Origin of the sequence: Pseudomonas sp. TH34 (assembly GCF_016650865.1) — a bacterium.
Taxonomy (GTDB): Bacteria; Pseudomonadota; Gammaproteobacteria; order Pseudomonadales; family Pseudomonadaceae; genus Aquipseudomonas; species Aquipseudomonas yamanorum.
In genome coordinates this window covers 115344-173014 of the sequence record NZ_JAEKFB010000022.1, presented here as the reverse complement: position 1 = coordinate 173014, position 57671 = coordinate 115344, and the positions used below count along the sequence as shown (strand labels likewise).

Genomic DNA, 57671 nt, shown 5'->3' with positions numbered 1-57671 from the left:
CCATGTGCTGTCATCGGTGATCCCGTGCTGCGTTTCCTACGACCCGACCTTTGCCTTCGAGCTGGCAGTGATCATTCGCGAGGGCATGCGCCGGATGTATGTCGAGCAAGAGGACATCTACTACTACATTACCCTGCTCAACGAAAACTACCCGCACCCGGCGATGCCCGAAGGTGTCGAGGATGGGATTCTCAAGGGCATGTATCGGTTGAAGGCGGCTGAAGACACCGTGCAACCACGGGTACAGCTGATGGGCAGCGGTTCGATCCTGCGGGAAGTCATCGCCGCTGCTGATTTGCTGCGGGATGACTTCGCCGTGGCCAGCGACGTGTGGAGCGTCACCAGCCTCACCGAGCTGCGCCGGGAAGGCCATGCCGTGGAACGCTGGAACCTGCTGCACCCGGAAAGCGAACCGCGTGCCAGCTATGTCGAGCAGTGCCTTGAGGGCCAGGCCGGGCCCGTGGTGGTCGCCACCGACTACATGAAGATATTTGCTGATCAGATCCGCCCGTTCGTGCCGGGTCGACGCTTTGTGGCGCTGGGCACTGATGGCTTCGGGCAATCGGATACCCGCGAAGCCTTGCGCGAGTTCTTTGAGGTGGACCGTTACTTCATTGCACTGGCGGCCTTGAAGGCGCTGGCGGATGACGGCCTGATCAGCCGCGCCAAGGTGGCGGAGGCGATCAGCCGCTACGGGATCAACGTCGACAAGGCCAACCCCGTAGCGGTGTAGTTACTGCGCAGGCGTCGGCAGGGGCGGAATCGCTTCGGTCGGCGCCGGCAGCGTCGGGGTGGTTGCCTCTGGGGCTGGTGCCGGGGTTTCCTTGGGAGCAATCGGCGCAGGTTCTGCCGGCGGCACAACCGGCTCCGATGCCGCAGGCACAACCGCCGGCGTCACCGGGGCTACCGGTGCGGCTGGTGCGTCTTTCGGTACTTCTTTCGAGGATTCTTTAGGCGCCTCAACCTTATCGGCCGCCGGAGCTGCCTTTGGTTCCGGAATGCCCAGGTCAGCCTTGGGCTTCTCTGGAATATGCGCAGCCTTTTTCACTTCCTGGGGCAGGAAAACATCCACCAGCGCGAAATAACGCTCATAGAACTTTGGCGCAGACACCGTCTCGCTGGCCACCTTGACCATCGAATCATCGGTGGAGCCAATCGGCATCGACACCGAACCCAATACCCCCACACCCAGGCTGGCGGAGTTATTGACCTTCTTCAGCGCGTAGCGGTCCTGCAAGGCGTTGGCGAACATCGTCGAGTGATGATTGCCACTGCCATCGTCGGCACAGACCACGTTGAAGCTGATCTGCAGGTGAGTTTCGCCGGTCTGCTGGAAGCTCTTGTTACCCGCCACCAGCTTTGGATCGCTGCTGGTAATGATGTAACCCTGGCTCAACAGCGCACGCCGCGCCGCTTCACAGGCCGCGGTGTCACTGACCGGGTAATCACGGGAAAACGTACCGGAGTCGTCGAAATTCTCATGTTCATAAATAGCGGTCTTGGGTGACGAGCAGCCCGCAGCGCCCGCCAGCACCAGCGCCAACCCGAGGCTACGCAAGTGAAATGATGTCGACATCGAAAATCCTGAGGAAAACAGTCAGGGCGGTATTGTGCAACAGAACGTGGCCTTGGCGCGCGAATTCCTGTCGGTAAAACGTCACAGCCTTACGGGACGGTGTCTGCAGGAAAAAGCCGCTCGCCCATATGGTCGATAAACACGCGCAATTTCGCCGAGGCATGGCGACTTGATGGCCAGAGCATCCAGAAACTGCCGCTGTGGTCCAGGTAATAGTCCAGCACCCGCTGCAACCGGCCCTGCTCCACCGATTCGCGGACCATGAAGTCCGGCAGGCAGGCAATCCCCAGGCCTGCATGGGCCACATGCATCAACGATTCGATGGTGGTGGAGACCAGCGGCGCACGCAGGACCGGCTCCGGCACGCCCGGTTCCGGGCGCAGTGGCCAGGCTTCCAGCTTGCCGGTGGCGCAGAATTTGTGGCGCAGGCAGGCGTGGTCGTTCAAGTCCCGAGGCTGACGCGGCGTGCCATGCAAGCGCAGGTATTCCGGGGAGGCCACCAGCACCAGCCGGTAATACCCGAGGTGGCGTGCCATCAAGCGCGAATCCTCGGGTTTGCCGGTGCGGATCACCGCGTCGAACCCTTCCTCGATCACGTCCACCATGCGGTCGGAGAAGTCCACATCCAGCTCAATCTCTGGATAGGCCCGCATGAAATCCGTCAGCACCGGCATCAACAGGCCGCGCACTTGGGGCAGGCTCACACGCAGCTTGCCTCTGGGTGTGGCGGATGCCTGGCTCAGTTCCTGTTCTGCAGCCTCGACCTCTGCCAGGATCCGTCGGGAGCGTTCGAGAAACAGCGCGCCCTCGCTGGTCAACGTGATGCTGCGGGTGCTGCGATGGAACAGCCGAACACCCAGGCGCTCTTCAATGCGCGCGATGCTTTTGCCAATCGCCGAGGACGACACCCCCAGCAGGCGCCCAGCCTCGGTAAAGCTGCGGGTCTCCGCCACCTGCACAAACACTGAAATACTGCCGAGGCTGTCCATCGTCTCGCTCCCAAGGATTGCGGACGTTGGCGTCCGATAAGTTCGGAACCTTAGCCTGTTTTTCTCCAGCGTGCAGCACCCTACTCTGGCTCCCTGCCCTTACGCCTGAACACCGGAGCCACCCAACATGAGCGACAACGCCTTACCTTCCCCGCCCCTTGCGGCCAGCCGTGAACGCTTGCCCCTGGGCGGTCTGCTGGCATTGGCTACCGCCGGCTTCATCACCATCCTCACCGAAGCCATGCCCGCGGGCCTGCTCCCGCAAATGGGCGCTGGCCTCGGGGTGTCCGACGCCTTGGTGGGCCAGTTGGTGACCCTTTACGCCCTTGGTTCCCTGCTGGCGGCGATTCCCCTGACCATCGCCACCCGGGGCTGGCGCAGGCGGCCGTTGCTGATGATTGCCATCGGCGGGTTTGCCTTGGTCAACAGTGTGACGGCGTTTTCCAGCGATTACCTGCTGACCCTGGTGGCGAGGTTCTTCGCCGGGGTGTTCGCGGGATTGCTTTGGGCGCTGCTGGCCGGCTATGCCAGCCGTATGGTTGCGCCGCACTTGCAAGGGAGGGCAATTGCCGTGGCCATGCTCGGCGCGCCATTGGCCCTGTCACTCGGCGTGCCAGCCGGGACATTCCTGGGCACCACGGTAGGCTGGCGCCTGAGCTTTGCAATCATGACCGGCCTGACGGTTGTGCTGCTGGCCTGGGTGCGCTGGCAGGTCCCGGACTTTGCCGGGCAGCGAGCGGAAAAACGCCTGGGACTGCGCCAGGTGCTGGCACTGCCGGGGATTCGTCCGGTGCTGTTTGTGACCTTCACCTACGTGCTGGCCCATAACATTCTCTACACCTATATCGCGCCGTTCCTGGTACCTGCCGGGATCGCCGCAGACATCGATCAGGTGCTGCTGGTGTTTGGCCTGGCAGCACTGCTGGGCATTTGGGTGGTCGGCGCGCTGATTGATCAGCGGCTGCGGGCCTTGTTGGTGATCAGTTGCGGGATGTTCGCACTCTCAGCATTGGCGCTGGCGTTCTGGATTACCTCGCCGGCCGTGATCTACACCACCGTGACGTTATGGGGGCTGGCGTTTGGCGGCCTCCCGGCATTGCTGCAAACGGCGCTGGCCAAGTCAGCCGGAGATTCAGCCGATGCCGCACAGTCGATGCTGGTGACGGTATGGAACCTGGGCATCGCCGGCGGCGGGCTGCTCGGCGGCATGTTGCTGCAAGGTTGGGGAGTGACGTCGTTTCCGTGGGCGGTCGCCGCGTTGGTCGTGCTGGCCCTGATGGCAACGTTGCGTTTAACCGATGTTTAAACGAAACGTGACGTGATGTTTCTTAACTCTTATGATCGCCCTGGGTGCGCTGCTGCATACGGCACAGCGCAGGTTAAAGGATAAGCATTGGTCGGGCCGCCAATGGAGACTTGTCGTGCCTGATAAACACCCTGCTATTCCTCGCCCCCAGGTTTTGGTCGAAGGCGCCCTGTCTGCATTGGAGCGGTTTTCACGCATCGAGGCCGTCAGCGGCATCGTGCTGCTGCTGGCGGCGATTGTCGCGCTGATCTGGGCCAACAGCCCGATCGCCGATTCCTACGAACACTTCTGGAACACCCCACTCACCATCGGGCTGGGAGACTTCACGGTCTCGCGCTCGTTGCACTTCCTGGTGAACGACGGGTTGATGACCATCTTCTTCCTGGTGGTGGGCGCCGAGATTCGCCAGGAGATCAGGGACGGCGCACTCGCCAACCTGAAACTCGCTACCCTGCCCTTGGGCGCTGCGCTGGGTGGCGTGCTGATGCCGGCCCTGATTTACACCCTGCTCAATCATGGCACCGAAGCGGCCAGCGGCTGGGCCGTGCCCACCGCCACCGACATCGCGTTTGCCGTAGGCGTGCTGGCGCTGCTGGGTAAATCGATTCCGGCTGGCGTGCGCATCTTGCTCCTGGCGCTGGCGATCATTGATGACATCGTCGCCATCCTGATCATCGCGATCTTCTACACCGCAAGCCTTGACTACATGGGCCTGGTGATCGCGGCCTGTGGGTTGGCGCTGGTGCTGATTTTCCAGCGGATGGGCATCGGCAAGGCCGTTGTGTACCTGTTGCCAGGGGCGATTGTCTGGTTTGGCTTGCTTAAGACCGGCGTCCATCCGACGCTCGCGGGCGTCATGCTTGGCCTGATAACGCCCGTCACTTCCAGACCGACTCGGGAACGCCCTCTGGACACCATCGGGCGCACATTTAACGAACTGATGGACCGGCTTTCGCATCCGTCAGAAAGTGCCCATCAGGTCGCCAAGCCATTGAAGCAATTGAGACAGGCCCAACGGGAAATGTTGCCGCCGGTGCAGCGGATTCAAGCCGGGTTACACCCATGGGTGGCCTTCGGCGTCATGCCACTGTTTGCCCTGGCCAACGCGGGGGTGAGCCTGCAAGGGTTCAACCTGAACGACCCGCTGCCCCACGGGGTGTTCATGGGGGTCATCCTGGCATTGGTGCTCGGCAAGCCGCTGGGAGTGATGCTGGCGAGTTTCGTGCTGGTCAAGTTGAATATCTGCAAACTGCCGGAGGGCGTGACCTGGAACGGCGTCGCCCTGGTGGGCCTGCTGGCGGGAATTGGTTTCACCATGTCGATTTTCATCTCGTCGCTGGCCTTCTCCGATCCGACGCTGCTGTCGGCTGCCAAGCTGAGTGTGCTGAGCGCTTCAACCCTGGCGGCTGTGATTGGCCTGAGTTGGGGCAAGTTCAAGTTTGCGCGTTGAATCAACGGCTCGTTGAGTCAGCTGCTTGAGTGGATAAAAAAAGACCCCGGTCTCTTCAGGCCGGGGTCTTTTTATTCAGGCGGTAACGCGATCAGAACTTCTTGATCTCAGCCTTGGTTTCCAGCTGCTTGCGATAGGCAGCGAAGTCTTGCTGACCGATACGCGAAGCGAGGAAGCGGCGGTACTGAGCCTTCTCGTCATCGGTCGGGGCAGCGGCTTCGTTGACCGCGTTCAAGCGCACGATCACCAGGCTACCGTCTGGCAGGGTCACGCTGGTGAAGGTCGGCTTGTCCTTGGCCGCAGGCTTTGGCATGCGGAACAGGGCTTGCAGCACGGCAGGCTCGACGCCTTCCTGGCCACGGGTGGCCGCTTCGGTGACTTTCCAGGCCTGGCCATCCACCGGCTGGTTCAGCGGTGTCTTGCCATCACGCAGGTTGGCAATCAGCTCGTCCGCGTGAGTCTTCGCCGCAGCGCTTGCGCGCTCCTTGGTCAACTGGGCACGGATGGCCGTGGCAACGCTTTCCAGCGGCAGCTGGGTAGGCTTCAGGTGCTCTTTGGCACGCAGCACCACGATGGTTTCCGGATCCAGCTCGATGGCGGTGCTGTTGGCACCTTCATCCAGTACTTCAGGGCTGAATGCAGCGGTCACCACGGCACGATTGGCAGCAATGCCTTCACCACCCTCACGGCCAAACGGCGCGGAGGTGTGCACGGTCAGCTTCAGGTCCGACGCCGGCTGGGCCAGGTCGGAAGCTTCGAATGCAGCGTCTTCCAGTTGCTTGGTCGCGTCGACGAAACGCTGTTCAACCTGCTGGGTCTTGAGCTCGCGGGTCAGCTTGTCTTTCAGGCTGGCGAACGATGGCACTTCTGGTGCTTCAACGCCCAACAGCTTGATCAGGTGCCAGCCGAAGCTCGAACGCACCGGTGCCGAGACCTGGTCCTTGTTCAACGCGTACAGCGCTGTTTCGAAGGCAGGGTCGTAGACGCCAGGACCGGCGAAACCGAGGTCACCGCCGTTGTTCGCAGAACCTGGATCCTGGGAGAACTCTTTGGCCAGGGCTTCGAATTTCTCGCCTTTGGCCAGGCGTGCCTGGATCTCTTCGATCTTGGCCTTGGCCTGCTCGTCAGTGGTCTTGTCGTTGACTTCAATCAGGATGTGCGCCGCGCGACGCTGTTCAGCGAGGTTGGCGGTTTCTTTCTGATAGAGGGCTTGCAGCTCATCGTCCTTGACCGCGACCTGGTCGAAGAAGGAAGCCTTCTTCAGCTCCAGATAGTCGATGACCACCTGATCCGGGGTCATGAACTCTTTGGCGTGCTGGTCGTAGTAAGCCTTGACCTCGTCGTCGGTGATCTTCACTGCCGCAGGGTCGGCCTTGATGCTGACGGTGGCGAAGTCGCGGGTCTGTTTTTCCAGACGGGCGAAAGCGAGCACTTCGGCATCAGTCACAAAACCGCTACCGGCAATACCAGCACGCACCTGGCCGATCAGCATTTCCTGGCTCAGCATCTGACGAAATTGCATACGGCTGTAACCCAGCTGACGGATCACCTGGTCGAAACGCTCAGCGTTGAACTGGCCATCCACCTGGAATTCCGGCGTCTGCAGGATCACTTGATCCAGCGCAGCTTCGGAGAAAGCGAATTTCGAATCGGCAGCGCCTTGCAGCAGCAGCTTGCGATCGATCAGGCTTTTAAGAGCGGCGTCGCGCAGCAGCTTTTCGTCCAGCAAGGAAGCATCGAAGTCCTTGCCCAGCTGTTGCATCAGCTGACGACGTTGCATGTCGACGGCCTGGCCCAGTTCACTTTGGGTGATTTCTTCACCGTTGACCTTGGCCACGTCCTGCTTGTTGTTGGTCGAAGCCTGAAAAATAGCCTCGATACCGGTGAACGCCATCAATGCGACGATGATCCCGATAATAGTTTTGGCAATCCAGCCTTGTGAATTGTCCCTGATATTCTGCAGCATGCGTCCCCCAGAAACGGTTGAACTTCAAAATTAGGCAACCGTGGAGCGTGGGTAGAGTCCGGATAGAAGAAAGGCGCATCCGAGGATGCGCCTTCTCGTAACTGGCGGAGCGGACGGGGGTTTGAACCCACACCCCCGGCGTGGCGACCCGATGGATACTTGGGTCAGCTGCCGCTCCGCTGCCAGGTCAGACCTTCGTCCGACCCGGATGGGTAAGGCTTGAGCGAAGCTTAGTTAACAGCTTCTTTCAGGGCTTTACCGGCTTTGAAACCTGGTTTTTTGGCAGCGGCGATTTGCAGAGCCTTGCCAGTCTGTGGGTTACGACCAGTGCGAGCTGGACGATCGGTCACAGAGAAAGTACCGAAACCAACCAGTACCACAGAGTCGCCGGCCTTGAGAGCGCCAGTGACGGATTCGATTACTGCGTCCAGCGCACGGCCAGCAGCGGCTTTCGGGATATCAGCAGATGCAGCGATAGCATCAATCAGTTCCGACTTGTTCACTCTAAGTCCCCTTTTATCTATTGAGTATGATTCTAAGTTTTTTGGTGAAAGCAAAAACCAGTGCTGAATGGCCTACAGACACTTAAGAGCCGCTTTATAACAAGGGCTCTAAAAAGCTGTCAAGGAAGCCCCCAGGCTTAAACGTATTAATGCGTGCTAATTCTTTCCTTAGAGTCAGACTCGCGTTTTTCATCCTTTGCAACTATCTCCGGAGCCACATCCGGCAAGGGCTCCGGCGCGTATTGCAGCGCAATTTGCAGGACCTCGTCAATCCATTTAACCGGTTTAATCTGCAGATCCTGCTTGATATTGTCAGGAATCTCCTTCAAGTCGCGAACATTCTCTTCAGGAATGATCACGGTCTTGATACCACCACGGTGTGCAGCCAGCAATTTCTCTTTGAGGCCACCAATGGCCAGTACCTGACCACGCAGGGTGATTTCCCCGGTCATGGCGACATCGGCGCGCACCGGAATGCCGGTCAGTGCTGATACCAGTGCCGTGCACATGCCTACGCCTGCGCTAGGGCCGTCTTTCGGGGTCGCCCCTTCCGGCATGTGGATGTGGGTGTCGTGCTTCTCGTGGAAGTCCAGGGGGATCCCCAGGCTCTTGGCGCGGCTGCGCACCACGGTCTGCGCGGCAGTGATGGATTCGACCATCACGTCCCCCAGGGAACCGGTCTTGATCAGTTGCCCTTTGCCCGGGATAACGGCGGCCTCGATGGTCAGCAATTCGCCGCCCACTTGTGTCCACGCCAGGCCAGTGACCTGACCCACCTGGTCCTGCTGCTCAGCCAGGCCGTAGCGGAATTTACGCACGCCCAGGAAGTGTTCCAGCAGGTCAGCGGTGACCTTCACCGAGAAGCGTTTTTCCAGCGCATGTTCCTTCACGGCCTTGCGGCAGATCTTCGCCAGTTGACGCTCAAGGCCCCGCACACCGGCCTCGCGGGTGTAGAAACGAATGATGTCGCGGATCGCGTCGGCATCAAATTCGATCTCGCCTTTTTTCAGGCCGTTGGCCGCAATCTGCTTGGGCGAGAGGTATTTGACAGCGATGTTGATCTTCTCGTCCTCGGTGTAACCCGGCAGACGAATCACCTCCATCCGGTCCAGCAAGGCTGGCGGAATATTCATCGAGTTGGAGGTGCACAGGAACATTACGTCGGACAGGTCGTAGTCGACTTCCAGGTAATGGTCGTTGAAATTGTGGTTCTGCTCAGGGTCGAGTACTTCCAGCAAAGCCGATGCCGGATCGCCACGCATATCGCTGCCCATTTTGTCGATTTCATCGAGCAGGAACAGCGGGTTGCGCACACCCACCTTTGTCATCTTTTGAATCAATCTTCCTGGCATCGAACCGATATAAGTCCGGCGATGACCACGGATTTCCGCTTCATCACGCACGCCACCCAAGGCCATGCGTACGAATTTACGGTTTGTTGCGTGAGCAATCGACTCGGCCAGCGAGGTTTTACCCACGCCAGGAGGACCGACCAGGCACAACACCGGGCCGCGAATCTTCTTCACGCGCTTTTGCACGGCAAGGTATTCGAGGATGCGTTCTTTGACTTCCTCGAGACCGTAGTGATCGGCGTCCAGAATATCTTCGGCGCGAGCCAGGTCCAGGCGCACCTTGGTCTGGGCCTTCCACGGCACCTGCACGAGCCAGTCGATATACGAGCGAACCACGGTGGCTTCGGCCGACATCGGCGACATCTGCTTGAGCTTGTTCAGCTCGGCGGTGGCCTTGGTCAAGGCGTCTTTCGGCAGGCCGGCGGCGTCGATGCGCTTTTTCAGCTCTTCGATTTCGTTATGGCCTTCCTCGCTGTCGCCGAGTTCTTTCTGAATGGCCTTCATCTGCTCATTCAGGTAGTACTCGCGCTGGCTGCGCTCCATTTGCTTTTTGACACGGCCGCGAATGCGCTTCTCAACCTGCAGCAGGTCAATTTCGGCATCCAGCAGCGCCAGGACGTGTTCGACCCGGGCCGACAAATCGATGATTTCGAGAATGTCCTGCTTCTGCTCGATTTTCAGCGCCATGTGCGCGGCCATGGTGTCGACCAGGCGACTTGGCTCATCAATGCTGTTGAGGGAAGAGAGGACTTCTGCAGGAACTTTCTTGCCCAACTGCACGTATTGCTCGAACTGGGACAGCAAGCTGCGCACGAACACTTCGGATTCGCGCTCAGGGGCGTCGACTTCGTCGATCAGCGCCACTTCGGCGCGCAGGTGGCCGTCCACTTCCATGAAGCGCTCGACCGCACCGCGCTGCTCACCTTCCACCAGCACCTTGACGGTGCCATCAGGCAGCTTGAGCAGTTGCAGGACCGTTGCAACGGTACCAACGCGATACAGGGCGTCTTCGCCCGGATCATCGTCAGCAGGATTTCTTTGGGCCAACAGCAGGATCTGCTTGTCGCCCGTCATCGCGGCCTCGAGGGCTTCGATAGACTTCTCGCGCCCCACGAACAGCGGGATAACCATGTGCGGATAGACGACGACATCACGCAACGGCAGGAGAGGCAATTCGATGGTTGTCTTCATGATTTCGCCTCTATGACAGATGAAAGTAAGCTTGAAACCAAGATGGGGGCTGCCTGCAAAAAAAACAAGCGTAATGGCATCAGTTAAACGCAGTAAAAACAAAGGGGCCCGTCAAGGCCCCTTTATTTTGTACAGCTCGGCGGCGCAACGCTTACGCGTCTGGCGCAGCCTTGGCAGCCGGCTCACTGTTTTCGTAGATATACAGTGGCTTGGACTTACCTTCTATAACGCTTTCGTCGATCACCACTTTACTCACCTCGGACTGCGAGGGGATTTCGTACATGGTGTCGAGCAGTACGCCTTCGAGGATCGAGCGCAAACCACGGGCGCCGGTCTTGCGCTCCAGTGCCCGCTTGGCCACCGATTTGAGCGCGTCCGCACGGAACTCGAGGTCCACACCTTCCATCTCGAACAGCTTGGCATATTGCTTGGTCAGGGCGTTTTTCGGCTCGGTGAGGATCTGCATCAACGCAGCCTCATCCAACTCGTCCAACGTCGCCAGCACCGGCAGACGACCAACGAATTCCGGGATCAGACCGAACTTGACCAAATCGTCAGGCTCGACTTCACGCAGGGATTCACCGACTTTCTTGCCTTCTTCCTTGCTGCGTACTTCTGCACTGAAGCCAATGCCACCGCGGGTGGAACGGTTTTGAATAACCTTTTCCAGACCGGAGAACGCACCGCCACAGATGAACAGGATGTTGCGCGTATCAACCTGAAGGAATTCCTGCTGTGGATGCTTGCGGCCGCCTTGTGGCGGTACGGAAGCAACAGTACCTTCGATCAGTTTCAACAGCGCTTGCTGCACGCCTTCACCGGAAACGTCCCGGGTGATCGACGGGTTGTCGGATTTGCGCGAAATCTTGTCGATTTCATCGATGTAGACAATGCCCATTTGGGCCTTTTCCACGTCGTAGTCGCATTTCTGCAGCAGCTTCTGAATGATGTTCTCGACGTCTTCACCTACGTAACCGGCCTCGGTAAGAGTGGTTGCGTCGGCGATGGTGAAGGGAACGTTCAGCAGGCGAGCCAGGGTTTCTGCAAGCAGGGTTTTACCCGAACCTGTAGGACCGATCAGCAAGATGTTGCTTTTGCCGAGCTCGACATCGTCACTTTTCTTGTCACGCTGGTTCAGGCGCTTGTAGTGGTTGTACACCGCTACGGCCAGAACCTTCTTTGCACGCTCTTGACCAATCACATACTGATCAAGGATGCCGCTGATTTCTTTAGGCGAAGGCAATTTATGCGCGCTGCTTTCGGCCTGAGCTTCCTGCACCTCCTCACGGATGATGTCATTGCACAGGTCGACGCACTCGTCGCAGATAAAGACCGAGGGGCCGGCAATCAACTTGCGTACTTCATGCTGGCTTTTGCCACAGAAGGAGCAATAGAGCAGCTTGCCGTTGTCCTCGCCGTTGCGGGTGTCAGTCATTCGTTCGATCCAAATCCGATAGGCTTGCAACACAAGATGAAGGCTATTGAGGGCTTTTTCAAGCCCACTGGTGGTCGGACCTGCCGACCAGCCCTATTTTGAGCTGCTTATATTAAGCGGGGCGCTTTTCGATCACTGCGTCGATCAACCCGTATTCACGCGCGGCTTCGGCGCTCATGAAATTGTCACGGTTGGTGTCGCGCTCGATCTCTTCCAGGGTATGCCCGCTATGTTTGGCCATCAGCGTGTTGAGACGCTCACGAATAAAGAGGATTTCCTTGGCATGGATTTCGATGTCCGATGCCTGGCCCTGGAAACCGCCCAGTGGCTGGTGAATCATCACGCGCGAGTTCGGCAGGCAGTAACGCTTGCCCTCAGCACCAGCGGTCAGCAGGAAAGCACCCATGCTGCACGCCTGACCGATACAGGTGGTCGATACGTTCGGCTTGATGAACTGCATGGTGTCGTAGATCGACATGCCAGCTGTTACCGAACCGCCCGGGGAGTTGATGTAGAGATGGATGTCCTTGTCCGGGTTTTCCGCTTCAAGGAACAGCAGCTGCGCACAGATCAGGTTGGCCATGTAGTCCTCTACCGGACCAACCAGAAAGATCACTCGCTCCTTGAGCAGGCGCGAGTAGATGTCATAGGCGCGTTCGCCACGAGCAGATTGCTCGACAACCATCGGGACCAGGCCGCCAGCGGCCTGGATATCAGAGTTCTGCTGAATATACGAATTACGGAACATGCTCTGCAGTTACTCCCAAATAGTCATGTCTTGAATACGCATAAGCCAGCGCGAGGCTGGCTTATGGGTGTATTTTCAAACGAGTTGAGCGATCAGTCGGCTTGTGCTGCTTCAGCCGGCTTGACTGCTTCTTCGTAAGAGACCGCTTTATCGGTCACCTTAGCCTTCTGCAGAACAGTATCCACAACTTGCTCTTCCAGCACAACCGAACGCACTTCGTTCAGCTGCTGGTCGTTCTTGTAGTACCAGGACACGACAGCCTCAGGCTCCTGGTAGGCCGAAGCCATTTCCTGGATCATTTCGCGAACGCGGGTTTCGTCTGGCTTGAGGTCGAATTGCTTGACCACTTCAGCCACGATCAGACCCAGTACAACGCGGCGCTTGGCTTGTTCTTCGAACAGCTCGGCAGGCAGTTGGTCAGGCTTGATGTTGCCACCGAACTGCTGAACAGCCTGCACACGCAGACGATCAACTTCGTTGGACAGCAGGGCCTTCGGCACTTCGATCGGGTTGGCGGCCAGCAGACCGTCCATCACCTGGTTCTTGACCTTGGATTTGATGGCCTGACGCAGCTCACGCTCCATGTTCTTGCGAACTTCGGTGCGGAAACCTTCGATGCCGGTTTCCTTGATACCGAACTGGTTGAAGAACTCTTCGTTCAGTTCTGGCAGCTTAGGCTCGGAAACGGTGTTGACAGTCACGGTGAACTCGGCGGCTTTGCCAGCCAGGTCCAGGTTCTGATAGTCAGCCGGGAAAGCCAGGTTCAGAACGCGCTCTTCGCCGGCTTTGGCGCCAACCAGGCCGTCTTCGAAACCAGGGATCATGCGGTTGGAGCCCAGTACCAGCTGGGTGCCCTTGGCGGAGCCGCCAGCGAATGCTTCGCCGTCAACCTTGCCAACGAAATCGATGTTCAGCTGGTCTTCGTTCTGGGCAGCGCGATCGGCCACTTCAAAACGAGTGTTCTGCTTGCGCAGGATTTCCAGCATGTTGTCCAGATCGGAGTCAGCAACATCAGCGCTCAGGCGCTCGATGGCGATCGAATCGAAACCGGCAACTTCGAATTCAGGGAACACTTCGAAGATTGCAACGTATTCCAGATCCTTGCCTGCTTCCAGGGACTTAGGCTCGATGGAAGGCGAGCCAGCCGGGTTCAGCTTTTGCTCGACAACGGCTTCGTAGAAGGAAGCCTGGATCACGTCACCTACAGCTTCCTGACGTGCATCAGCACCGAAGCGGCGCTTGATTTCGCTCATTGGCACTTTGCCTGGACGGAAACCAGCGATCTTGGCCTTTTGGGCAGTCTGCTGCAGACGCTTGTTGACCTGGGTCTCGATGCGCTCGGCCGGCACGGTGATGCTCATGCGGCGCTCAAGAGCAGAAGTATTTTCAACAGAAACTTGCATGGATATTCCTCGTTGCACAGACGTTAGCTGGCCGTTTCCGACCCCAGAATCAAGGGCATGCATTCTAGTGGGTCAAACTCAAGAAGTCACCCTACTGAAAACGGGTAAAAAAACAGCAGGCAATTTATAGGTACGAATGCACGAGTGCAGCTCGCCCCGGTAGCAAATACATCCCATCACGCCAGGGCTCTGCGCCAACCCTTCTATATATAGAAGCAGCTGCCAATCATCTCCCTGACAACCGACCCTGCGGACAAGGCCAGCGAGCAGTGCGGCATCATCGCGAAACATAAATACGACGAAACGCCCTGCCCTTGCAGCCCAGCACCTGCGACTGCGTTGAAACTCAAACCGCTGAAACAAAAAAGGCGCCAGACTATTAATCTGGCGCCTTTCGAAATATGGGGTGGACGAAGGGGATCGAACCCTCGACAACGGGAGTCACAATCCCGTGCTCTACCAACTGAGCTACGCCCACCATATTGCGTGACCAAAAAGCCCGTCAAAATGGCTATTTGTTGAGCCTCGCGACGACCATCCAGCCTTCACGAAACTTTATTTGGTGCGGATGAAGAGACTCGAACTCTTACACCTTGCGGCGCTGGAACCTAAATCCAGTGTGTCTACCAATTCCACCACATCCGCATGAAGCTCTTAAAGCAAAGGCGCCAGACTGTTAATCTGGCGCCCTTTAAATATGGGGTGGACGAAGGGGATCGAACCCTCGACAACGGGAGTCACAATCCCGTGCTCTACCAACTGAGCTACGCCCACCATATTGCGCTACTTGTGCCAAAGCTGCCTAATGGCGCACCCGGCAGGACTCGAACCTGCGACCATCCGCTTAGAAGGCGGATGCTCTATCCAGCTGAGCTACGGGCGCCTTATTAATCTGTACTCTTGGAGGATTACAAACTAACCAGTGCTAGGCTGTGCCCGACAAGTGCGACGAATAGTATAGATGCACCCGAAACCCGTCAAATCCTTTTTATAAAAAATTCATTTTATTTAAGGGGTTAGGGGAATTTGCAGACCAAGCGCCTTTGCCCTCGCGCCATGGCATGCGAGAATGCGCGCACTTTTCTTCCCCCTCTCGATGGTTAATCACGCGTAATGACTGCACAACTTATCGACGGCAAATCAATCGCCGCCAGCCTGCGCCAGCAGATCGCCAAACGAGTCGCCGAGCGCAGCCAACAAGGCCTGCGCACGCCGGGCCTCGCGGTGATCCTGGTCGGCAGCGATCCTGCCTCTCAGGTTTATGTCTCGCACAAGCGTAAAGACTGTGAAGAGGTCGGCTTTATTTCAAAAGCCTACGACTTGGATTCCTACACCACCCAGCAGGCCCTCACCGACCTGATCGACAGCCTCAACGACGATCCGGCCATCGACGGCATCCTGCTGCAGCTGCCCTTGCCCGAGCACCTGGACGCGTCGAAACTGCTCGAACGCATCCGCCCGGACAAAGACGTCGACGGCTTCCACCCTTATAACGTCGGTCGCCTGGCCCAGCGTATCCCGCTGCTGCGCCCGTGCACCCCGAAGGGCATCATGACCCTGCTGGAAAGCACCGGCGTCGACCTGTATGGCCTGGATGCAGTCGTTGTCGGCGCATCAAACATCGTCGGTCGCCCGATGGCCATGGAACTGCTGCTGGCCGGCTGCACCGTGACCGTCACCCATCGCTTCACCAAGGACCTGGCTGGCCACGTTGGCCGCGCCGACCTGGTGGTAGTCGCCGCCGGCAAGCCGGGCCTGGTCAAGGGTGAATGGATCAAGGAAGGCGCCATCGTCATCGACGTAGGCATCAACCGCCAGGACGACGGCAAGCTGGTGGGCGACGTGGTGTACGAAACCGCCCTGCCCCGCGCTGGCTGGATCACCCCGGTCCCGGGCGGCGTTGGCCCGATGACCCGTGCCTGCCTGCTGGAAAATACCCTGTACGCAGCCGAAACCCTGCACGGCTAATAACCAGCCGCTCTGAAAAAGCCCTGCCTTATCGCAGGGCTTTTTATTGGCCGGATAAAAAGTACTTTTTTCTTTGTTTTTAAGGGCTTTCATCTGTTTTCAGAAGAACATTCGACAGTTTCTGATCCATACTCCTAAAATGTAACGGCATTTATCAGAAAGTCCGTGCAGAACGGTATATCCCTACTTTTTTAGCGAGTTCATCCGCGTGAAAATTCATCTTTCCATCATCAGCCTATTTTTTGCATTTACAGGCACCTTCGCGAGCGCCAGTGAAACCACCATGGCCCCCCGCGACATGTCCACCCTGCACATCGCTTCCGGCAGTGCGATGGTGGTAGACCTGCAGACCAACAAAGTCATCTATGCCAGCAACCCGGATGTCATCGTGCCGATCGCCTCAGTGAGCAAACTGATGACCGGCCTGATCGTGCTGGAAGCCAAGCAAAACATGGACGAGTACATTGACATCAACATCAAGGACACGCCAGAGATGAAAGGCGTGTTCTCCCGGGTCAAGATCGGCAGCGAGATGCCGCGTAAAGAGATGTTGCTGATTGCCCTGATGTCCTCGGAAAACCGCGCCGCCGCCAGCCTGGCCCACCACTACCCGGGCGGCTACCCGGCCTTTATCGCGGCGATGAACGCCAAGGCCAAGGCGCTGGGCATGACCAGCACCCACTATGTAGAGCCCACCGGCCTGTCGATCCACAACGTGTCCACCGCCCGTGACTTGAGCAAACTGCTGGCCGCTGCACGCAAGTACCCGATGCTCAGCCAGTTGAGTACCACCAAGGAAAAGACCGTCTCGTTCCGCAAACCCAACTACACCCTGGGTTTCTCCAACACTGACCACCTGATCAACCGCGCCAACTGGGACATCAAGCTGACCAAGACTGGCTTCACCAACCAGGCCGGCCACTGCCTGGTGCTGGTGACCAGCATGGGCAATCGCCCGGTGTCGCTGGTGATCCTCGATGCCTTCGGCAAATTCACCCACTTTGCCGATGCCGGGCGCATCCGCAGCTGGGTCGAAACCGGCAAGAGCGGCTCGGTGCCAGACGTCGCATTGCGCTACAAGGCTGACAAAAACCTGAAGAACCGTCCACGGGCGAATGTTCAGGTCACCGAATCCCGCTGATTGGTAAACACACACATAAAAAACGGCGCCCTTGAGCGCCGTTTTTTTAGTTGGCCTGACTGGCCAGTGTCTTGACCGCCTGGGCCGCGGCCTGTTCCTGGCCCGCCTGGGCCGTGGCGCTGGCAGCCTGCTGCCAGCGCTGGGCGTCGACCTTGACCGGCAACTGGGTGGGCCGCTGAATCAGTACCGCCCACTTGCCGCCGTCTTTCCACGCCGACTCAAACGCGCTGAAATCCATCGGCATGCGTCGCGCCAAGCCTGAACGCAGCAACACCATGCTCTTCTGCTTGTTGTACCCCACCACCACCACATACCGCGGCCCGGCCCAGAAGGTCGAGCCCTGGGTGATACGCGCCATCACCGGGTACCCGGCCGCGACCTGTGCCAGCAGCGCCGGCAACTGATCTTCCAGCGGGTACACCAACATCCCGTATTCACGGGCCAGCACCTGCATGTTGCGCTCAAGGTCCGCTTCAGCACCCGGCAAATGCAGTGGCTTATCCAATAACCCCGGTGTAATCACAATGCCTTGTTGGGACAGCATGCTGGCCAGAGCGGCTGGGCCACCGAGGTAAGTCTCGCCGCGAAACGCCGGCACGCCCTTGAGTTCGACGCTCTCCGGCAGGCCCGGGATGCTCGTGGGTTTTGGATGCGAGGTGCAGGCCGCCAGCCCCATGAAACAGGCTGCGACCCACCAGGAGGTTTTAATGTTCGAGGGAAACCGCAACTTCTTCACTCACTTGATCAACTGCCGACGTGGGCCCTGATCATAGGACGCTCCGGGGCGCGGGTATAGCCTTGTGCCGCAGTAAAAGGCCCGCCATAGAGCAAACAAGTTGGACGCACACGACCATTGGTCAATAGCAGGCAACCTGCGGATAGCTAGACTGTCCATTGAGAAGACAGTGTGTGCCCGGTACCGGGCGAAAGGAGGCACTTATGAGCCTGACAACAACGATTCTGCTTTTGATCTGTGGCTGGTTGGCCGTCGCCGCCGCCATGCTTTGGGGCGTTATGCGCGTGACCCGCCGGCACCATCACCCACAGGTAAAACCCGCAGCACCCGGCAAGCTGCACAAACCCGCCGGGCACCACGCCTGACGCCTTAGCCAGGCATGCAACTGAAGTCATCGGTCTGCGCCAATTCCTTGCCGTGGCTATCCTTCAACTCGGCACGCACCGTCGTACCCAGGCTGGATTCCACCAGGGTGTAATGCTCGCCGGCCTTGAAGTTGCCGTAGGTCACATGCCCGCGACAATCCTGCTGGTTATCATCCCCCGCCTCTTCTTCAAACAAGGTGACATCCAGGCGATGCGCGCCGGATTTCACTTCGAAGTAGCGGCCATCATTAATGTTTTTACCGTCTACCCGCTCGGCCATCAGGTCGTTGGGCGCCTCCTCTTGCAGGCCGATCCAGGCTTCGCTCGGGTCCGCCTTAGGCATCGGGCCGGCACATGCCGACAACAGCAGGACCGCACTCAAGGCCGGGATCAACAACAAGGGTTTAAGAGACATGGCAGAACTCCAAATGGATAAAGAGTGAACAGGCGAAACAGCTCCCGTTCGATCGGTATCCAGCTTGGTACTGTCACCATTGTTGAACAAATGAATACATATGAAAGGATCTTCAGCCGTTAACTAAATCTTCCTTCACCTGGCTGAAAGGTGCGTGTTAGGTGGGTCGGGCAAGACTGCCGGGGTTTGCAATCCCACTCCTTTGGAGGTTACGGCATGCTCGGGCTGGTAAAGACCGCACTGCTCAAGCCCTACACGTTTATCGTGCTGGCAATATTCATCTGCATCATTGGGCCCATGGCGGCCTTGCGTACCCCCACTGACGTATTTCCCGATATTGGCATCCCCGTCGTCGCGGTGGTGTGGCAGTACAACGGCCTGTCTCCGGACGCCATGGCCGGTCGGGTGATCTACACCTACGAACGCTCTCTGAGTACCACCGTCAACGACATCGAACACATTGAATCGCAGTCGTTACCCGGCATGGGCATCGTGAAGATTTTCTTCCAGCCCGGCGTGGATATCCGCACCGCCAACGCCCAGGTAACCGCGGTGTCACAAACCGTGCTCAAGCAGATGCCACCGGGCATCACCCCACCACTGATCCTCAACTACAGCGCCTCCACGGTGCCGATCCTGCAGATGGCGTTCTCCAGCCCCAGCCTGTCGGAAGCGAAAATCCGCGACCTGGTGCAGAACAATATCCGCCTGCCCCTGAGTGCCCTGCCCGGCCTGGCCATGCCCACGCCGATGGGCGGCAAGCAACGCCAGATCACCCTCGACCTCGACCCGCAGGCGCTGGCCGCCAAAGGCCTCTCGGCACAAGACGTGGGCAACGCCCTGGCACTGCAAAACCAGATCATCCCGGTGGGTACCGCCAAACTCGGCCCCAACGAATACACGATCTTGCTCAACAACAGCCCCAAGGCGATTGATGAGCTCAACGACCTGCCGATCAAGACGGTCGACGGCGCGATCATTACCATCGGCCAGGTGGCCCACGTGCGTGACGGCTCGCCGCCGCAGACCAACATCGTGCGCGTCGACGGCCACCGTGCGGTGCTGATGCCGGCCCTGAAAAACGGCAGCATCTCCACCCTGTCGATCATCGACGGCATCCGCCAGATGCTGCCGCGCATCAATGAAACCCTGCCGCCGTCGCTGAAGACCTCGCTGCTCGGCGACGCCTCGGTGTTCGTCAAACAGTCGGTGGGCAGCGTGGCCCAGGAAGGCATCATCGCCGCCTTGCTCACCAGTGCGATGATCCTGCTGTTCCTCGGCAGCTGGCGCTCGACCCTCATCATCGCCGCCTCGATTCCCCTGGCGGTGCTCTCGGCCATCGCACTGTTGGCGGCCACCGGGCAAACCCTCAACGTCATGACCCTCGGCGGGCTGGCGTTGGCGGTGGGGATCCTGGTGGACGACGCCACGGTGACCATCGAGAACATCAACTGGCACCTGGAGCAAGGCAAGGCGGTGAAGGACGCGATCCTCGACGGCGCCAAGCAAATCGTCGGCCCGGCATTCGTGTCCCTGCTGTGTATCTGCATCGTGTTTGTGCCGATGTTCATGCTCCAAGGCATCGCCGGCTATCTGTTCCGCCCGATGGCGTTGGCGGTGATTTTCGCCATGGCCAGCTCGTTCATTCTGTCGCGAACGCTGGTGCCGACCCTGGCGATGTTCCTGCTCAAGCCACACGTACCGGAGCAAGGCCAGGGCCATCACCCGGAAGACGAATTCATCAACCATCACGAGGGCGACCAGCACCAACCCCAGCGCAACGCCGTACTGCAATCAGTGCTGAATTTCCAGCAGGGTTTCGAGCGTCACTTCTCCAACGTGCGCGACGTTTACCACAGCCTGCTGACCCTTGCCCTGGGTGCACGCAAGCGATTCATCGTGGGTTTTCTGGCGTGCATCCTCGCATCGTTCCTGCTGCTGCCAAGCCTGGGCCAGGACTTCTTCCCGGCCACCGACGCCGGGGCCATGGCCCTGCACGTGCGCTTGCCGCTGGGCACGCGGATCGAAGAAAGCGCCGCCGCGTTTGACCGGATCGAAGCGCGGATTCGCGAGATCGTTCCGGCCGATGAACTCGACACCATCGTCGACAACATCGGCATCCCGCTGAGCGGCATCGACATGGCCTACAGCAGCAGCGGCACCATCGGCCCACAGGACGGTGATATCCAGGTCACCCTGAAAAAAGACCACGCGCCGACCGCCGACTACGTGAAAAAACTGCGTGAAGCCCTGCCCGAAAGTTTCCCCGGCAGCCAGTTCGCCTTCCTGCCGGCGGACATCAGCAGCCAGATCCTCAACTTCGGTTCACCGGCCCCGCTGGACGTGAAAATCTCCGGGCGCAGCGATGAAGAAAACCGCGCCTACGCCGTGGAACTGGAACGTCGCCTGAAACACGTACCGGGCATTGCCGACCTGCGTATCCAGCAGTCCACCGGCTACCCGTCACTGCAAGTCAACGTGGACCGGATGCGCGCCAACGGCCTGGGCATCACCGAGCGTGACGTGACCAACAGCATGGTTGCGTCCCTGGCCGGCAGCTCGCAAACCGCGCCGACGTTCTGGCTGAACCCGGCCAACGGCGTGTCGTATTCGATCGTGGCTGCAACCCCCCAGTACCGCCTCGACAGCCTGCCGTCCCTGGAAGCGCTGCCGGTGACCGGTGCCGATGGCCAGTCGCAAATCCTCGGCGGCGTAGCGACCATTTCTCGCGTGCAAAGCCCGGCGGTGGTCACCCACTATAATATCGAACCGACCCTGGACCTGTACGCCAACGTGCAAGGCCGCGACCTCGGCGGCGTCGCCAGCGATGTGCAAAAAGTGCTGAATGACATGGCCCCGATGCGTCCCAAAGGCGCGACCATCAGCCTGCACGGGCAGATCGATGCGCTGCATGAAGCGTTCAACGGCTTGAGCTTCGGCCTGCTCGGCGCGGTGGTGCTGATCTACCTGCTGATCGTGGTCAACTTCCAGTCCTGGACCGACCCGTTCGTGATCATCACCGCGCTGCCGGCGGCCCTCGCGGGGATCGTGTGGATGCTGTTCCTCAGCGGCACCTCGTTGTCGGTGCCCGCACTCACGGGGGCCATCCTCTGTATGGGCGTGGCCACCGCCAACTCGATCCTGGTGGTGAGCTTCTGTCGAGAGCGCCTGGCCGAACACGGCGATGCACTCAAGGCCGCATTGGAAGCCGGCTACACCCGTTTCCGCCCGGTCTGCATGACCGCTCTGGCGATGATCATCGGCATGTTGCCGCTGGCCTTGTCCGAAGAACAAAACGCGCCGCTGGGACGTGCCGTGATCGGCGGCCTGATCCTCGCCACCACTGCCACTTTGCTGTTTGTACCCGTGGTCTTCAGTTTGGTCCACGGTCGTCACCCTACTCGCGCTGCTGCTGGAGAAACCCCACATGTCGTCTGATCACAAACCCTCGCGCAAGCGTCTGATGCTCATGGGTGTCGGCGGCCTGACACTGGCTGCCCTGTTGGTCGCCAACGGCCTGCACGCCCGTACGATGCATGAAAAATCCGTCACCGCCTGGACCGAAACCGCCGCCGTGCCGCAGGTGCTGGTGTTCCAGCCAAAGCAGAACGCGGCCGGCGACACCCTGCGCCTGCCCGCGCACCTGGAAGCCTGGAGCAAGGCACCGATTCATGCGCGGGTCAGCGGTTACTTGAAAGACTGGAAAGTCGACATCGGCAGCCAGGTCAAGGCCGGGCAAATCCTCGCCGAGATCGACAGCCCCGACCTCGACCAGCAAGTAGCACAAACCCACGCGCGCATGGTGCAGGAACAGGCCAACGCACGCCTGGCGGAGACCACCGCCACCCGCTGGAAAAACCTGCTGGACAGCCATTCGGTATCGCGCCAGGAGGCCGATGAAAAAACCTCCAACGCACTGGCTGCCAAGGCTAACGCCCAGGCCGCCGAGGCTGACTATGCGCGGCTCTCGGCGCTGGAAGACTACAAGACCATTCGCGCGCCATTCGCCGGTGTGATCACCGCGCGCAACACCGACATCGGACAGTTGATCAAGGCCGACAGCGACAGCGATCCCGAGCTGTTCGACATCGCCGACACCCACCAACTGCGCCTCTACGTGCCGGTGCCGCAGAACTATGCGGCGGTAATTCATCCCGGGTTGGCCGCCCAACTGACGGTACCCGAGCACCCCGGCGAACACTTCAGCGCGAAGCTGATGGGCGACTCCACCGCCATCGACCGCCGCTCCGGCACGCTGCTCGCGCAGTTCGTGGCCGACAACCCGGACGGCAAGTTGCTGCCCGGCGACTACGCCGAAGCCACCCTGGCGATTCCGGCAGATACCCATGGCGTGAGCATCCCGGCCAGCGCCCTGATCTTCCGCGCCCAAGGTACCCAGGTCGCGGTACTGGACGCCAAGAACCACGTGCACCTGCAAGACATCCACATCGGCCTCGACCTCGGCGAGCGCCTGGTGATTGACCAGGGCCTGAAACCCGCCGACCGCGTAGTCGACAACCCACCCGACGCCCTGCGCGAAGGCGACGCCGTGCAGCTGGCCGACGCCGGAGGTGCCCATGCGCCCAAGGCTTAAACCCCTCGCGGCCTTGGTGTTGCTGGCGCTGCACGGTTGCTCGCTGGCGCCCACCTACAAGGCGCCAACCCTTGACCTGCCGGCCAAGTACCGCGAACAGACCAGCGATGGCCCGTGGCACAGCGCGCAACCGTCCGACCAACTGGCGCCGAAGTGGTGGCAGCTTTACCAGGACCAGCGCTTGAACGACCTGCAGGAACAACTGCTCAAGGCCAACCCGGACCTGGCGGCGGCGCTGGCGCATTTCGATGCGTCCCAGGCGTATGCCAGCCAGTTGCATGCCGGTTTGTTCCCGCAAATCACCGCCAGCGCACAGCCGTTGCGTCAGCGCCAATCGGATTCCCGGCCGCTGCGGGGCGATACCCAACCTTCGGTGTACAACAGCAACACGGCGGGGTTTGCGCTGAGCTTTGATCTGGATCTGTGGGGCAAAATCCGCAACCAGGTGGCGGCGGGTGATGCACAGGCCCAAGCCTCCGGGGATGATTTGGCGGTGGCACGCCTGAGCCTGCAGCATCAGTTAGCGACGCTGTACGTGCAGCTCAACGGCCTGGATGCCCAGAGCCGGATTCTCAGCAGCTCGCTGGATGATTTTGGCCAGGCACTGAAACTGACGCGCAGCCGGTACGAAGGCCAGATCGCCTCGGAACTGGACCTGACCCGGGCGCAGAATCAGCTGGCTGAAGCCGAGGCGCAGCTTGACGATGTACGCGGTCAACGCAATCTCACCGAGCATGCGATTGGGGAGTTGGTGGGTGTGTCGGCCAGTGAATTCCAGCTGCCGCCGAGCCAGCAATTGATCGCCTTGCCGGGAATTCCCCAACAGCTGCCGAGCCATTTGCTGCAACGTCGACCAGATATTGCAGCGGCGGAGCGGCGGGTGTTTGCAGCCAACGCGAATATCGGCGTGGCCAAGGCGGCGTGGTACCCGGATTTCAGTTTGACCGGCTTGATTGGCGGGCAGACCCAAGGTGTGGGCAACTTGTTCTCCGCCGCCAATCGGTATTGGGCGCTGGGGCCGCTGATGAATCTGCCGATCTTTGATGGCGGCCGGCTGAGCGCCAATGAGCGCCAGGCCAAGGCGGAGTTTGAAGAGGCTTCGGCGCACTATCGCAGCCAGGTGTTAAGAGCCGTGCGTGAGGTGGAAGACAACCTTGGGCAACTGCGTGATTTGCAGCAGGAAGCAATGGATGAACAAGCCGCCGCAAATGCTGCGGAGCACACCCAGGCGCTGGCGATGAACAGTTATCAGGCGGGGGCTGTGAGTTACCTGGATGTGGTGACGGCACAGACCGCAGCGTTGCAGGCACAGCGCACATTGCAAGCGGTGCAGACGCGGCAGTTGCAGGCGAGTGTTGGGTTGGTGACAGCCCTCGGCGGAGGCTGGAAGCCCGACGCCTGATACAAATCTCGAGCCCACCCTGGATCAAATGTGGGAGCTGGCTTGCCTGCGATAACGGAGTGTCAGGCACTGCAACTGTGTCTGAAACACCGCTATCGCGGGCAAGCCCGGCTCCCACATTTGAGAGGAGTGAAGCCTGGCGACTCAGGCAGCCAGTTTGCCGCTGGCAATCGCCACCGACGCCGCCACCATCGCCCTCAGCAACACCGCACACCCCGCCGCCAGATCATCCGGCGCGGCATTCTCGATTTCGTTATGACTGATGCCGCCTTCACACGGCACAAAGATCATCCCCGCCGGCCCCAGCTCCGCGACGAAAATCGCGTCATGCCCTGCCCCGCTCACAATGTCCATGTTCGACAGGCCCAGTCCATTGGCGGCATCACGCACGGCATCCACGCAGCCTTTGTCGAAGTACAGCGGCGGGAAGTCAGCGGTGGGTGTCATCTCGAACGTGAGGCCGTGCTTGGCGCAGGTCTCGTCGATCACCTTGCGCACCTGGGCAATCATCGAATCCAGTCGCGCCGGTTCCAGATGACGGAAATCCAGGGTCATGCGCACTTCGCCAGGAATGACGTTGCGTGAGCCCGGATACGCTTGCAGGCAACCGACGGTGCCGCAGGCGTGAGGCTGATGACCCAACGCAGCCGCATTGACAGCGGCGACCACAGCAGCGGCACCTACCAATGCGTCTTTGCGCAGGTGCATGGGCGTTGGGCCCGCGTGCGCCTCAACTCCGCGCAATTTCAGGTCGAACCATTTCTGGCCAAGGGCGCCCAGCACCACACCGATGGTTTTCTTTTCATCCTCAAGAATCGGGCCTTGCTCGATATGCGCTTCGAAATATGCACCGACCTTGTGCCCGCTCACGGGACGTGATCCCGCATAACCAATAGCATTCAGCGCATCGCCCACGGTCACGCCGTCGGCATCCGTCTTGGCCAGCGTATCGGCCAGGGTGAATTTCTCGGCAAACACCCCGGACCCCATCATGCATGGCGGAAAGCGCGAGCCTTCTTCGTTGGTCCACACCACCACTTCCAGCGGCGCTTCGGTTTCCACTTTCAGGTCATTGAGGGTTCGCAGCACTTCCACCCCCGCCAACACCCCAAAACAACCATCAAACTTGCCGCCGGTGGGTTGGGTGTCGATATGGCTGCCGGTCATCACCGGCGGCAGCTTGGGATTGCGCCCTGGCCGACGGGCGAAGATATTGCCGACGCCATCGATGGTCACGGTACAGCCCGCTTCCTCGCACCACTTCACAAACAGGTCGCGGGCCTGGCGATCGAGGTCAGTCAGGGCCAGGCGGCAGACGCCGCCCTTGGGGGTGGCGCCGAGCTTGGCGAGTTCCATCAGGGACAGCCACAGGCGATCGCGGTTGATGTGCTGATGGGTGGATTGCAGAACGTCTACGGCAGCGTTCATGGGGATCTCCTCAACTACTTTTTATATGAATCGACTCGGTCAACTGTGGGAGCTGGCTTGCCTGCGATACGGGCGACTCGGTCTTTCAGTTGCACCGGGGCGATGCCATCGCAGGCAAGCCAGCTCCCACACTGACCGTGTTCACAAAGGTGTTTTCACGGCGACCACACGGGCCCCGCGCTTCATGCACAGGGCGTAATACAGCAACCCGCCGAGCGCCGAGCCGGTGAACCAGCCATAGCTGTAGAACCAGCTGAACGCGTCGCTGCCTAGCGACAACAGCGTCAGCACCACCGGCACGCCAAAGGCCAGGAAGCCATGCCAGTTCCACGCCGGGTACACGTCATCGCGGTACAAGCCGGCGAGGTCCAGTTGCTGTTTCTTGATGATGAAATAGTCCACCACCATGATCCCGGCAATCGGCCCCAGCAGGCTTGAGTAACCCAGCAGCCAGTTGGAGTAGACGGTTTCCAGGCTCACATCGGAGATGATCAGCCCAAGCTTTTTCAGCAGTTCGTGGGCCATCAGCGCCAGGCCCACCAGGCCGGTGAGCACCACCGCCGTGGTGCGGTTGATCAGCTTGGGGGCGATGTTCTGGAAATCGTTGGTGGGCGAGACGATGTTCGCCGCGGTGTTGGTGGACAAGGTGGCGATGATGATCAGCGCCATGGCCACGGCTACCCACACCGGGCTCTGGATATGGCCGATCAGGGTTACCGGATCGGAGACGCTGACGCCCACCAGTTTCACCGAGGCAGCGGTCATGATCACGCCGAGGGCGGCGAACAGGAACATGGTCAGCGGCAGGCCGAAAATCTGCCCGAGGATCTGGTCTTTCTGGCTCTTGGCGTAGCGGCTGAAGTCGGGGATGTTCAATGACAAGGTGGCCCAGAAACCCACCATCGCCGTCAGGCCCGCCATGAAGTAGCCGGTGAGGCTGGCGCCTTCGGGACGTTTGGGCGGGATCGCCATCAGCTCGGTCAGCGAGACATTCGGCAGCGCCCACACCAGCAGCCCGATCCCCACGGCCACCAGCAGTGGTGCCGACAGGGTTTCCAGCCATTTGATCGACTCGGCGCCACGTAATACCACCCACAGGTTCAGGGTCCAGAAGATCATGAAACCGATCACTTCACCGGTGCCACCAAGGGATTTCCAACCCTCGAAAATCGACCCCAGGAACAGGTGAATCGCCAGGCCGCCAAACATCGTCTGGATGCCGAACCAGCCACACGCCACCAGGGCGCGAATCAGGCACGGCACGTTGGAACCGAGCACGCCGAAGGACGAGCGCAGCAACACCGGAAACGGGATGCCGTACTTGGTACCGGGGAAGGCGTTGAGGGTCAGCGGGATCAGCACCACGATATTGGCCAGCAGGATCGCCATCAGCGCCTCGCCCACCGACAACCCGAAGTACGCAGTGAGAACGCCGCCCAGGGTGTAGGTCGGCACGCACACCGACATGCCGATCCACAGCGCGGTGATGTGCCACTTGTTCCAGGTGCGTTCGCGCACCTTGGTCGGTGCCATGTCGTGGTTGTAGCGGGGGCTGTCGAGGACGTCGGGGCCGGCGTCGAGTTCGTACAGGCCGTTGCGCTCAATGACTTGCGATCTGTTCTGTTGCATGGCCGCTCCACGGTTTTTTCGAATTATTTTTGCTCACCCCGTGACGTGCACGGGATGGCCGGAGTACCTCGTTGACAACATGACATCCGGGACCCGGCCAACCGCCACCGCACTCAATAACCGTGCCGTAAACCGTTGCCCTTCCCGCACCGCTTATATAACTCGCTGATGTTTATCAGCTTTATTGTCTCGACCGAAGAGCCCCTCGTTACTTTCAGCGTTACTCAGGCCAAATAACGCAGAAGTTGTCCGAACCCTCAGGACTCAATCTGGTGCAACACAATTATTTTTATTTACCGGCCCCGTCAAGAGGCATGTCTCAAGCGTCTGATTTGCAATAGGAAATGTTGCTCATATTGGGAACCTGTCAAGTGCGTCAAAATGGTGAGAGGTCGCTACATTTTGGTGATTTTGATTTTTTATTCTTATAATTCAATAACTTAATATAGATATAAGCTTATAAAAAATATTCTTGCTCATTCGAAAAACTCGGGCTAGTTTCTATTCCTGTCACCGCTGACAGGAATTAACTTCCAGCGGCGCGATGCATGACAACACTTAGAACTGGCACAAGCCGGTCAAGCCTGTGAGGAACTCGACATGTCGCTGTTGATCCGTGGCGCTACCGTTATTACCCATGATGAAAGTTACCGAGCCGATGTTTTATGCGCAGACGGTCTAATTCGCGCCATTGGCACTGATCTGGATATTCCCGCCGGCACCGAGATACTCGATGGCAGCGGTCAATACCTGATGCCCGGCGGCATCGACCCCCATACCCATATGCAATTGCCCTTCATGGGCACCGTGGCCAGTGAAGACTTTTTCAGTGGCACGGCCGCCGGGTTGGCGGGCGGCACCACGTCGATCATCGACTTCGTGATTCCCAACCCGCAGCAATCCCTGTTGGAAGCCTTCCACCAGTGGCGCGGCTGGGCCGAGAAGTCGGCGTCGGACTACGGTTTTCACGTGGCCATTACCTGGTGGAGCGAGCAGGTCCGCGAGGAAATGGCCGAGCTGGTAAGCCAGCACGGCATCAACAGCTTCAAGCATTTCATGGCGTACAAAAACGCAATCATGGCCGCTGACGACACCCTGGTGGCGAGCTTCGAACGCTGCCTGGAACTGGGTGCGGTGCCGACGGTGCATGCCGAAAACGGCGAACTGGTGTACCACTTGCAACGCAAGCTGATGGCCCAGGGCATTACCGGGCCTGAAGCGCACCCGCTGTCGCGGCCTTCGCAGGTGGAAGGCGAAGCCGCCAGCCGGGCGATCCGGATTGCCGAAACCATCGGCACCCCGTTGTACCTGGTGCACGTGTCCACCCAGGAAGCGCTGGATGAAATCACCTATGCCCGCAGCAAGGGCCAGCCGGTGTACGGCGAAGTCTTGGCCGGGCATCTGCTGCTGGACGACAGCGTGTATCAACACCCCGACTGGCAGACTGCCGCCGGCTACGTGATGAGCCCTCCCTTCCGCCCACGCGGGCATCAGGAAGCGCTGTGGCACGGCCTGCAATCGGGCAACCTGCACACCACCGCCACCGACCATTGCTGCTTCTGCGCCGAGCAAAAAGCTGCCGGGCGGGATGACTTCAGCAAGATTCCCAATGGCACCGCCGGTATCGAAGACCGCATGGCGCTGTTGTGGGATGAAGGCGTGAACACCGGGCGCTTGTCGATGCAGGAGTTCGTTGCGCTGACGTCTACCAACACGGCGAAGATCTTCAACCTGTACCCGCGTAAAGGGGCGATTCGCGTGGGGGCCGATGCTGATCTGGTGCTGTGGGACCCGCAAGGCACACGGACCATTTCCGCGAAGACTCACCACCAGAAAGTCGACTTCAACATCTTCGAAGGCAAGACCGTGCGCGGCGTGCCGAGCCATACCATCAGCCAGGGCAAGCTGGTCTGGGCGGATGGGGATTTGCGCGCCGAGCGTGGTGCGGGGCGGTATATCGAACGGCCGACGTATCCGCCGGTGTTTGAGCAGTTGAGCAAACGGGCGGAGCGTTCCAGGCCGGTTGCTGTGAAACGCTGAGGCCGCCATTCGCGAGCAAGCCCGCTCCCACATTCGCCCCCATTCCAACAGGATAAATGCAGTCGAATGTGGGAGCGGGCTTGCTCGCGAAGAGGCCGGTACCGGCAACAAAAAAACCACTGCCCACCAGAGGCAGCACCTCAAAAACCGTGAGGCCAATACCGTGATCCAGACTCTGAACCATCTTCCCCACCCCCATGAAGATGCGGCAGCCCTCGCCGCGCATTTCACCGACCTGGCGCCGCCGCTCAATGCCCGGCAAGCCCAACTGGAAGCGTCGCGCTGCCTCTACTGCTACGACGCGCCGTGCGTTAACGCGTGCCCCAGCGAAATCGATATCCCGTCGTTCATCCGCAATATCCACACGGAGAACGTCCAGGGCGCCGCGCAGAAGATTCTCTCGGCGAATATCCTCGGCGGCAGTTGCGCCCGGGTCTGCCCGACAGAAATCCTTTGCCAGCAAGCCTGCGTGCGCAACAACGCCGAAGAATGCGCCCCGGTGCTGATTGGCCTGTTGCAGCGTTACGCGGTGGACAACGCGCACTTCAGCGAACACCCCTTCCAGCGCGCCGCCCCCACCGGCAAGCGCATCGCGGTGGTCGGCGCCGGGCCTGCGGGCTTGTCCTGCGCCCATCGCAGCGCCCTGCACGGCCATGACGTGGTAATTTTCGAAGCCCGGGAAAAAGCCGGCGGCCTGAATGAATACGGGATCGCCAAGTACAAACTGGTGGATGACTTCGCGCAGAAGGAACTGGATTTCCTCCTGCAAATCGGCGGCATCGAAATCCGTCATGGCCAGCGTCTCGGCGACAACCTGACCTTGAGCGAGCTGCACCAGCAGTTCGATGCGGTGTTTCTCGGCCTCGGCCTGGCCGCCAGCAAACAGCTCGGCCTGCCTCACGAGGACGCCCCCGGCCTCCTCGCCGCCACCGACTATATCCGTGAACTGCGCCAGGCCGATGACCTCAGCCAACTGCCCTTGGCCGATCGTTGCATTGTGCTCGGCGCCGGCAACACGGCCATCGACATGGCCGTGCAAATGGCCCGCCTCGGCGCCCGTGACGTCAACCTGGTGTACCGCCGCGGCCTGAGTGAAATGGGCGCCACCGGCCACGAACAGGACATCGCCAAGGCTAACCAGGTACGCCTGCTGACCTGGGCCCAACCCGAGGAAGTGTTGCTCGATGATCAGGGCCATGTGCGCGGCATGCGTTTCGCCCGCACCCGCATGGTCGATGGCAGCCTGCAGGCCACCGGTGAAATCTTCGAACTGGCCGCCGACGCGATCTTCAAGGCCATCGGCCAAGGCTTCGACGACGCCGCGCTGCACGACCCGCTGGCCCACCAGTTGCAACGCCAAGGCGATCGTATCTTCGTCAACGAACAACTGCGCACCAGCATCCCCGGTGTGTACGCCGGCGGCGATTGCGTCAGCCTCGGCCAGGACCTCACCGTCCAGGCCGTGCAACACGGCAAGCTGGCCGCGCAAGCCATGCACGTTCAACTCATGCTGAATGTGGAGGCTGCGTAATGGCCGATCTCTCGATTGTATTCGCCGGCATCAAAGCCCCCAATCCGTTCTGGCTGGCCTCCGCGCCGCCTACCGACAAGGCCTACAACGTGGTCCGCGCCTTTGAAGCAGGCTGGGGCGGTGTGGTCTGGAAAACCCTCGGCGAAGACCCGGCCGCGGTCAACGTCTCATCGCGCTACTCGGCGCACTTTGGCGCCAACCGTGAAGTGCTCGGCATCAACAATATCGAGCTGATTACCGATAGGTCCCTGGAGATCAACCTGCGGGAAATCACCCAGGTGAAAAAAGACTGGCCCGACCGCGCACTGATCGTGTCGCTGATGGTGCCGTGTGTTGAAGAATCCTGGAAACACATCCTGCCGCTGGTGGAAGCCACAGGCTGCGACGGCATCGAGCTCAACTTCGGCTGCCCCCACGGCATGCCGGAACGCGGCATGGGCGCGGCGGTGGGCCAGGTGCCGGAGTACGTGGAACAGGTGACGCGCTGGTGCAAGACCTATTGCTCGCTGCCGGTGATCGTCAAGCTCACGCCGAACATCACCGACATACGCGTGGCGGCGCGGGCAGCGTATCGCGGGGGCGCGGATGCGGTGTCGCTGATCAACACCATCAACTCCATCACCAGTGTCGACCTGGAGCGCATGGTCGCCCTGCCGATGGTGGGCACCCAAAGCACCCACGGTGGCTACTGCGGTTCGGCGGTGAAGCCGATTGCGTTGAACATGGTGGCGGAGATTGCCCGGGATCCACAGACACAAGGCTTGCCGATCTGCGGCATTGGCGGGATTGGCAACTGGCGCGACGCGGCGGAATTCGTCGCAATGGGCTGCGGCGCGGTGCAGGTGTGCACGGCGGCGATGCTGCATGGGTTTCGGATCGTCGAGGAAATGAAGGACGGGCTGTCGCGATGGATGGACAGCCAGGGTTACAACAGCCTGCAGGAATTTTCCGGGCGGGCGGTGGGCAATACGACGGATTGGAAGTACCTGGATATCAATTACCAGGTGATCGCCAAGATCGACCAGGAGGCGTGTATTGGCTGTGGGCGTTGCCATATTGCTTGCGAAGATACGTCGCACCAGGCGATTGCCAGCTTGAAGCAGGCGGATGGGACACATAAATACGAGGTGATCGATGATGAGTGCGTGGGATGCAACCTGTGCCAGATCACTTGTCCGGTGGCGGACTGTATCGAGATGGTGCCGGTGGATACCGGAAAGCCGTTTTTGAACTGGACGCAGGACCCGAGGAATCCCTACCGCGAGGCGGTGTAGCCCTCCAAACAGACGCCCTATGAATGATCGTTCCCACGCTCCGCGTGGGAATGCATCCGTTGACGCTCCGCGTCACGACCTCAAGAGCGGACGCAGAGCGTCCAGGGCGGCATTCCCACGCGGAGCGTGGGAACGATCTAGGGCTCCAACCCAATCCCCCGCAAGATCACACTCGTCACCGTCTGCACTGCCCGTTCAAACTGCATGTCCGACAACGGCTGATGGTCATTCAGGATCTTCACCTGATGATCAAAGTCGGCATAGTGCTGGGTCGATGCCCAGATCATGTACAGCAGGCTCGACGGCTCCACCGGCAAGATCCGCTTGTCCTCCACCCACTGGCGAATCTTCGCTTCCTTCATCTTGGCCCAGTCGTACAGGCTCACGTCCAGCGCCTCCCCCAGGGTCGGCGCGCCGTGGATGATTTCGTTGGCCCATACTTTCGAACCATAGGGCCGGCTGCGGGAATGTTGCATCTTGGCGCGGATGTAGCTGCTGAGCACCACCCGCGGGTCGTCGAACATCTCGAAGCACAAGGCGTCCTGTTTCCACACTTCCAGCAGGTCGAACAACACCGCGCTGTACAGCTCGCTCTTGGTGCTGAAGTAGTAATGCAGGTTGGAGCGCGGCAGCTGCACTTCTTCGGCGATGTCGGCCATGGCGGTGCTGCCATAGCCCTTCTCGGCGAAAACCTTTTCCGCCGCCAGCAGAATCTTTTCGACGTTGACCCGACGAATACCGATCTTGTGATTGCCCATAAGGGCTCCCTGACAACAACATGGCTTCAAGACTACCATCCGCTCTAGGTCGCGGCGACACGCCACTGTGAAACTTCGTACAAGCACCTTCCCCGTGGAAAGCGGATTGGTTAGCATCGCCATCCCCTCGAAGGATCATCTCCATGACTATTCGACTGCGAGACGCGTGCGACGACCCGGTGCTTGGCGCACTGTGGGAACGCTCGGTGCGCGCCACCCATGACTTTCTCAGCGAAGACGACATCCAGCGCCTGCTGCCCCTGGTGCGCGACTGCTACCTGCCCATGCCCGCCCTTGAGGTGTGGGTGTACGAAGACGCCCAAGGCATTGCCGGCTTCGTCGGCACCGGCGGCAACAATGTCGAGATGCTGTTTATCGATCCGAGCCGGCGTGGCCAGGGCATCGGCCGACAGTTGCTGGACTTCGTGCGCGCCCGCCACGACACCCTGCGGGTCGACGTGAACGAGCAGAATCCACAGGCCGTAGGTTTCTATCTGCACTATGGTTTTATCCAGACTGGCCGCTCGCCCGTCGATGGCGAAGGCAAGCCCTTTCCCTTGTTGCACATGGCACTGCCTAACGACTGACTCTCACCTGAAGGTATTGAACAATGTTGATCAAGAAAACCCTCACCACCGTCGCCCTGCTCGCTTCCCTGCTGGGCGCATCGGCCGCGTTTGCCCACGCCCACCTGAAAAGCTCTGAGCCTGCCGCCGACAGCAGCGTCGCCGCGCCCAAGGACCTGCGCCTGACGTTCAGCGAAGGCGTTGAAGCGACGTTCACCAAGGTGTCCCTGAGCAAGGACGGTACCGAAGTCGCGATCAAAGGCCTGGAAACCCCGGATGCCGACAAGAAAGTATTGGTGGTGACACCGGCCGCACCACTGGCCGTCGGCACCTACAAAGTGGTGTGGAACGCCGTCTCGGTGGATACTCATAAAAGCAACGGTGAATACAGCTTCAAGGTCGGCCAATAATCCATGGCCACCCTGCTGGTGCTGTGCCGTTTCCTGCATTTCATCGTGGTGCTGTTGATGTTCGGGGCCTGTGTGTTCAGGCCCTGGCTGCTGGGCGCGGGACCGCAACCGGTGCTGGACCGCCAACTGGCGCGCATCACCCAAGGGTTGGCGTGGCTGGCACTGGTGTCGGGGGTGGCGTGGTTGCTGTTGATCAGCGCGAGCATGGCCGGAGTCGGGCTGGGCGCGCTGGAGTGGTCGACGGTGCAGTTGGTGCTGGGCAAAACCTTCTTCGGCCAGGTCTGGACCTGGCACCTGCTACTGAACGTGCTGCTGGTGCTGGGCCTGATGACGCCGTGGAAGGCGTTGCGCCTGCCGCTCTGTGCATTGCTGCTGGCGACACTGGCACCGGTGGGCCATGGCGCCATGCTCAATGGCCTGGCCGGGCAACTGCTGATCCTCAATCAGGTGGTGCACCTGGTGTGTGTCGGTGCCTGGCTGGGTGGCTTGCTCCTGCTGGTGTTGATCCTCAGGCAATCGCCCCACTATCCACTGGAACCGATCCTCAAGCGTTTCAGCGGCATTGGTTATGGGCTGGTAACGGGATTGCTGGTGACCGGCCTGATCAACGTGCGGGTGCTCACCGGGCAGTTCTGGCCAACGCCCTTGTTCACTGGGTTCGCCCTGATCCTGCTGATCAAGGTGCTGCTGGTGTTCGGCATGCTCGCACTGGCACTGTTGAACCGCCTGCGGATTCACAACTGTGAGCAGCGACTGCCTGCGTTGAAGGCCAGCGTGATGATTGAATGGTTACTAGGTGTTTCAGCGGTAGCCGCCGTTTCGCTGCTTGGTACCTTGCCGCCCATGGTTACAGCAGGATAACTCCTCCTCCACTGGCGCCCTTCACACAGGGAGTCATCGTATAACTTTCGATTGACAACCCCCTAAAACCTCGCAAATATCGCCTCCAATGTTGTACGACAACGTATAACAAAAATAAAAACAACAAAAAGACAACGGAGCGTCACTGTGAGCCAACACGTCCGCCATTTCTCCTGCACCGCCCGTTTTGCCGCCATCGGTTTGAGCAGCCTGGCCCTTACCCTCCCCGTCACCGCCTCGGCAGAAGGCTTCATCGACGACGCCACCGCTACGCTCAACCTGCGCAACGCCTACTTCAATCGCAACTTCACCAATCCCGCCTACCCCCAGGGCAAGGCCGAGGAGTGGACGCAAAACTTCATCCTCGACGCCAGGTCCGGCTTCACCCAAGGCACCGTCGGTTTCGGCCTGGACGTGCTGGGCCTGTACTCGCAGAAACTCGACGGCGGCAAAGGCACCGCCGGCACCCAGTTGCTTCCGATCGGCAGCGATGGCCGCCCTGCGGACAATTTCGGCCGCCTGGGCGTGGCGCTGAAAACCCGGTTGTCGAAGACTGAATTGAAAGTCGGCGAATGGATGCCGGTGCTGCCGATCCTGCGTTCGGATGACGGTCGCTCACTGCCGCAAACCTTCCGAGGCGGCCAGGTCACCTCCAGCGAAATCACTGGCCTGACCCTGTACGGCGGCCAGTTCCGCGGCAACAGCCCGCGTAACGACGCGAGCATGGAGGACATGTTCCTCAACGGCAAAGCCGCATTCACTTCGGACCGCTTCAACTTCGGCGGCGGCGAATACACCTTCAACGACAAGCGCACCCAAGTGGGCGTGTGGTACGCCGAGCTGAGCGACATCTATCAGCAACAGTATTTCAACCTCACCCACAGCCAACCCGTGGGCGACTGGACCCTGGGCGCCAACCTCGGGTACTTCACCGGCAAGGAGGACGGCAAGGCCCTGGCCGGCGACCTCGACAACAAAACCGCATTCGCTCTGCTCTCGGCTAAATACAAAGGCAACAGCTTCTATATCGGCCTGCAGAAACTCACCGGCGACAGCGCCTGGATGCGGGTCAACGGCACCAGCGGCGGCACCCTGGCCAACGATAGCTACAACGCCAGCTACGACAACGCCAAGGAAAAGTCCTGGCAGGTGCGGCACGACTTCAACTTCGTGGTGCTGGGCATTCCCGGCCTGACAATGATGAACCGCTATATCAGCGGCGATAACGTGCACACCGGGGCGATCACCAACGGCAAGGAATGGGGTCGTGAGTCGGAACTGGCCTACACGGTACAAAGCGGTCCACTGCGGGACCTGAATGTGCGCTGGCGCAACGCAACAATGCGCCGGGATTTCAGTACCAACGAGTTTGATGAAAACCGGATATTCATCAGTTACCCGCTGTCGTTGTTATAGCGGTTTACAAACACCAGGAAAGGCTTTTGTGGTGAGTGAGCTTGCTGGAGTGAGGGAGCTCCCTCGCCACAGGACAGCGATGACCCTCTATCAACTTCGACCAATAGCGCGTTGACAAGTGTAGGAAACCCTAACGATACTTCGGAATAGTCATACGACAACCTACAACAATAACGGGACCACCATGACCACCACAACCGCCCCTACCCCGTTCAACCGCTTGCTGCTCACCGGCGCCGCCGGTGGCTTGGGTAAAGTCTTGCGCGAACGCCTGCGCCCTTACGCCAAGGTACTGCGCCTGTCGGACATCGCCGACATGGCCCCGGCCGCCGACGACGGCGAAGAAGTGCTGCCTTGCGATCTTTCCGACAAACAGGCCGTGCACCACTTGGTGGAAGGCGTCGATGCGATCCTGCATTTCGGCGGCGTGTCAGTGGAGCGCTCCTTCGAGGAAGTGCTGGGCGCGAACATCTGCGGGATCTTCCACATCTACGAAGCCGCCCGCCGCCATGGGGTCAAGCGCGTCATCTTCGCCAGCTCCAACCACGTCATCGGCTTCTACAAGCAGGACGAAGCCCTCGACGCCCACTCCCCGCGCCGCCCGGACAGTTACTACGGCCTGTCCAAATCCTACGGCGAGGACATGGCCAGTTTCTACTTCGATCGCTATGGCATCGAAACCGTCAGCATCCGCATCGGCTCCTCGTTCCCGGAACCACAGAACCGCCGGATGATGCACACCTGGCTGAGCTTCGACGACCTCACCCAACTGCTCGAACGCGCGCTGTACACACCCAACGTCGGCCACACCGTGGTCTACGGCATGTCGGATAACCTCGACGTCTGGTGGGACAACCGCTTCGCCGCCCACCTGGGTTTCACCCCGCGAGACACCTCTGAAGTGTTCCGCAAACAGGTGGAAGCCCAGCCGCTGCCCGCCATCGACGACCCGGCGCGGGTGTACCAGGGTGGTGCGTTTTGTGCCGCCGGCCCGTTCGGTGACTGACCACAGACCAACCCAAGGGAATGAGTGGCCATGCAAGCAGAACTGATTGTCGACGCCCGCAACGCCGTAGGTGAATGCCCGGTGTGGGTGCCCGAGGAAAACGCCCTGTACTGGGTGGATATTCCCAACGCCGAGCTGCAGCGCTGGAGCGCCACCAGCAGCCAGGTGCAAGCCTGGAAAACCCCGCAGATGCTCGCCTGCATCGCCCGCACCACGACGGGCAACTGGGTCGCGGGCATGGAAACCGGGTTTTTCCAGCTGACGCCCTGCAACGACGGCACGCTCGACACCGCGCCGTTGGCCAGCGTCGAGCACGCCCGCCCGGACATGCGCCTGAACGATGGCCGCTGTGATCGCCAGGGTCGGTTCTGGGCCGGCAGCATGGTGCTGAATATGGGCGCGAATGCGGCTGAGGGTGTGCTTTATCGCTATCAAGCCGGCCAACCCGTTCACACGGAACTCAACGGTTTCATCACCCCCAACGGCCTGGCCTTCAGCCCCGACGGGCGCACGATGTACCTCTCGGACTCGCACCCGCTGGTGCAGCAAATCTGGGCCTTCGACTACGACATCGACAGCGGCACGCCGTCCAACCGCCGGCTGTTTGTGGACATGCACCACTTCCTTGGCCGCCCTGACGGAGCCGCCGTGGATGCCGAAGGCTGCTACTGGATCTGCGCCAACGATGCCGGGCTGGTCCACCGCTTTACCCCCGACGGTCGCCTCGACCGTTCACTGACTGTACCGGTGAAAAAACCCACCATGTGCGCCTTCGGCGGCAGCCGCCTGGACACCTTGTTCGTCACCTCGATCCGCGACGACCACAGCTCGCACTCCCTCGCCGGCGGCGTCTTTGCCCTGAACCCTGGCGTACAGGGAATGCCCGAACCGCAGTTCATCCTCTAGCTGCATCGCTGTGCCGTGAACAAAACAATAACAAGACTGGAGAGACACCCCATGGACTTCAAACGCACCTTGCTCGCCGCTGCACTCCCGTTCGTGTTTACCCTCGGCAGCACCGCCCACGCACTGGAAATCAAATTCGCCGACATCCACCCCGCCGGCTACCCAACCGTCGTCGCCGAAGAACAACTGGGTAAAACCCTAGTCGCCGAAAGCAACGGCGGCCTGACCTTCAAGATGTTCCCCGGCGGCGTGCTGGGCTCGGAAAAGGAAGTGGTGGAACAGGCCCAGGTCGGGGCGATCCAGATGGCCCGAGTCAGCCTCGGCATCGTCGGCCCGGTGGTGCCGGACGTAAACGTGTTCAACATGCCGTTCGTGTTCCGCGACCAGGTGCATATGCGCAAGGTCATCGACGGCGAGATCGGCGATGAAATCCTCGCCAAAATCACCGACTCCGAATTCAACCTGGTGGCGCTGGCCTGGATGGACGGCGGCACGCGCAACATCTACACCAAGAAACCGGTGCGCAAGATCGAAGACCTCAAGGGCATGAAGATTCGCGTGCAGGGTAACCCAATCTTCATCGAAACCATCAACGCCATGGGCGGCAACGGCATTGCCATGGACACCGGCGAGATCTTCAGCGCCCTGCAGACCGGGGTGATCGACGGCGCGGAAAACAACCCGCCCACCCTGCTGGAACACAACCACTACCAGAACGCCAAGTTCTACAGCCTCACCGGCCACCTGATCCTGCCCGAGCCCATCGTGATGTCGAAAATCACCTGGAACAAGCTCACCCCCGAGCAACAGGTGCTGGTAAAAAACACCGCCAAGGCCGCGCAGATCCAGGAACGCGAGCTGTGGGACACCAAGTCAGCCAGCAGTGAAGCCAAGCTCAAGGCTGCTGGCGTTGAGTTCATCGACATCGACAAAAAACCGTTCTATGAGGCCACCGCTTCGATCCGCGACAAGTACGGCGCGCCTTACGCCGACCTGATCAAGCGCATCGAAGCCGTCGAGTAACCCAACCGCCTCTCATAGATAAGGCCCGGCGCGGTCGGCATCGACGCGCCCGGTCACGGTGAACGCCATGAAGAATTTACTGCTGCGCATCAACGACCGCATTTACATGAGCTGCATCTGGGTCGCCGGCCTCGCCGTTCTCGGCGTCGCGCTGATCATCCCCTGGGGCATCTTCGCCCGCTACGTCCTCGGCACCGGCTCCAGCTGGCCGGAGCCCACCGCCATCCTGCTGATGCTGGTGTTCACCTTTGTCGGCGCCGCCGCCAGTTACCGCGCCGGGGCGCACATGTCGGTGGCCATGGTCACCGACCGCCTGCCGCCCGGCCAACGCCGAATCGTTGGCATACTCTCGCAACTGCTGATGGCGACCATCTGCCTGTTCATGACGATCTGGGGCAGCAAGTTGTGCCTGTCGACCTGGAACCAGTTCATGAGCGCCATGCCGACCTTGCGGGTGGGCATCACCTATATGCCGATCCCGATTGGTGGCTTGCTGACCCTGGTTTTTGTGCTGGAAAAACTCCTGCTGGGTGACCAGAGCAACCGCAGGGTGGTGCGCTTCGACCTGGTTGAAGAAAGTGAAGGGGCTGCCTGAATGGACGCATTGATTCTGTTGGGCAGCTTTATCGCCCTGATCCTGATTGGCATGCCGGTGGCCTACGCCCTGGGGCTTTCTGCGCTGATCGGCGCGTGGTGGATCGACATTCCGTTCCAGGCCCTGATGATTCAGGTGGCCGGCGGGGTGAACAAGTTTTCGCTGATGGCGATTCCGTTCTTTGTGCTGGCCGGGGCGATCATGGCCGAGGGCGGCATGTCCCGACGCCTGGTGGCGTTTGCCGGGGTGCTGGTGGGGTTTGTGCGCGGCGGCTTGTCCCTGGTGAACATCATGGCCTCGACGTTTTTTGGCGCGATCTCCGGCTCGTCGGTGGCCGATACCGCCTCCGTGGGTTCGGTGCTGATTCCGGAAATGGAACGCCAGGGCTATCCCCGTGAATTCGCCACCGCCGTCACCGTGAGCGGCTCGGTGCAAGCCTTGCTGACACCTCCCAGCCACAACTCGGTGCTCTACTCCCTGGCGGCTGGCGGCACCGTGTCCATCGCCTCACTGTTCATGGCCGGCGTGGTCCCGGGCCTGCTGATGAGCGCCTGCCTGATGGTGCTGTGCCTGATCTTCGCGAAAAAGCGCAACTACCCCAAAGGCGAAGTGATCCCCCTGAAACAGGCACTGAAAATCTGCGCCGATGCACTGTGGGGCCTGATGGCCATGGTGATCATTCTTGGCGGGATTCTGTCGGGCATCTTCACCGCCACCGAGTCGGCGGCCATTGCCGTGTTGTGGGCGTTCTTCGTGACCATGTTCATCTACCGCGACTACAAATGGAGCGAGCTGCCCAAGCTGATGCACCGCACGGTGCGCACCATTTCCATCGTGATGATCCTGATCGCGTTCGCCGCCAGCTTCGGCTACATCATGACCCTGATGCAGATCCCGGCGAAAATCACCACGATGTTCCTGACCCTGTCGGACAACCGCTATGTGATCCTGATGTGCATCAACGCCATGCTGCTGTTGCTGGGCACGGTGATGGACATGGCGCCGCTGATTTTGATCCTCACGCCGATCCTGTTGCCGGTCGTGCTGGGCATCGGCGTCGACCCGGTGCACTTCGGCATGATCATGCTGGTGAACCTCGGGATCGGCCTGATCACCCCGCCGGTGGGCGCGGTGCTGTTTGTGGGGGCGGCGGTGGGCAAGGTCAGTATCGAGAAGACCGTGAAGGCACTGCTGCCGTTTTATGGCGTACTGTTTTTGGTGCTGATGGCCGTGACCTACATTCCGGCGTTGTCGTTGTGGTTGCCGGGGCTGGTGTTATGAACTGATCGTTCCCACGCTCTGCGTGGGAACGCCGCCATGGACGCTCTGCGTCCGCTCTTAAAACCGTGACGCAGAGCGTCACAAGATGAATTCCCACGCAGAGCGTGGGAACGATCAAGGGTGCGCTGATGCTTGAACTCGAAGACAACCTCACCCACCTGACGCTGGCGCCAGCGTTGGGTGGCAGCCTCGTCAACTGGACCGTGCGCAGCAGCGGCGAACCCTTGCTGCGCCCTACCGATCAACAAGCACTCGCCACCGGTTTGCCGGGCAAGCTGGGGTGTTTCCCACTGGCGCCCTGGTCGAATCGGATTGCCGAGGGTGGCTTCGATAACCCGTCTGGGTGGTTGGCACTTGAGCCCAACAGCCCGCTGGACCCGCTGCCGATTCATGGCAGTGCCTGGCAGCAGGCGTGGCACGTGGTCAGCCAGGCGGCAGACGAGGTGGTGCTGCAACTGGACAGCAGCGCACCCTTTGCGTATCGCGCCGAGCAAAGGGTTCAGTTGAAGGACGGCAGGTTGAGCATCACCTTGCGGGTCACGCATCTGGAGGAAAAAGCGGCGTGGCATGGGCTGGGATTACATCCGTATCTGCCGCGCAGGCCCGGCACACAGTTGCAGGCCAAGGCTGGGCAGGTGTGGATGAGTGATGCATCGAAATTACCGACAGGGCTGGCTGCCGTACCCGCCGAGTGGGATTTTCAACAGCTCAAATCGTTGCCTGAGGCGCTGGTGGATAACGGTTTTTGCCAGTGGGATGGGCGCTGCGTGATCAAGCAGCCAGACCTGGGTTACTCCCTGGAGTGCCAGGCCACCGGCAGCGACTACTTCCTGCTGTATTGCCCGCCGGGGCTGGATTTTTTCTGTTTTGAGCCGGTGAGTCATCCGGTGAATGCCCATCACCTGCCGGGCAGGCCGGGGCTAAAGCTGCTAGAGCAAAGCGAATCAGCCGAACTCGGCTTCAGCCTGCAATACAAACCCCTCTAGCAACACAAAACCAATGTGGGAGCGGGCTTGCTCGCGAATGCGGTGGATCAGTCAACCCATCTGCGACTGACACTGCGCATTCGCGAGCAAGCCCGCTCCCACATTTTGATCTCCATTGTGTCTTAGGGTGGGGTGTTTTTCAGGCGCCCCGCCGTGTCAATACTCACCACAACCGACAACCCCGGCCGCAGCCGTTCACTCTGCTCCTGCCCCGGGTCGACGGTAATCCGCACCGGCACCCGCTGGGCGATCTTCACAAAGTTGCCGGTGGCGTTATCCGCCTGCAACAGGCTGAATTCCGAGCCGGTCGCCGGGGAAATACGCTGCACCGTGCCGTGAAACTTGCGATGGTCCAGGGCATCCACAGTGAAGGTCACCGGCTGGCCGACCTGCACATTGTCCATCTGGGTTTCTTTCATGTTGGCAATCACCCACAGCTGGTTCGGCACCAGCGCCATCAACTGTGCGCCGCTGTTGACGTAGGCCCCGAGGCGCACGCCAATCTGGCCCAGTTGCCCGTCACGCGGGGCGATGATGCGGGTGTTCGACAGGTCGATACGCGCCAGTTCCACCGCCGCATCGGCATTGGCCACCGCCGCCTCCAACGAACCGCGATTGACGATCACTGTCTGCAAATCCTGCCGGGCGATTTCCAGGCTGGCCTGGGCCTGGGCCACGGCTGCGATGGTTTGCGCATTGGCGGCACGGGTCACGTCCAGATCGCGCTTGGACACCGAACCGTCGCTGATCAACTCTTCGTTGCGGCGCAGGTCAGCGGTGCTCTTGCGCGCCTGGGCCTGACTGTCGGCCAAGGCGGCCTGACGCAGCTTGATGGTCGCCTCGGCACTGTTGCGTTGCTGCACCACATTGGCCAGGGACGCCTGCTGCACCGCCAGTTGCGCCAGGGCCTGATCCAACCGCTGCTTGTAGATGCGGTCATCGAGGCGCACCAGCAAATCCCCGGCCTTGACGTACTGGAAGTCCGTCACCGGCACTTCATACACGTAGCCGCTGAGCTGCGGCCCGATGATCGTCACCTGGCCACGCACCAGGGCATTCTCGGTGGTTTCCACGGCGCTGCTGAAGGGCGGCAATTGCCAGGCGTAGAGCACGATCAGCACGCCGATAATCGCAATCGCGGCAAAGCCCATGGAAGAGATGATGCGCACCCGCAGGGAGCGCGGTTCGGTGGCCGGCATGCTCGGCGGCGCGGTGCCTTCCGGCGTGGAAGCGATGGCGTTGGTGGTGGTCGTCGTCGGTTCGGTCATGAAGAAAGTGCGCCGCTGGGTTGAACGGGAGGCGCTGCACTGGCGGCAGCTTTAGTGGTACTCATCAGCCAGAGGCTGCGGATAAAAATCCAGATCATGGTGAGTATGGCGATGATCGCAATCAGCATGAACACATCGTTATAGGCCATCACATTCGCCTCGCGGGTGGCCGCGGTGGCCAGGCTGCGAATGCCCATCAGGTTACGCAACTCAGGGTCGGCGATCACCCCGCCATAGGCCGAGCCGCCACTGGCTACACGCGCTGCCACACGCGGGTCGAGCAAGGTCAGGTGTTCGACGATCATGCTGGAATGAAATTTCTCCCGCACGATCTGGAACGTGCCCAGCAATGCCGCGCCGATCAGGCCGCCGAGGTTTTGGCAGATCCCGAACAACACCGAGAAACTCACCAGGTTCCTGGGGTTGGTCAGCACGTTTTTCGTGCCCAACACCATGGTCGGCCCGAGGAAGAACGTGCCGCCAAAGCCTAGCAGGAACTGGCTGATGTACATGTTTTGCGGGCGCGTGAGGTTGCTGGAGAAGCTGTCCATTACCGACCCTGTGGCCATGAAAGCCAAGGAGATGATCAATGGCATCAACAGGTGCGCCGGGTTGATGGTCAACGCGCTGACGGCAAGGCCGGCAATCGCTCCCGCCAGCATCACCCAGTACAGCGTGCGCATCTGCTCGTTGCTCATGTTCAGCATCTGCATGAAGCCCACGGCGCCGGTGGACTGCTCCGAAAGCACCATGCGAATCAGCACCACCGCCAACGCCAGGCGAATCATTGCCCCGCTGCCGAGCCAACGGGTCATCAGCAACGGGTTGGAGCGGTTATGTTCGATGGCCAGGCCGGCCATGATCAGCACCAGCGAACAGGCCGATGCGACGCCGATCCACGGGGCTTCCAGCCACCAGTCGATACGCCCCAGGGACAGCACGGCGCAGAGCAAGGCGACGCCGGTGGCGAGGATGGCGAAGGTCAGGAAGTCGAGTTTTTCGAAGGTCTTGAAGCGGTCGCCCGGGGGCAACTTGAGCAGGAATACACAGCCCAGGCAGGTCAGGGCCATGCCCAGTTCGAACAGGTAGAGGCCGCGCCATTCGGCGATTTGCAGCAGGTCTTCGGAGAACAGTCGGGCCAGGGGCAGTGCCAGTTGCGCGGTGCCCAGGCCGAGGACCAGGGCCTTCATCCGCCATTTCGCAGGGAAGGCCTGGATCATGTAGTACAGGCCCAGGGAGCTGAGGGCGGCGCCGACCATGCCGTGGGCCGCGCGTACGGCGATGGCCGAGCTGAGGTCGTTGACGAACAGGTGGCCGAAGGTGACCAGGGCGTAGAGCACCAGGAACACTTCGGTGAAAGCGCGCAGACCAAATTGCTGGCGGAACTTGACCAGCAGCAGGTTCATGGAGACGTTGGTCATGACATAGGCGGCGGGGAGCCAGGCCATTTCTGCGGTGGTGGCGCCCAAGGCGCCTTGCAGGTACACCAGGTTGGCGATCACCAGCGAGTTGCCGAGACCGCCGGTGATTGCCACCAGCACGCCGACCAAGGCGTATGCCCAGCGTTTGCGGGTGGAATGCAGCGGCGTCGACGGCGAGCCCGGCAGGCTCGGGCGCTCGTGGGGCTGCCAGGTGTGGGGGGTGTATTTGTCCATTCGGTGGCCTTGATGACCGGCGTTCGGGGCCGGCGGAACGGTTACTCAGGGAGTAGTAAACCTGAGTGGAGTTCAACTTGCCATCTTGGGAGGGATTTGGGCGGTTGGGGTGTATATCCGTTGCTGCGGTAACGGCGGCTTATGGTTCCGCTCTTACAGCGGCTCACTTTTGAACAGCGCAAAAGTAAGCAAAACGCTCTTGCCCCATCACTCGGCACCTGGCTTAGGCTCGGTGTGCCCGCACTCCGGCATTACGAAGCGGGCACGGTCAAATGTGGGAGCTGGCTTGCCTGCGATGGCATCACCTCGGTGTGTCTGAAAAACCGAGTTGTCTGCATCGCAGGCAAGCCAGCTCCCACAGAAAAGCAGAGCTGCATCAGCTTCAGATTTGGCTTTCGCTCTGGATTTTGTCTTTGCTTTTAACACTCAAGCCGGCCGGGAGGCCGCTGTGCTCTTGCTTTTGATCTTGATCTGACTGCCCCAATAAGCCCGAGGCCGAACGCAGGCAGTGCGGAGCGGGTAAACCGGCAGGACGCCGTTACCTAAATAACGGATATGTACACCTACCCCCTCAAACCCACCCCAACCAACTCCAATACGTAGCCGCAAACACCAACATCAACCCATACCCCACCAGCGTCACCAAAATCCCCACCTTGGCAAACTGCCGCGCGGTAAACGTCCCGGTCCCCAAACACACCATGTTCTGCGGCGCATTGATGGGCAGGATAAACCCGTAGCTCATCACAAACCCCAGCAACATCGTCATCCCCAGCCGACTGAACTCCCCGGGCAGCGTCTGCAACACCGCAATCAAAATCGGCAACAACGCCGAGGTCAACGCCGTGGCACTGGCAAACCCCAAATGAATCACAATCAAAAACGCCCCCAGAATCGCAAACACCCCCAGCGGCCCCACCTGATCCAACCCGGTATGCGCCACCACCTGCGCACCCAGCCACTGCCCCGCCTGGGTCGTCAGCAACGCCGTACCCAGGCTGATACCCACCCCGAACACAATCACCGTGCCCCACGGAATCCGCGACTGCACATCCTTCCAGGTCATCACCCCAATCCCCGGCATCAGCAAAAACACCAACCCAGCGTACGTCGTCGAAGTCGTATCAAAGCTGTGCAGTCGTCCCTCGGTGGCCCACGCCAGCAAGAGCAATACCGACACCGTCAGCAACCGCTTCTGCGGCCCCGTCATCGGCCCGATATCCACCAGCGATTGCGCCACCGCCTCCTTGCCCCCGGGAATGCTGTCACTCTCCGGCGGCAGCAGCTTCAACACCAAAAACAACAACACCGCCGACATGATCACTGCCCACGGCGCCCCGGCGATCAGCCAGTCGATCCACGACACCCGCTGCCCCAGCATCTTGTCCATGAAGCCAACCGTCAGCAGGTTCTGCGCCGCCGCCGTCTGAATCCCGACGTTCCAGATGCTCGTGCCCTGAGCCACGACGATCATGATCCCGGCCGCGATATTCGAACGCTTGTCCACGCCGAACGCCGCAACCACCCCCATCATGATCGGCACCACACACGCACTGCGCGCCGTCGCGCTGGGCACCACCAGGCTGAGGAGGATGGTCACGGCAATTGCCCCGACGAGAATTCCCCGCGTGCTGGTCCCCACGCGCGTCAGGGTGACCAATGCGATGCGCCGGTCCAGGCCGGTATGGATCATGGCTGCCGCGATAAACAACGCACCCGCCACCAGTGCCAATGCCGGGTTGGAAAACCCCGTCAACGCCATGCTGATGGCTGGGCTGGAGCCGATCAGGTGCGTGGGGTCTTGCAGCGACGGCGCAGTACCGAGCAAAAAAGCCATCAATGAGGTGATCATGATCGCGCTAGCCTCATAAGAGACCGCTTCGGTGATCCACACCACCACCGCAAACGCGAGGATCGCCAGCATCCGGTGCCCGGCCACCGGCAAGTCGGCCGGCAACGGCAACAGCAACACGCCGACCATCACCAGCACGCCGGCCACCAGGCCCAGGGGCAACTTGAATGAAGCAGCAGTTGTTGCAGGGGCACTCATGGGGTTCTCCGTCGGCCTTTAAATCAGGCCCACAGCATGAGGCAAAGCGTCACGCCCGGTGTTGACGGGTATCAAGTGGCTAGGCCAATAGCTGGGTCAACACCGCCCGCAACTTGCCGGGTTTGACCGGCTTGTTGAGCAATGGCGCATCCAGCCGCTGCAAGGCACGGCGGCATTGGTCGGTGCGGTCGGCGGTAATAATCACTGCCGGAATCCTGCGGCCAAAATGCTCGCGCAACTGGTGCACCACCTCACTGCCCACCACGCCATGGTCCAGGTGATAGTCCGCGAGAATCAGCTCCGGTGCCCTGCCCTGCAACGCAACCATTGCGCCTGCCTGATCGGTCGCAGTGACCACCTCGCAGCCCCACTGCCCAAGCAGCGCGCTCATGCTGTCGAGGATGCTGACTTCGTTGTCCAGCACCAGCAGGCGGCGCCCCGGCAGCGGGTTGCCGGTGCTCGGTTGCGCGGCCACCACGCTGATGGGCAGCGGCATGTCCTCGCTGATGGGGACTTCGATGCTGAACATCGAACCGCGCCCCGGCCACGAACGCACCGCCACCGGATAACCGAGGACCTCGGCGATACGCTCGACAATCGCCAACCCCAGTCCCACGCCCTTGCGGTCGGCGGCGCGGCCTACGTCCAGTTGATTGAACTCCAGGAAGATGGCGTCCAGACGGTCCGCCGCAATTCCGCGCCCGGTGTCCCACACCTCCAGGCGCAACCGCTCACCCCGGCGGCGGGCGCCCAGCAGGATGGTACCCGCGCTCGTGTAGCGGCAGGCGTTGCTGAGGAAGTTGCGCAGGATCCGCGTCACCAGCCGCAGGTCGGTGTTGATTGCGTAACGACCTGTATGCGCCCTCAGGTTCAGCCCGGACGCCGCGGCCATCGACTGGAATTCCGAGACCAGCGGTGCGAACAGTTCGTCGAGACGGTACAGGGCGATGTCCGGCTTGACCGCCGCTTGATCGAGCCGCGAAATATCCAGCAAGTCGGTGAGCAAATCCTCGGCGCCTTCCAGGGCCTGGTGGGTGCGCTCCACCAACACGTGTTCGACGCTGGGCAAGTTGCGCTCACGCAGGGTGGAGATCAGCAAGCGCGCGGCGTTGAGGGGTTGCAGCAGGTCATGACTGGCGGCGGCAAGGTATTTGTCCTTGCTGCGGTTGGCGGCCTGGGCGGCATCCCGGGCATCGCGCAGGTCCTGTTCGATCTTCTCGCGCTGGGCGATTTGCTGTTGCAGGTTGCGGTTGGCTTCCAGCAACTCGTCGGTACGCGCCGCGACCCGCTGCTCCAATTCGTCGTTGAGGCGGATGTAGCGATTGCGCTCGGCTTCCAGCTCGTCGAGGCGCGCGGTCAGTTCGGGGTAATGACTCTTGCGCGCCGAGTGGTTGCCCAGCCCCAGCAGCCCCGCGAGTGCCCGTTGCTGATCGTCAGAGAGCTTCGCCATAGACGACCTCGACGTCACGCTGGCTGGATTCACGCGGGTTGGTGAGGATGCACGGGTCGTGCATGGCGTGCTGCGACAGAAAGGGAATGTCCGCCACTCGAATCCCATGCAGGCCGAGGGTTTCATGGAAGCCGATCGCATGCTTCAAGGCGATCAAATGGTCCACCAGCCGGCCGCAGATTTGCCGGTGGTTGAGGCCCCGGCAATCAATGCCGAAGGTCTCGGCAATCACCTTGAAACGCTCCGGTGCCGCGCTGTAGTTGAACGCCACCACATGTTCCACCAGCACCGCGTTGCACAGGCCATGGGGCAGGTCGAGAAAGCCTCCAAGGCTGTGGGACATGGCATGCACGGCGCCGAGGATCGCGTTGGAAAACGCCAGCCCGGCCTGCATGCTGCCCAGCATGATTTTCTCCCGCAGGGCGATGTCGCCGGGGTTGGCGATCATCTGCACCAGGTTGCCATTGATCAGACGCATGGCTTCCAGCGCGTGGGGATCGGTCAGCGGGCCGTGGCCGGTGGACACGAAGGCCTCGATGGCATGCACCAGCGCATCGATGCCGGTACAGGCCGAGAGAAACGGGTCCATGCTCGCCGTGGTTTCCGGGTCGATCAGTGAGACATCGGGCACCACCGCCTTGCTGACGATGGAGAACTTCATGCGCTCCTGCTGGTTGGAAATGATCACGAACTGCGAGACATCCGCCGAGGAGCCAGCGGTCGTCGGGATCAGGATCAGCGGCGGGCTCGGCACGCGGATAGTGTCGACGCCTTCGAATTCGAGGATGCTGCAGCCATGGGCGACCACGATGCCGATGGCCTTGCCGCAGTCCATCGGGCTGCCGCCACCGACGGCGACGATCACGTCGCAATGGTTTTCACGGTAGACCTCGGCGCCGAGCATCACTTCTTCAACCCGGGGGTTCGGCGAAACGGCGGTGTACAGGCAGTAGTCGATGCCGATGGCTTGCAGGCTGGCCTCGACATCGGCCACCCAGCCGACAGCAACCACGCCGGGATCGCTGACCACCAGCACCTTGCGCGCGCCAAAGGTCTTGGCATAGTTGCCTACGTTGTGCCGGCAGCCGGCGCCAAAGATGATTTCAGGGGAAACGAATTTACGCAGGAGACTCAGGTTCGGGCTCATTGGTAAGCCTGTTTTTATTATTCTGGAAGATGCACTCCACACTAACCCATCCGGCACTGAATGCAATCAGACCAATGGGTGGCGCTGAAACCGCGACGTACGGCACGATCTACTACTTTGGTACTGATTCCCCTCTCTATCGTCGCATTCCCAAGGGATCGAGACTGGCATGTAATGGGCGCATGCCCCTATGGATCGGACCTGCTTGAATAAGCAAAAATAATAAGGCGAACGTCCATGTACAAAATTCTGATAGCCGATGATCACCCACTGTTTCGCGAAGCGATCCACAACGTCATCAGCGACGGGTTCCCGGGCAGCGAAGTGATGGAAACCGGCGACCTGGACAGCGCCCTGGCCCTGAGCCAGGAGCACGACGACCTGGATCTGATCCTGCTGGACCTGAACATGCCGGGCATGCACGGCCTCAATGGCCTGATCAACCTGCGCAACGAGTCGCCGACGATTCCGGTGGTGATCGTGTCTGCCGAGCAGGACAAGCAGGTCGTGCTGCAAGCCATCACCTATGGCGCGGTGGGGTTTATCACCAAGTCCTCGCCCAGGCTGCAGATGACCGAAGCGATCCAACAGATTCTCAACGGCAATGTGTATTTGCCGCCGGAGATTATTCGCAGCCAGAAAATCGGCGGGCAACGGCGCATGAATGATTGCCTGGGGCTTGCGCCGGAGCTGCTGCAAGCCCTGACCCGCAAGCAATTGCTGGTGCTGGAACGGATGACCAAGGGCGACTCGAACAAGCAAATTGCCTATAGCCTGGAGATTGCCGAGACCACCGTGAAGGCCCATGTCTCGGCGATCCTGCGCAAGTTGAACGTGCACAATCGGGTGCAGGCGATTCTCAGCGCCGGGGACATCGACTTCGGTGCCTACCTGCGGCGCTGATACCCGTGCATTTCAAGGCACCTGCATGAGGGCCCGAAACAGCATGCCCGCCGCCACCAGTACACACAGGGTGGCAAAACCCACCTGCAAGGTGCGCGCGTTGATCACCGAGCACAGGCGCCGCCCCGCCAACATGCCGACAATGCTCGAACCGATAAACACCCAGCCCATCGGCTCGATACTGACCCCTGCATGAAACGCGCCGATCACACCGATCAACGAGATCAGGCTGATCACCATCAGCGAGGTAGCGACAATGCCGCGCATCTGCACATCGGTCAGTTGCTTGAACGCCGGCACGATCAGGAAGCCACCGCCCACCCCGAGCAAGCCCGAGACCGCACCGGTCACTGCCCCCAGGGCCGCCAGGGTGGCAGTGCACTTGGCGGTCCAGGAAAAACGCCCGGTCTGTTGATCAAGCATGCAGTTCTTCTGGCCCCACGACGCGGTGCCATGGTCGCTCGGCCCGGCCTCAAGCTTCTCCCGTTGCAGCATGCGCCAGGCCACCAGCACCATCAGCGCACTGAACAGGCCCATCAGGACTTTCTCAGACATCTGATGGGCGAAGAACACCCCCAGCGGCGAAAACAGTGCGCCGAGCAGCGCAATCAGCAGCGCCGCGCGGTAACGCACCAGGCCATGGCGCAAGCCATCGATAGCCCCCACGGCAGCGGCGGCGCCCACCGCGAACAACGACACGGGTGCGGCCTGGGTCATGGTCAAACCCAGCCCCAACACCAGCGCCGGGACGCCAAGGATGCCGCCCCCGGCGCCGGTCAGGCCCATGACCAACCCCATCAACACGCCCAGAAAACTTGCCAGCAGCATAGGGTTGCCTCAATCCACCTTGGCCAGACGGGTCAGCCACTCGCGGCCCTTGAGCATGCCGTTCCAGTAGAACCACGGCAGGAAACTCGCCTTGAGGAACCACGCCGAACGCCGCGCCACAGTCGGGTCGAGGGGGAAAGTCGGCAGAAGCTTGCCGCCATAGCCGAATTCGGCCAGTACCACCTTGCCCTTCTCCACCGTCAGCGGGCAGGAGCCATAGCCGTCGTACTTGAGGGGCAGCGGCGCCTGTTTGCGCAGGGCTAGCAGGTTTTCCGCGACCACCACGATTTGCTTGCGCACGGCCGCTGCGGTCTTGGCGTTGGTGGTGGAGCACACATCGCCGAGGCCGAAGATGTGCGGGTAGCGCAGGTGTTGCAGGCTATGGGGATTCACTTCGCACCAGCCGGCGGCATCAGCCAAGGGGCTGTTGCGGATAAAGTCCGGGGCGACCTGCGGTGGGACGACGTGCAGCAGGTCGAAGGTTTTCTCTTCGACGCGCACATTGCCTTCGGCGTCCTTGATCTCGAACCAGGCCTTGCGCGCGGGGCCGTCGACCTTGATCAGGTTGGAGTTGAACGCCAGTTGTGCGGCGTACTTTTCAACGTACTTCATCAGCGGCGGGACGAAGGTGGCCACGCCAAACAAGGCGGCACCGGCCAGGTTGAATTCGACCTTGATGTTTTTCAGGTCACCCTGCCGGAGCCAGTGATCGCATGACAGGTACATGGCTTTTTGCGGGGCGCCGGCACATTTGATCGGCATGGTCGGCTGGGTGAACAGCGCCTTGCCATTTTTGAGTTGCTGCACCAGCTGCCAGGTGTAGGCGGCGTGCTCGTAGCTGTAGTTGGACGTTACGCCATGCTGGCCAAGGGTCTCTGGCAAACCTTCGATTTTTTCCCAGGCCAGGCGCAGGCCCGGGCACACAATCAGGTTTTTCCAGGTCACTCGCTGGGCGCTGTCGAGCACCAGGGTGTGCTCGTCGGGCAGTAATTCGCTGACGGCCGCCTGGATCCAGGTGACGCCGTTGGGCAGCACGTCGGCCATGGGGCGCACGGTCTTTTTGACGTCATAGGCGCCGCCGCCCACCAGGGTCCAGGCCGGCTGGTAGTAGTGGTGGTCGCTGGGCTCGATCAGGATGATATTCAGGTGCGGGTCGCGCTTGAGCAGGCTGGCCAGCAGGCCGATGCCTGCCGAGCCGCCACCGATGACAACGATATCGCCACTGATGGTAGGTCCCCAGTGTTGGTCGTTCATGATCTATGGCCTTTCTTTTAAAAGTGCACACAAGGGTCGTTGCCGTACGGCGTCACGCCCAGCTTTTTATCACTGCGCCGCAATACAGCCCGGACAGCGTCTTCATCACTTGAATCACTTCGTGGCTGGCCAGCCCGTAGAAAATGTATTTGCCTTCCCGACGGGTGGCCACCAACCCTTCGTCCCGCAGGATGCCCAACTGTTGAGACAGCGTTGGTTGACGCACACCGGTCATGGTTTCCAGCTCGCCAACGTTGCGCTCGCCCTGGGTCAACTGGCAGAGAATCAACAGCCGGTCTTCATTGGCCAGGGCCTTGAGCAAGGCGCAGGCCTTGGACGCGGAGGCACGCAATTGCGCGACTTCGCCTTCACTCAGGTTCGATTCCATTTGCGTGTGGCTCTCTCTGTCACTTAAGCTCAAAACATTATGTGTAAACGTAAAGTGATTGTAACTACTTATTTGGGACAACCGTCATGCCAGCGTTGATTCAATCCTTTCTGGACGAGGCGTCGTCGACCTACACCTACGTCGTCTATGAAACGGACGGTGGCCCGTGCGCCATCGTTGATTCGGTGCTCAATTACGACCCGGCCTCCGGACGCACCGGTACCGACCAGGCGGACAAGGTGGTCGCGTTTGTGCGCGAGCATGGCTTACAGGTGCAGTGGTTGCTCGAAACCCATGCCCATGCGGATCACTTGTCGGCGGCGCCGTATTTGCGTCGGCAGCTGGGGGGCAAGATCGCGATTGGCGAGTCCATCAGCAAGGTACAGGGGGTGTTCAAGAACCTGTTCAACCTGGAACCGGAGTTTCGGGTGGACGGGTCGCAGTTCGACCACCTGTTTGCGCCGGATGAGGTGTTTCACATCGGCAACCTGAAGGCCCAGGCGCTGCATGTGCCGGGGCATACACCGGCGGACATGGCTTACCTGATCGATGACCAGTTGATTCTGGTGGGCGACACGCTGTTCATGCCGGATGTGGGCACGGCGCGCTGCGATTTCCCCGGTGGCGATGCGCGCCAGTTATACGCGTCGATGCGCAAGTTGTTGGCGTTCCCGCCGCTGACCCGGTTGTACGTGTGCCATGACTATCCGCCTGAAGGACGCGCCGCCAAGTGCCTGACCACAGTGGCTGAACAGCGGGCAGGCAATATTCATGTGCATGACGGGGTGGATGAGGCGGCGTTTGTCGAGATGCGCACCACTCGGGATGCCGGGTTGGGCATGCCGACGCTGTTGTTGCCGGCGATTCAGGTGAATGTGCGGGCCGGGGTGATGCCGCCGGCCGAAGCCAACGGTGTGGTGTATCTGAAGATTCCGCTCAACCAGCTTTGAAATGCACTGCCAATTGGGGGAGCTGGCTTGCCTACGATAGCGGTGTGTCAGACAGCGCATCTGGTGACTGATACTCCGCCATCGCGGGCAAGCCCGGCTCCCACAGTTGAGCTGTGTTGTTTATGAACAGGGTGTATTAACCGAGATTGATGCCGTTGGCCGGTAGTGGCAGTGCGGTCTTGTAGCGCACTTGCTTGAGGGCAAAACTGGAGCGGATGTTGGCGACACCCGGGACCTTGGTCAAAAAGTCCATCATGAAGCGCTCCAGGGACTGGATGGTCGGCACCAGCACCCGAATCAAATAGTCGGGGTCGCCGGCCATCAGGTAGCACTCCATCACTTCTGGGCGATCCGAAATCGCCCCTTCGAATTGCTGCAATGCCAATTCGTTCTGCTTTTCCAGGCTGACGTGGATGAACACATTGACGTGCAGCCCCAGCAGGTCGGCGTCCAGCAGCGTCACCTGGTCGCGAATCAGCCCCAGTTCTTCCATCGCCTTGACCCGGTTGAAACACGGCGTGGGCGACAGGTTGACCGAGCGGGCCAGGTCGGCGTTGGTGATGCGGGCGTTCTCCTGAAGGGCGTTCAGAATGCCGATATCGATACGGTCCAGTTTGCGCATGAGACAAAACCACCTGTTTATTATGTTTATGCAGTTTTTTTATCCCCAAATGATCTCCAACGCAACGAAACAGAGATAAATATTCTCCTGAGCCGAGCCTATGATTGTTGTAGGACAAGATTTCTCCTATCCGGAGACGGATTGTCAGCTACCGCGCCCACTACAAGAAATTCACAAGATAGAGCGTAGAAAGCCATGACTCAGCAGTATGAACCACTGCGCCTGCACGTCCCTGAACCCTCAGGCCGCCCAGGCTGCAAAACCGACTTTACCTACCTGCGCCTGACTGACGCAGGCACGGTGCGCAAACCCCCAATTGACGTAGAACCCGCCGACACCGCCGACCTGGCCAAAGGCCTGATTCGCGTGCTCGACGATCAGGGCCAGGCCCTCGGCCCGTGGGCTGAAGGTGTGCCAGTCGAAATTCTGCGCAAGGGCATGCGTGCCATGCTCAAGACCCGGATCTTCGACAACCGCATGGTGGTCGCCCAGCGCCAGAAGAAGATGTCGTTCTACATGCAAAGCCTCGGCGAAGAAGCCATCGGCAGCGCCCAGGCCCTGGCCTTGAACATCGACGACATGTGCTTCCCCACCTACCGCCAGCAAAGCATCCTGATGGCCCGGGAAGTGCCGCTGGTGGACCTGATCTGCCAGCTGCTGTCCAACGAGCGCGACCCGCTCAAGGGCCGCCAGTTGCCGATCATGTACTCGGTGAAAGACTTCGGCTTCTTCACGATTTCCGGCAACCTCGCCACCCAATTCGTACAAGGCGTGGGCTGGGGCATGGCCTCGGCGATCAAGGGCGATACCAAGATTGCCTCAGCCTGGATCGGCGACGGCGCCACCGCTGAATCCGACTTCCACACCGCACTCACCTTCGCCCACGTGTACCGGGCGCCCGTCATCCTGAACGTAGTGAATAACCAGTGGGCGATCTCCACCTTCCAGGCCATCGCCGGCGGTGAAGCCACGACCTTTGCCGGACGCGGCGTAGGTTGCGGCATCGCCTCCCTGCGGGTGGACGGCAATGACTTTGTCGCGGTGTACGCCGCCTCCGCCTGGGCCGCCGAACGCGCCCGCCGCAACCTGGGGCCAACCCTGATCGAGTGGGTGACCTACCGTGCCGGCCCGCACTCCACTTCCGATGACCCGTCCAAATACCGTCCCGCCGACGACTGGAGCCACTTCCCGCTGGGCGACCCGATTGCCCGCCTCAAGCAGCACCTGATCAAGATTGGTCAGTGGTCCGAAGAGGAACACGCGACGGTGAGTGCCGAGCTTGAAGCGGAAGTGATCAAAGCCCAGAAAGAAGCCGAACAGTACGGCACCCTGGCCGGTGGCCAGATTCCAAGCGCCGCGACCATGTTCGAAGACGTTTATAAAGAGATGCCGGAGCACTTGAAGCGCCAGCGTCAAGAGTTGGGGATCTGACATGAACGATCACAACAACAATATCGAGCTGGAAACCGCCATGACCACCACGACCATGACCATGATCCAGGCCTTGCGCTCGGCCATGGATGTGATGCTTGAGCGCGACGACAATGTGGTGGTGTTCGGCCAGGACGTCGGTTACTTCGGCGGCGTGTTCCGTTGCACCGAAGGCTTGCAGAACAAGTACGGCACCTCGCGGGTGTTTGACGCACCGATCTCCGAAAGCGGGATCGTCGGCGTGGCGGTCGGCATGGGCGCCTATGGCCTGCGGCCGGTGGCCGAGATTCAGTTTGCCGATTATGTATACCCCGCCACCGACCAGATCATTTCCGAAGCGGCCCGCCTGCGTTACCGCTCGGCCGGCCAGTTCACTGCCCCACTGACCATGCGCATGCCGTGCGGCGGCGGCATCTACGGCGGCCAGACCCACAGCCAGAGTATTGAAGCGGTGTTCACCCAGGTCTGCGGCCTGCGCACGGTGATGCCGTCCAACCCTTACGACGCCAAGGGCCTGCTGATCGCTTCCATCGAAAACGATGACCCGGTGATCTTCCTCGAACCCAAGCGCCTGTATAACGGCCCGTTCGACGGCCACCACGACCGTCCGGTAACCCCGTGGTCGAAGCACCCGCAAGCGCAAGTGCCGGACGGTTACTACACCGTGCCGCTGGACGTGGCCGCCATCGCCCGCCCGGGCAAGGACGTGACCATCCTTACCTACGGCACCACCGTGTATGTGTCGCAAGTCGCCGCTGAAGAAACCGGCATCGATGCTGAAGTCATCGACCTGCGCAGCCTGTGGCCGCTGGACCTGGAAACCATCGTCAACTCCGTGAAGAAAACCCGTCGCTGCGTGATCGTTCACGAAGCCACCCGTACCTGCGGGTTCGGTGCCGAGCTGGTGGCGCTGGTGCAGGAGCATTGCTTCCACTACCTGGAAGCGCCGATCGAGCGCGTCACCGGTTGGGACACCCCCTACCCGCACGCGCAAGAGTGGGCGTATTTCCCTGGCCCGACCCGAGTGGGCGCGGCTTTGCATCGGGTTATGGAGGTCTGAATGGGCACGCACGTTATCAAGATGCCGGACATTGGCGAAGGCATCGCAGAAGTTGAATTGTCGGTATGGCACGTCAAGGTCGGCGACCTGGTGGTAGAAGACCAAGTGCTGGCGGACGTGATGACCGACAAGGCCATGGTGGACATTCCCTCGCCGGTGCACGGCAAGGTGATTTCCCTCGGCGGCGAGCCGGGCGAAGTCATGGCGGTGGGCAGTATTTTGATCAGTATCGAAGTGGAAGGCGCGGGCAATACCAGGGAGTCGGCGTTGTCGGCGGTGGTTGAAGAGGTCGCGCCAGCACCGGCTCCTGCACCGAAAGTCGAAGCCAGGGCCGCGCCGGTGGTTGAAACCAAACCGGCAGCCAAGCATGCGGTGGCGGCTGCGCAAGCGCCCGTGGCCCGCGAGGCCGATGACC

Annotated in this window: 49 protein-coding genes and 4 tRNA genes (2 of these 53 cut by a window edge); 27 read left to right on the top strand and 26 right to left on the bottom strand. The window is 60.6% G+C overall.

Going from position 1 to position 57671, the window contains the following annotated elements; translation table 11 throughout:
* Window positions 1–733, top strand: partial view of a pyruvate dehydrogenase (acetyl-transferring), homodimeric type gene (gene aceE / locus JFU58_RS17590; RefSeq protein WP_201141392.1) — the 3' end only. Its footprint begins 1937 nt before the window's first position; the window shows 733 of its 2670 coding nt (coding positions 1938–2670); its start codon lies beyond the left edge, outside the window; it ends in the stop codon at window positions 731–733.
* Here aceE and JFU58_RS17585 read toward each other — a convergent pair whose 3' ends face one another.
* Together JFU58_RS17585 and JFU58_RS17580 are read right to left on the bottom strand one after the other, a co-directional pair.
* A complete protein-coding gene (locus tag JFU58_RS17585) occupies window positions 734–1576 on the bottom strand; it encodes a DUF2242 domain-containing protein (RefSeq protein WP_201141390.1) in 843 nt (280 codons plus the stop codon).
* Between the two features lie 89 nt (window positions 1577–1665).
* Window positions 1666–2565, bottom strand: coding sequence for a LysR family transcriptional regulator (locus JFU58_RS17580; protein ID WP_201141388.1), 900 nt, complete (start codon window positions 2563–2565; stop codon window positions 1666–1668).
* A gap of 127 nt (window positions 2566–2692) precedes the next feature.
* On the opposite strand from JFU58_RS17580, the gene JFU58_RS17575 reads away from it, so the two are divergent.
* Together JFU58_RS17575 and nhaA are read left to right on the top strand one after the other, a co-directional pair.
* Window positions 2693–3871, top strand: a complete 1179-nt coding sequence (locus tag JFU58_RS17575) for an MFS transporter (RefSeq protein WP_177071505.1) — start codon at window positions 2693–2695, stop codon at window positions 3869–3871.
* A gap of 115 nt (window positions 3872–3986) precedes the next feature.
* Window positions 3987–5321 (top strand): Na+/H+ antiporter NhaA, encoded by a 1335-nt coding sequence (nhaA, locus tag JFU58_RS17570; RefSeq protein ID WP_201141386.1) that lies wholly within the window; start codon window positions 3987–3989, stop codon window positions 5319–5321.
* Between the two features lie 91 nt (window positions 5322–5412).
* Here the strand turns inward: nhaA and JFU58_RS17565 are convergent, their stop codons facing one another.
* From JFU58_RS17565 to JFU58_RS17520, 10 genes are all read right to left on the bottom strand, one after another.
* A complete protein-coding gene (locus JFU58_RS17565; protein ID WP_177026942.1) occupies window positions 5413–7287 on the bottom strand; it encodes a SurA N-terminal domain-containing protein in 1875 nt (624 codons plus the stop codon).
* 230 nt (window positions 7288–7517) lie between these two features.
* Window positions 7518–7790 (bottom strand): HU family DNA-binding protein, encoded by a 273-nt coding sequence (locus JFU58_RS17560; RefSeq protein ID WP_003174819.1) that lies wholly within the window; start codon window positions 7788–7790, stop codon window positions 7518–7520.
* Between the two features lie 146 nt (window positions 7791–7936).
* On the bottom strand, window positions 7937–10333 hold the full coding sequence (lon, locus tag JFU58_RS17555) for an endopeptidase La (RefSeq protein ID WP_063028604.1): 2397 nt from the start codon (window positions 10331–10333) through the stop codon (window positions 7937–7939).
* A 151-nt stretch (window positions 10334–10484) separates the two neighbouring features.
* Complete coding sequence (gene clpX / locus JFU58_RS17550; RefSeq protein WP_003207856.1) at window positions 10485–11768, bottom strand: ATP-dependent Clp protease ATP-binding subunit ClpX; 1284 nt, start codon at window positions 11766–11768, stop codon at window positions 10485–10487.
* A 112-nt stretch (window positions 11769–11880) separates the two neighbouring features.
* Window positions 11881–12516, bottom strand: coding sequence for an ATP-dependent Clp endopeptidase proteolytic subunit ClpP (gene clpP / locus JFU58_RS17545; protein WP_003174822.1), 636 nt, complete (start codon window positions 12514–12516; stop codon window positions 11881–11883).
* Between the two features lie 92 nt (window positions 12517–12608).
* Complete coding sequence (gene tig, locus JFU58_RS17540; protein WP_201141384.1) at window positions 12609–13919, bottom strand: trigger factor; 1311 nt, start codon at window positions 13917–13919, stop codon at window positions 12609–12611.
* 402 nt (window positions 13920–14321) lie between these two features.
* Window positions 14322–14397: transfer RNA gene (locus JFU58_RS17535), tRNA-His, on the bottom strand.
* Between the two features lie 82 nt (window positions 14398–14479).
* Window positions 14480–14564: transfer RNA gene (locus JFU58_RS17530), tRNA-Leu, on the bottom strand.
* 53 nt (window positions 14565–14617) lie between these two features.
* A tRNA-His gene (locus JFU58_RS17525) sits at window positions 14618–14693 on the bottom strand.
* A 32-nt stretch (window positions 14694–14725) separates the two neighbouring features.
* A tRNA-Arg gene (locus JFU58_RS17520) sits at window positions 14726–14802 on the bottom strand.
* A gap of 230 nt (window positions 14803–15032) precedes the next feature.
* On the opposite strand from JFU58_RS17520, the gene folD reads away from it, so the two are divergent.
* Both folD and pbpG read left to right on the top strand, forming a co-directional pair.
* Complete coding sequence (folD, locus tag JFU58_RS17515) at window positions 15033–15887, top strand: bifunctional methylenetetrahydrofolate dehydrogenase/methenyltetrahydrofolate cyclohydrolase FolD (RefSeq protein ID WP_201141382.1); 855 nt, start codon at window positions 15033–15035, stop codon at window positions 15885–15887.
* A 208-nt stretch (window positions 15888–16095) separates the two neighbouring features.
* The gene (gene pbpG, locus JFU58_RS17510) at window positions 16096–17028 is read left to right on the top strand and encodes a D-alanyl-D-alanine endopeptidase (RefSeq protein WP_093207988.1); all 933 of its coding nucleotides are present in this window, start codon (window positions 16096–16098) and stop codon (window positions 17026–17028) included.
* Between the two features lie 46 nt (window positions 17029–17074).
* Here the strand turns inward: pbpG and JFU58_RS17505 are convergent, their stop codons facing one another.
* Window positions 17075–17704: a peptidase C39 family protein gene (locus JFU58_RS17505; protein WP_093207986.1), complete on the bottom strand. Its 630-nt coding sequence runs from the start codon at window positions 17702–17704 to the stop codon at window positions 17075–17077.
* A gap of 263 nt (window positions 17705–17967) precedes the next feature.
* Between JFU58_RS17505 and JFU58_RS17500 the strand changes: the two genes are divergently transcribed.
* On the top strand, window positions 17968–18129 hold the full coding sequence (locus tag JFU58_RS17500) for a hypothetical protein (RefSeq protein WP_010166825.1): 162 nt from the start codon (window positions 17968–17970) through the stop codon (window positions 18127–18129).
* 4 nt (window positions 18130–18133) lie between these two features.
* Here JFU58_RS17500 and JFU58_RS17495 read toward each other — a convergent pair whose 3' ends face one another.
* A complete protein-coding gene (locus tag JFU58_RS17495; protein WP_201141380.1) occupies window positions 18134–18544 on the bottom strand; it encodes a PA0061/PA0062 family lipoprotein in 411 nt (136 codons plus the stop codon).
* Between the two features lie 216 nt (window positions 18545–18760).
* On the opposite strand from JFU58_RS17495, the gene JFU58_RS17490 reads away from it, so the two are divergent.
* Genes JFU58_RS17490 through JFU58_RS17480 form a run of 3 tightly spaced genes read left to right on the top strand, consistent with a single transcriptional unit; the run spans window position 18761 to window position 24540 of the window.
* A complete protein-coding gene (locus JFU58_RS17490; RefSeq protein WP_063028596.1) occupies window positions 18761–21982 on the top strand; it encodes an efflux RND transporter permease subunit in 3222 nt (1073 codons plus the stop codon).
* A complete protein-coding gene (locus tag JFU58_RS17485; protein ID WP_093207981.1) occupies window positions 21972–23138 on the top strand; it encodes an efflux RND transporter periplasmic adaptor subunit in 1167 nt (388 codons plus the stop codon). Before JFU58_RS17490 ends, JFU58_RS17485 begins: the two co-directional genes overlap by 11 nt.
* Complete coding sequence (locus tag JFU58_RS17480; protein WP_201141379.1) at window positions 23122–24540, top strand: efflux transporter outer membrane subunit; 1419 nt, start codon at window positions 23122–23124, stop codon at window positions 24538–24540. The genes JFU58_RS17485 and JFU58_RS17480 overlap by 17 nt, the downstream gene beginning before the upstream one ends.
* 144 nt (window positions 24541–24684) lie before the next feature.
* Here JFU58_RS17480 and JFU58_RS17475 read toward each other — a convergent pair whose 3' ends face one another.
* A complete protein-coding gene (locus JFU58_RS17475; protein ID WP_201141377.1) occupies window positions 24685–25968 on the bottom strand; it encodes a Zn-dependent hydrolase in 1284 nt (427 codons plus the stop codon).
* A gap of 141 nt (window positions 25969–26109) precedes the next feature.
* Window positions 26110–27597 (bottom strand): NCS1 family nucleobase:cation symporter-1, encoded by a 1488-nt coding sequence (locus JFU58_RS17470; protein ID WP_003207834.1) that lies wholly within the window; start codon window positions 27595–27597, stop codon window positions 26110–26112.
* A gap of 600 nt (window positions 27598–28197) precedes the next feature.
* On the opposite strand from JFU58_RS17470, the gene hydA reads away from it, so the two are divergent.
* The 3 genes from hydA (at window position 28198) to preA (ending at window position 32442) form a co-directional block, all read left to right on the top strand.
* Window positions 28198–29637, top strand: coding sequence for a dihydropyrimidinase (hydA, locus tag JFU58_RS17465; protein WP_063028588.1), 1440 nt, complete (start codon window positions 28198–28200; stop codon window positions 29635–29637).
* A 163-nt stretch (window positions 29638–29800) separates the two neighbouring features.
* On the top strand, window positions 29801–31168 hold the full coding sequence (locus JFU58_RS17460) for an FAD-dependent oxidoreductase (RefSeq protein ID WP_177071494.1): 1368 nt from the start codon (window positions 29801–29803) through the stop codon (window positions 31166–31168).
* Entirely contained in the window at window positions 31168–32442 is a 1275-nt protein-coding gene (gene preA / locus JFU58_RS17455; protein ID WP_177026952.1) for an NAD-dependent dihydropyrimidine dehydrogenase subunit PreA, read from the top strand. The genes JFU58_RS17460 and preA overlap by 1 nt, the downstream gene beginning before the upstream one ends.
* A gap of 137 nt (window positions 32443–32579) precedes the next feature.
* Here the strand turns inward: preA and JFU58_RS17450 are convergent, their stop codons facing one another.
* Complete coding sequence (locus JFU58_RS17450; RefSeq protein ID WP_003207828.1) at window positions 32580–33200, bottom strand: TetR/AcrR family transcriptional regulator; 621 nt, start codon at window positions 33198–33200, stop codon at window positions 32580–32582.
* Window positions 33201–33343: 143 nt separating this feature from the next.
* Between JFU58_RS17450 and JFU58_RS17445 the strand changes: the two genes are divergently transcribed.
* From JFU58_RS17445 to JFU58_RS17400, 10 genes are all read left to right on the top strand, one after another.
* Window positions 33344–33787, top strand: coding sequence for a GNAT family N-acetyltransferase (locus JFU58_RS17445; RefSeq protein WP_177026953.1), 444 nt, complete (start codon window positions 33344–33346; stop codon window positions 33785–33787).
* 23 nt (window positions 33788–33810) lie between these two features.
* The gene (gene copC / locus JFU58_RS17440; RefSeq protein WP_201141375.1) at window positions 33811–34176 is read left to right on the top strand and encodes a copper homeostasis periplasmic binding protein CopC; all 366 of its coding nucleotides are present in this window, start codon (window positions 33811–33813) and stop codon (window positions 34174–34176) included.
* Between the two features lie 3 nt (window positions 34177–34179).
* The gene (gene copD / locus JFU58_RS17435) at window positions 34180–35037 is read left to right on the top strand and encodes a copper homeostasis membrane protein CopD (protein ID WP_063028580.1); all 858 of its coding nucleotides are present in this window, start codon (window positions 34180–34182) and stop codon (window positions 35035–35037) included.
* Between the two features lie 147 nt (window positions 35038–35184).
* The gene (locus JFU58_RS17430) at window positions 35185–36453 is read left to right on the top strand and encodes an OprD family outer membrane porin (protein ID WP_201141373.1); all 1269 of its coding nucleotides are present in this window, start codon (window positions 35185–35187) and stop codon (window positions 36451–36453) included.
* 184 nt (window positions 36454–36637) lie between these two features.
* The gene (locus tag JFU58_RS17425; protein WP_093207960.1) at window positions 36638–37459 is read left to right on the top strand and encodes an NAD-dependent epimerase/dehydratase family protein; all 822 of its coding nucleotides are present in this window, start codon (window positions 36638–36640) and stop codon (window positions 37457–37459) included.
* A gap of 30 nt (window positions 37460–37489) precedes the next feature.
* A complete protein-coding gene (locus JFU58_RS17420) occupies window positions 37490–38365 on the top strand; it encodes an SMP-30/gluconolactonase/LRE family protein (protein WP_201141371.1) in 876 nt (291 codons plus the stop codon).
* Window positions 38366–38416: 51 nt separating this feature from the next.
* Window positions 38417–39388: a TRAP transporter substrate-binding protein gene (locus JFU58_RS17415; protein WP_093207955.1), complete on the top strand. Its 972-nt coding sequence runs from the start codon at window positions 38417–38419 to the stop codon at window positions 39386–39388.
* A 67-nt stretch (window positions 39389–39455) separates the two neighbouring features.
* Window positions 39456–39983 (top strand): TRAP transporter small permease, encoded by a 528-nt coding sequence (locus tag JFU58_RS17410; protein WP_201141369.1) that lies wholly within the window; start codon window positions 39456–39458, stop codon window positions 39981–39983.
* A complete protein-coding gene (locus tag JFU58_RS17405) occupies window positions 39984–41264 on the top strand; it encodes a TRAP transporter large permease (protein WP_010166793.1) in 1281 nt (426 codons plus the stop codon).
* Between the two features lie 128 nt (window positions 41265–41392).
* Complete coding sequence (locus tag JFU58_RS17400) at window positions 41393–42250, top strand: aldose 1-epimerase (protein ID WP_201141367.1); 858 nt, start codon at window positions 41393–41395, stop codon at window positions 42248–42250.
* 122 nt (window positions 42251–42372) lie between these two features.
* Here the strand turns inward: JFU58_RS17400 and JFU58_RS17395 are convergent, their stop codons facing one another.
* The 5 genes from JFU58_RS17395 to ercA all read right to left on the bottom strand — a co-directional run bounded on the left by JFU58_RS17395 (window position 42373) and on the right by ercA (window position 49820).
* On the bottom strand, window positions 42373–43518 hold the full coding sequence (locus JFU58_RS17395) for an HlyD family secretion protein (RefSeq protein ID WP_093207942.1): 1146 nt from the start codon (window positions 43516–43518) through the stop codon (window positions 42373–42375).
* On the bottom strand, window positions 43515–45173 hold the full coding sequence (locus JFU58_RS17390; RefSeq protein WP_093207939.1) for an MFS transporter: 1659 nt from the start codon (window positions 45171–45173) through the stop codon (window positions 43515–43517). Before JFU58_RS17390 ends, JFU58_RS17395 begins: the two co-directional genes overlap by 4 nt.
* A 571-nt stretch (window positions 45174–45744) precedes the next feature.
* Entirely contained in the window at window positions 45745–47223 is a 1479-nt protein-coding gene (locus tag JFU58_RS17385; RefSeq protein WP_201141365.1) for a DASS family sodium-coupled anion symporter, read from the bottom strand.
* A 79-nt stretch (window positions 47224–47302) separates the two neighbouring features.
* Window positions 47303–48673 carry an ATP-binding response regulator gene (locus tag JFU58_RS17380; RefSeq protein WP_201141363.1) on the bottom strand — a complete coding sequence of 457 codons (1371 nt, stop codon included), beginning with the start codon at window positions 48671–48673 and terminating at the stop codon, window positions 47303–47305.
* Complete coding sequence (gene ercA, locus JFU58_RS17375; protein WP_093207928.1) at window positions 48657–49820, bottom strand: alcohol dehydrogenase-like regulatory protein ErcA; 1164 nt, start codon at window positions 49818–49820, stop codon at window positions 48657–48659. Before ercA ends, JFU58_RS17380 begins: the two co-directional genes overlap by 17 nt.
* A 237-nt stretch (window positions 49821–50057) precedes the next feature.
* Between ercA and JFU58_RS17370 the strand changes: the two genes are divergently transcribed.
* Window positions 50058–50723: a response regulator transcription factor gene (locus JFU58_RS17370; RefSeq protein WP_063028558.1), complete on the top strand. Its 666-nt coding sequence runs from the start codon at window positions 50058–50060 to the stop codon at window positions 50721–50723.
* Window positions 50724–50735: 12 nt separating this feature from the next.
* Here JFU58_RS17370 and JFU58_RS17365 read toward each other — a convergent pair whose 3' ends face one another.
* From JFU58_RS17365 to JFU58_RS17355, 3 genes are read right to left on the bottom strand one after another with little or no spacing between them, the layout of a single operon-like run.
* Window positions 50736–51551, bottom strand: coding sequence for a sulfite exporter TauE/SafE family protein (locus tag JFU58_RS17365; RefSeq protein ID WP_201141361.1), 816 nt, complete (start codon window positions 51549–51551; stop codon window positions 50736–50738).
* 9 nt (window positions 51552–51560) lie between these two features.
* Window positions 51561–52805, bottom strand: coding sequence for an FAD/NAD(P)-binding oxidoreductase (locus tag JFU58_RS17360; RefSeq protein WP_201141359.1), 1245 nt, complete (start codon window positions 52803–52805; stop codon window positions 51561–51563).
* 52 nt (window positions 52806–52857) lie between these two features.
* Complete coding sequence (locus JFU58_RS17355) at window positions 52858–53193, bottom strand: ArsR/SmtB family transcription factor (RefSeq protein WP_010166774.1); 336 nt, start codon at window positions 53191–53193, stop codon at window positions 52858–52860.
* Between the two features lie 86 nt (window positions 53194–53279).
* Between JFU58_RS17355 and JFU58_RS17350 the strand changes: the two genes are divergently transcribed.
* Complete coding sequence (locus tag JFU58_RS17350) at window positions 53280–54143, top strand: MBL fold metallo-hydrolase (protein ID WP_201141357.1); 864 nt, start codon at window positions 53280–53282, stop codon at window positions 54141–54143.
* 136 nt (window positions 54144–54279) lie between these two features.
* Here the strand turns inward: JFU58_RS17350 and bkdR are convergent, their stop codons facing one another.
* Complete coding sequence (gene bkdR, locus JFU58_RS17345) at window positions 54280–54765, bottom strand: Bkd operon transcriptional regulator BkdR (RefSeq protein ID WP_003212855.1); 486 nt, start codon at window positions 54763–54765, stop codon at window positions 54280–54282.
* A gap of 195 nt (window positions 54766–54960) precedes the next feature.
* On the opposite strand from bkdR, the gene JFU58_RS17340 reads away from it, so the two are divergent.
* The 3 genes in view from JFU58_RS17340 to JFU58_RS17330 are tightly spaced (at most 1 nt apart) and all read left to right on the top strand, a layout consistent with a single transcriptional unit that may run on beyond the window.
* Window positions 54961–56196: a 3-methyl-2-oxobutanoate dehydrogenase (2-methylpropanoyl-transferring) subunit alpha gene (locus tag JFU58_RS17340; RefSeq protein WP_063028550.1), complete on the top strand. Its 1236-nt coding sequence runs from the start codon at window positions 54961–54963 to the stop codon at window positions 56194–56196.
* 1 nt (window position 56197) lies between these two features.
* Window positions 56198–57256, top strand: a complete 1059-nt coding sequence (locus tag JFU58_RS17335) for an alpha-ketoacid dehydrogenase subunit beta (RefSeq protein WP_003212859.1) — start codon at window positions 56198–56200, stop codon at window positions 57254–57256.
* A protein-coding gene (locus tag JFU58_RS17330; protein ID WP_201141355.1) for a dihydrolipoamide acetyltransferase family protein crosses the window boundary here: on the top strand, window positions 57257–57671 show its beginning. The gene runs 869 nt beyond the window's last position; 415 of the gene's 1284 nt are visible here — the first part of the coding sequence; it begins with the start codon at window positions 57257–57259; its stop codon lies off the right edge, out of view.

Excerpts from the sequence above, each read along its gene's own strand:
- JFU58_RS17335 (WP_003212859.1), top strand. The coding sequence starts at position 56,198 with ATGAACGATCACAACAACAATATCGAGCTGGAAACCGCCATGACCACC.
- JFU58_RS17365 (WP_201141361.1), bottom strand. The coding sequence starts at position 51,551 with ATGCTGCTGGCAAGTTTTCTGGGCGTGTTGATGGGGTTGGTCATGGGC.
- JFU58_RS17580 (WP_201141388.1), bottom strand. The coding sequence starts at position 2,565 with ATGGACAGCCTCGGCAGTATTTCAGTGTTTGTGCAGGTGGCGGAGACC.
- JFU58_RS17575 (WP_177071505.1), top strand. The coding sequence starts at position 2,693 with ATGAGCGACAACGCCTTACCTTCCCCGCCCCTTGCGGCCAGCCGTGAA.
- JFU58_RS17485 (WP_093207981.1), top strand. The coding sequence starts at position 21,972 with ATGTCGTCTGATCACAAACCCTCGCGCAAGCGTCTGATGCTCATGGGT.
- JFU58_RS17490 (WP_063028596.1), top strand. The coding sequence starts at position 18,761 with ATGCTCGGGCTGGTAAAGACCGCACTGCTCAAGCCCTACACGTTTATC.
- tig (WP_201141384.1), bottom strand. The coding sequence starts at position 13,919 with ATGCAAGTTTCTGTTGAAAATACTTCTGCTCTTGAGCGCCGCATGAGC.
- JFU58_RS17495 (WP_201141380.1), bottom strand. The coding sequence starts at position 18,544 with ATGTCTCTTAAACCCTTGTTGTTGATCCCGGCCTTGAGTGCGGTCCTG.
- JFU58_RS17340 (WP_063028550.1), top strand. The coding sequence starts at position 54,961 with ATGACTCAGCAGTATGAACCACTGCGCCTGCACGTCCCTGAACCCTCA.
- ercA (WP_093207928.1), bottom strand. The coding sequence starts at position 49,820 with ATGAGCCCGAACCTGAGTCTCCTGCGTAAATTCGTTTCCCCTGAAATC.
- JFU58_RS17370 (WP_063028558.1), top strand. The coding sequence starts at position 50,058 with ATGTACAAAATTCTGATAGCCGATGATCACCCACTGTTTCGCGAAGCG.
- JFU58_RS17380 (WP_201141363.1), bottom strand. The coding sequence starts at position 48,673 with ATGGCGAAGCTCTCTGACGATCAGCAACGGGCACTCGCGGGGCTGCTG.
- JFU58_RS17420 (WP_201141371.1), top strand. The coding sequence starts at position 37,490 with ATGCAAGCAGAACTGATTGTCGACGCCCGCAACGCCGTAGGTGAATGC.
- JFU58_RS17390 (WP_093207939.1), bottom strand. The coding sequence starts at position 45,173 with ATGGACAAATACACCCCCCACACCTGGCAGCCCCACGAGCGCCCGAGC.
- clpP (WP_003174822.1), bottom strand. The coding sequence starts at position 12,516 with ATGTTCCGTAATTCGTATATTCAGCAGAACTCTGATATCCAGGCCGCT.
- JFU58_RS17395 (WP_093207942.1), bottom strand. The coding sequence starts at position 43,518 with ATGACCGAACCGACGACGACCACCACCAACGCCATCGCTTCCACGCCG.
- JFU58_RS17445 (WP_177026953.1), top strand. The coding sequence starts at position 33,344 with ATGACTATTCGACTGCGAGACGCGTGCGACGACCCGGTGCTTGGCGCA.
- JFU58_RS17415 (WP_093207955.1), top strand. The coding sequence starts at position 38,417 with ATGGACTTCAAACGCACCTTGCTCGCCGCTGCACTCCCGTTCGTGTTT.
- JFU58_RS17425 (WP_093207960.1), top strand. The coding sequence starts at position 36,638 with ATGACCACCACAACCGCCCCTACCCCGTTCAACCGCTTGCTGCTCACC.
- hydA (WP_063028588.1), top strand. The coding sequence starts at position 28,198 with ATGTCGCTGTTGATCCGTGGCGCTACCGTTATTACCCATGATGAAAGT.
- JFU58_RS17500 (WP_010166825.1), top strand. The coding sequence starts at position 17,968 with ATGAGCCTGACAACAACGATTCTGCTTTTGATCTGTGGCTGGTTGGCC.
- JFU58_RS17470 (WP_003207834.1), bottom strand. The coding sequence starts at position 27,597 with ATGCAACAGAACAGATCGCAAGTCATTGAGCGCAACGGCCTGTACGAA.
- JFU58_RS17585 (WP_201141390.1), bottom strand. The coding sequence starts at position 1,576 with ATGTCGACATCATTTCACTTGCGTAGCCTCGGGTTGGCGCTGGTGCTG.
- JFU58_RS17565 (WP_177026942.1), bottom strand. The coding sequence starts at position 7,287 with ATGCTGCAGAATATCAGGGACAATTCACAAGGCTGGATTGCCAAAACT.
- bkdR (WP_003212855.1), bottom strand. The coding sequence starts at position 54,765 with ATGCGCAAACTGGACCGTATCGATATCGGCATTCTGAACGCCCTTCAG.
- copC (WP_201141375.1), top strand. The coding sequence starts at position 33,811 with ATGTTGATCAAGAAAACCCTCACCACCGTCGCCCTGCTCGCTTCCCTG.
- JFU58_RS17355 (WP_010166774.1), bottom strand. The coding sequence starts at position 53,193 with ATGGAATCGAACCTGAGTGAAGGCGAAGTCGCGCAATTGCGTGCCTCC.
- clpX (WP_003207856.1), bottom strand. The coding sequence starts at position 11,768 with ATGACTGACACCCGCAACGGCGAGGACAACGGCAAGCTGCTCTATTGC.
- JFU58_RS17400 (WP_201141367.1), top strand. The coding sequence starts at position 41,393 with ATGCTTGAACTCGAAGACAACCTCACCCACCTGACGCTGGCGCCAGCG.
- JFU58_RS17480 (WP_201141379.1), top strand. The coding sequence starts at position 23,122 with ATGCGCCCAAGGCTTAAACCCCTCGCGGCCTTGGTGTTGCTGGCGCTG.
- copD (WP_063028580.1), top strand. The coding sequence starts at position 34,180 with ATGGCCACCCTGCTGGTGCTGTGCCGTTTCCTGCATTTCATCGTGGTG.
- JFU58_RS17385 (WP_201141365.1), bottom strand. The coding sequence starts at position 47,223 with ATGAGTGCCCCTGCAACAACTGCTGCTTCATTCAAGTTGCCCCTGGGC.
- JFU58_RS17450 (WP_003207828.1), bottom strand. The coding sequence starts at position 33,200 with ATGGGCAATCACAAGATCGGTATTCGTCGGGTCAACGTCGAAAAGATT.
- JFU58_RS17350 (WP_201141357.1), top strand. The coding sequence starts at position 53,280 with ATGCCAGCGTTGATTCAATCCTTTCTGGACGAGGCGTCGTCGACCTAC.
- JFU58_RS17360 (WP_201141359.1), bottom strand. The coding sequence starts at position 52,805 with ATGAACGACCAACACTGGGGACCTACCATCAGTGGCGATATCGTTGTC.
- preA (WP_177026952.1), top strand. The coding sequence starts at position 31,168 with ATGGCCGATCTCTCGATTGTATTCGCCGGCATCAAAGCCCCCAATCCG.
- folD (WP_201141382.1), top strand. The coding sequence starts at position 15,033 with ATGACTGCACAACTTATCGACGGCAAATCAATCGCCGCCAGCCTGCGC.
- JFU58_RS17405 (WP_010166793.1), top strand. The coding sequence starts at position 39,984 with ATGGACGCATTGATTCTGTTGGGCAGCTTTATCGCCCTGATCCTGATT.
- JFU58_RS17475 (WP_201141377.1), bottom strand. The coding sequence starts at position 25,968 with ATGAACGCTGCCGTAGACGTTCTGCAATCCACCCATCAGCACATCAAC.
- lon (WP_063028604.1), bottom strand. The coding sequence starts at position 10,333 with ATGAAGACAACCATCGAATTGCCTCTCCTGCCGTTGCGTGATGTCGTC.
- JFU58_RS17410 (WP_201141369.1), top strand. The coding sequence starts at position 39,456 with ATGAAGAATTTACTGCTGCGCATCAACGACCGCATTTACATGAGCTGC.
- JFU58_RS17505 (WP_093207986.1), bottom strand. The coding sequence starts at position 17,704 with ATGGGGCTGGCGGCCTGCACCTCGCATCCAAAACCCACGAGCATCCCG.